Source organism: Polyangiaceae bacterium, assembly GCA_020633205.1.
GTDB lineage: Bacteria > Myxococcota_A > Polyangia > Polyangiales > Polyangiaceae > JAHBVY01.
The window spans coordinates 57,172-114,842 of record JACKEB010000018.1 but is presented as its reverse complement, the minus strand read 5'-3'; the positions used below and the strand labels follow the sequence as shown (position 1 = coordinate 114,842).

The window sequence follows — 57,671 nt, the reverse complement described above, 5'->3', positions numbered from 1 at the left end:
TCGACACGCCGCGCCGGAGCAGCCGCAAGTGGTGATCGGCAGCGAGCAGCGCGGAGACGAAATGGAGTACTACGTGTACAACAACGGACCGGGTATTTCAGTACGCGCGCAGGAGGGGATCTGGCAGCTCTTCCAAACGGAGCGAGACTCGGAGTCCGGGACGGGCATCGGTCTCGCCGTCGTGCGCAAGCTCACTCAGCGTCAAGGCGGCCGGGCCTGGGTGGACTCCGATGGCTCCCGCGGAGCCACCTTTCGCTTCACCTGGCCGTGCGCCCGCGCGAGCTAGCGGTCCCGCCTACTTCTCGAAGTAGTCTTCGATCTTATAGCCCTTACTCAGTGCGTACTTCTTCAGCGACTCGCGAGCCACACGAGTAGCGATGGCGACGACGAGAATGTCATCCATTGCCCCGACGATCGGGATGCTGTCCGGGACGACGTCCGCGGGGCTGACGGAGTACAGCACGGCTCCAGTCAGCAACGCCACGACGGGCCAGGGGACATCGCGGTAATTCCCCGTGGCAAAATCGTCGATCAGCTCGAGCACGAGTTGGGTCTGGTTCGCGACGATGTGCATCCGCTTGGGGATGCGGTCCAGCGAGCGGATGGCCTTGCTGCTGAGGTGTTTCAGACGATCGATGTAGGTCTTGCCGAGCTTCTTGGTGTAGCGCTCGAAAGCCGAGTGAGGTGGCATCGAACTCGTCAGCTCGGGCTGCTCGTCGACGGGTGCTTCAGCTGACTCGGACTGCATCCTACGGTTTTCTACGGACTCGCGTATGGATGCAACCAACGTTTGATGCGGCATGATTCCTCCTCGGTGATTCCGAGACTGCTTCGGGCTTTGACAAGCTTCAGGTAGCGATCGTCGCAATCCCGCAGCAATATCCATGCCGGGCTTTCGATCGTCCTTGTCCCTAGACGTTCGGTTGCTTCCGCGCAGTCATTTTCTCTGTGGAATAGCCAGTTGGGCGGGCTGTGGGTCGAATTAGCCTGAAACCGTCGGAAACGGTGCTGCGCACTTGCATGGGCTTTTGAGGGCTTCGCCGGGGGTGAGGGGCCGTGTCTTTGCGCCTCGCGGCAACGGCATGGGGGCGAAATGTCGCGACCGTCGCCTGGAGAAACCAAGTCGATTTCACCGCTCCGTCGCGAAAACTCGGCTAGCCGCGGGTGGCACGAGATCTGCTGACTTGGGACGCAATGCGAATCCCTCATTGCGTGGCGCTGCTCCCCGCCTTGCTATCGACAGCTTGCCTGACGGCGACTCCGTTCGACGACGATCTAGACGTCCGGGGCGACGTCAACGCTCGAGCCATCGAACGTATCCAGGGGGCGCCGCCCACCCCCGACTTCAAGTTCGTCGCCATTGGCGATACCCATGACGCATACGACGAAACCGAAGCTGCCGTCCGCGCGATCAATCGCCGCGACGACATCCGCTTCGTACTCCACGCTGGCGACTTGACCGACTTGTCTCTCAACGTCGAGTTCGAGCGTATCCACCGGATCCTGAGCGACCTCGATGTGCCGTATGTCGCGGTCATCGGCAACCACGACGCGATCGCCACGGGTCCCGAGCTATACGACACTCTGTACGGTGAACGGGACTTCTCGTTTCGATTCGGCAAGCTCAAGTTCATCGTCTTCAACTCCAACGCGCTTGAATTCCCCGGGGAAGCACCGAACGAAGAATGGCTCCGCGCGGAGCACGCCGACATCCAGCCAGGGGAGCGGGCGATTTGGCTAACGCACCAGGATGTCACCGCACCTGATGGCGAGAACGAGGAACAAGCCAAGGCCTTCTACGGGGAACTCTTGAGAGACAACCCGGTACCGCTGGTCGTGCACGGGCACCTCGAGGAGTACGAGCTCCAGCGCTACCAGACCTCAACGGTGCTGCAGTGTGGAACCTTCCAGAAAGTCTTCACTTACACCGTCGTGAGCGTCTTCAACTACGGCGAGCGCATCGAGTTCGAGAAATGTGTCGAGGACGACTGCGTCCCCGTGACGCCGGAGGAAACCGTACTATGACCGAGTTCAGCCGCATGACCGAGTTCAGCCGCATGACCAAAGTCAGCCGCATGAGGTCAGTTAGCCGTATGAAGGCGCAGCTCGAGCTTCGTTTATTGCCTTACGGAATTGCGTCACTCATCGGTCTCATGGCAGCGACCGCTGGCGCACAACCGCTCACGGGGCACGCCGACACGGGTGCGACCACGAGCAGAGATGCCGGACAGACGTATGTCCTCCCCCCCGAACCCGAAGAGGAGCAGCCGAGAGACCGGGATCGCCTGGGTTGGTACGTCCCCGACTTCGCGAAGGTTCAGACAGGCGGACTACGCGGAAGATTCAGCGCGGGCCTTGGCTACGCCGCGTTCGACGACATCCTCAACGTGGGGATGCTGTATGGCTACTCACCCAACGAAGTTGGGGATGATGGTGTTCACACATTGTCGCTGGAGATCGCCGCGCGGCCGTTCGAAATCCGCGCGGATAGTGTTCGGATCGTCCCGTTGGAGGTTGGAGTGGGGGTGCTATACGCCATCGGGAACGAGTTCGAGGTGAGCTACCCGGAGCGTTACTCGAGCGGCTACTACCCGCCTACGGCAATTCACGGGCTCGCGTACCTTGGGCTCGAGGTTGACTGGGTGCCGCGCGGGGGCTTCTTCGAGCGAATCGGGCTCTACTATCAAGCGTCGACCATCGACACGTACCTAGAAGATCTGCTCAGGAACTCAGAGACCGCGTCCATCACGGAGACGTTCGCCAGCACCATCGGCTACCGCGCCGCGTTCTAACGCGCGACGCGGTTCCGAGCACCGGCTAGTGGCAGTTGGCCGCGATCCCCTTGAAGAGCGGGATGGTGTCGCAGTCCGAGAGGGAGAAGGTAGCTCCCGACTTGTCCCCTTCACTGCAGGTGCAGCTGCCGCCGTTGCAAGACGCACTTGCGGTACCGTCTGGAAAATACAGGGAGCCCTCGCAAGAGCTACCGAGGCCACCGCTATACGAGTAGCCCGGCGCGCACTTGCGATAGTCTGAGTCGATTGAAGAACACGCATCGACGCCGCTGAACGTCTCGAATCCGGTGCACTCCCACTGGGCCTCGGCCATGCACTTGAGCACCGCATCGTACTCAGCGGTACAACCAAAGACTTCTGCGATGGCGTTGTCCTTGCCGACGTCCGCGACGCATTCCGTGTCTTCACCGCAGTCAGCGGTTTGTTTGTCACAGGCAGCCCGGACGAGGGGGTCGACCGAGGATCCGCCACCACCGCTGTCGTCGGAGCTGCAGCCTGAGGCGAGGCCAAGGAATGTGAGTGCTAGAGAAAAGGCGAAAAGATTCTTCATGCTCGCTCGCGTAGCAGCATCCGTACCATCCGCGCGACGGCAAGAAGTCCCGCGAAAACGCCAGTGCCCTGTCCCGAACCGCGAGGGTGTTACGCTGCGCGAAGCGTAACCGCGCGGAACAAACATTGCGACTGGTACGACAACCGCTCGCGTTCGTGAAGAGCAGGGGAAGCTGCGAACTTCAAGAGCGTAAGTGTTCTATGGCAGCTCACCGCGCGCCACGTCGAACATGGGGATCGCTCCTTCGATCAGGCACTGGGCCTGAGGCGGGCACACGTAGGTACGAGGTTGGCCCCACAGCCGCACCTCCTTTCCCACGACGTCCGCCCCCTTGAACGGCCAGCTGAGGTCTTCTCGGCTCACCATGTGCTTCCCCACGGTAAAGAGCCCCTTGGAGCGCCCCACAACGCCTTCGATCATCACGGCGGGCGCGACGAGCTCTACAGAGCGGACTCCATCCGCGGACCACCAGTCGCCGCTACGCATCTGCAGTTGAGGCTCCGCAGGATCTTGAGGCGCCGAGTGGTGCGAGCGTATGACTGCGACCACGCGCAGCTTCGAGCCCAGTAGCTCGTCGTTCTTCTGGTCGCGTAGGCTATCGGGCAGCGCGCCGCGAAGCTCACTGAACTCGAAGATCACTCCGCGAATGTCGAAGCCCTCCTTCGCGCCGAGCACCATGCCCTGGAAGGAGACGAGCCCCTCGCTCAGGGGCTCGTCCTTCGCGATCTCTCGAGGAGTTCCATCAGGCAGCGGGGGCGCGCTGGCCGTGGTCGGCGCGACGCTACCCGTGGCAACCGGATCGCTCACAGCGACTTCGTGAGTCTCCGGTTGACCGGGTTGAGCCTTTGGGGTGCACGCAACCAAAACGAACGCGACGGCGGCACCCAGCTCCCAGACCTTCTTCGTCATGGCTGAAGGATACGCCGTCGCGTGCGTCAGCTGAAGTCGCGGCGACCCTGTCGACTCATGCGGGTTTCACTGGGCCGCTTCCGTCGCGGCCGCAGCGACGGCCTGCACCTCGAGCTCAATCTCGATTTTTTCGCCGACGAGCACCCCGCCCGCTTCGAGCACTTGATTCCAGCCAAGGCCAAAGTCACGACGATCGATGGAAGTGGACGCCGCGAAGGCGACTCGCTGGTTGCCCCAAGGGTCCTTGGCTTGCCCACCGTACTCCACGTCGAGAGTGACCGGCTTGGTGACTCCGTGGATGGTTAGTTCCCCGTGGAGACGAAACTTGTTCTTGCCGGCGTCCTCGATTTGAGTGCTCTTGAAGCGCAGCTCTGGGAACTGCTCCACGTCAAAGAAGTCAGCGGAACGCAGGTGGTTGTCCCGATCCGCGACTCCGGTGTCGATGCTCGCGGCCTCGATGGTCGCTTCGACCTCGCTCTTGGAGAGGTCCGCCGTATCCAGGCGGAGCGCACCTTGCCAGCTAGCGAAGCGGCCGCGCACTTTGGCGAAGACCATGTGGCGAACTGCAAAAGAGACCGAAGAGTGGCTGGTGTCGATGTTCCAAGTAGCGAGAGTCATGATGCTTTTCCTTTCCCGTTCGAAATCTGGGTGAAGCATATGACTGTTCCGTCATCATGATTAGACGGCGGATTCTGGAGACACTGTCTCACTCACGGAACAATGCTTGTTCGCCTTCAGAGCGCGTTCAACGCGATCAACGCGTGGGGATCCACGGGACCGAAGCCGAGAAAGCGGTCGTGAAATGCCGCGAGGTCCGTCGTCTGATCGCGTAGGCGCTCGATGGCTCTTCGACCGAGGTGGTAGGTCGAAGCCTGGAGGGGGATCTGCGCGTAGCGCCGAGCCTCGAGCCACGCGTGACGCTCGGTCAAGCAGGCTGCTGCCATCATGAACTGCTGAACGGCGTCTTGAGTCATCTCACCGGCAGCGAGGGACAGATCCGCGATCACGCGCGCCGCACGCACCGCATGCGCCATCAAGACGAACAGCTCCTCGCGCTTGCTGAAGAAGCCCGCCTGACGCATCAGCTCCTCGGCGTACACCGCCCAGCCTTCGATGTTCAACATCGGTGCCCAGTAGCCACGAGGGATCGCCACCTGGTCATGTACCGCAAGGAAACGTACCGGTGCCGTAGTAGTAGCGAAGCGGCGCTGCCAAACGAAGCTCTGCAAGTGATGTCCAGGGATGCCTTCGTGAACGGTGAGATCCGCCGCCCACGCCAAGGGGTGAGCGTCGCGGTCCAACGTCACCAAGAAGTGTCCGAGCTTGCTCGGAGCCAAGAGCGGCGCAGGCCAGTTCGCAGCGCCCCCCGTTGCCGCGAAGCTGGGCGGCAACACGTCGACGCTCATGGCGTAGTCTTCTGGTAGTGCAAACAGCTCCTGCTCCCGCACCAGGGTTTCCGCGCGCCGAACGTAGGCGCGGTACACCTGGAGGATGTCGCCCTCGACCTTCGCCTGCTGCAGCTCGAGCGCGAGCTCAGCAACGTCCCCCATGTCGCGAACGCCGCGCTGTGGCGCGACCTCACGCGCGCACTCAATCATTTCTTCATGGATCGATTTGAGGTCTTCCCGCGCCGAACTCACGAGCTCTGAAGGCGCGGCATCGATCCCAAACATATGTTCGAGCCGCGACACGAGTTCGGCTTCCCCGATGGACTGCGCGTCCGTGGTGGGTACGCTCGCCATCCAGCTGAGGTGCCGTTCGTAGGCGCTGGCGGCTGCCGCCAGCCCGAGTTCCTTCAGAGTCGCGATCGCCGCAGGCACCTGGGTCGTGACGAAGAAGTCCCGCAGCGTGCTGTCGGGCGCGCGCCCTTGCTGCGAAATCCCGCGCTCCACATTGGCTTGATGCTGCTCGAGGAAAGCCGCGACGCGCTCAGCGCGAAGCTTCAGCTGTGCACGCTCTTCGTTTGTTTCCGCGTGAATACGTTGGACCTCAAGCATGGTGTAGGGGTAGAGCGACCAGTCCAGCGCGAGGTACATCCAGTCCGTCGCGTGCACCTGAAAGTCCACGAGGCGCTGCAAGCACAAGCGATCCAGACGCTCGTCGAGGGTTAGCTCAGCATCTTCGAGCTGCTCGAGCTTGCGCTGAGTGTCGGCCCAGAACTCAGCCTCTGAACGCAACGCTTCCGGGGAGTGATCTCGCAGCCGGTCTGCTCCCTGAGCCAACCCCAAGCTGGTTGCCTCCTCCGGATGGAGCTCGACGTAGCGATCGAAGAACGTGCGCTTGAATTCCTGCATGCAAGGCTCCCGGCTTTGGAGTGTGAGGATTAGCTACGGTAGTCGCTGATAGATGCGAATGGCACCGTCCCATTCGACAGGCTCGGACACGTCGCCCATCTCCAGGTGTGCTCCGAGGCTATCCGGTTCCTGCAACACCACGTGAAGCTCAGGCTCTGCCTCGTCGGTGCGCAGCTCATCGTACGTGCGAAACGCACGGGTGAAGCTCATTTGCTCCTCGGTGATGCGCCGCCACACCTTCCGGGCGCGTTCCATGGCTGCAGCCTTGGCGGCGTCCAGGTCGTCGTTGCGCTCGGACGCGAACTTGAATGAGATGCGCCGCGCCGCCAGCAACGGCAGCTCATTGCCGGAGCGGTCGAAGCCCTGACGCTCCTTGACGCGACCGAGTTCGTCGTACGCATATTTCTGTATGGGAATACCCTTCTCCAGCAGCTTGCCGTCGACTCCGTACACGCGCTCCTCTGTGCGCTTGCCGTCGGTGTACGCGTACTCGACCGACGCCCTATCAACCCACAGGGAGGGGCGTCGCTTCGCGTCGAGGTAGCGGGTGCTACGATGGAAGTCGTCATCGGTGTAGCTGAAGACCTGAAACGCTACCCGACCCTGCATGAGCTTGCGGTCCTTGCCGTAGAAGCGCCGCTCGACCTGCTTGCCCTTGTAGGCGATCTCTAGGATGCTGAACGCGCCTGGCTTCTCGACGTAGCGACCGAGGTGGAACACCTCCATGCGTAGTGGTCGGTTTTGTTCGTCATAAAGACTGACCAGACGTGATCCTCCGAAGACGGTTCGGACCGGCGCACCTTCGCCATTCAGATACAGTCGGTCGAAACGCCGCCCACGGAGGGTAGTTCGACGCGTCGAGTAACCCGCCTCGTATTTGCCCGCGCTACCATCCGCACGGAAACGATTTTCTTCTAACAGATGATCGTCAGCATCGCGTTTCAAGACCTCGCGCTGGTAGAGTCCATCCGCATTGACGGGCTTGCCCTCGGCGTCGAAGAGCAGCTCCTCTCGAAGCGCACCCGACGGAAACCGTTGATAGCGCTCGATGCCAACCCCTCGATCATCGACCGTGGGCGTGCCGTGAGCGTCGAGTACCTGCAGCTCACTGATTTCTCCGCGCGCGTCGTACTTGTACCTGAGCTGATAGCGCCCCAGGTGATCTGGAGTCGGCTTTCCGTCCTGGTCGAGGAAGACTTCACGGATGATTCGTCGCTGTTGATCGAGCTCGAGGCGGACACCAAACACGTCCTCCTCGCGCGCCTCGCGAGTCTTCCCCGAGAAGTATTCGACGCGAGTGCCCCCGGACGACACCCGATTCTCCCACAGCGTTCGCCCTCCTGATGTGACCCCCCGGGAACGAACCAGCTGCCCTTCGGCGTAGTCGTACAGCACGCAGCTCCTGTCATCCGGGAAGATCCTCTGCGAGTGCCAGCCTGTGGGACACGCCTTGCTCAAGCGTCCCGCTTGGTAGCTCAACGCATACCCCCCCATTCGCTCCACGGCTTCCGCGTCGACCGTCTGAGTGCAGAAAGCGTGGGCGCGGAGCTGCTGCAGTCTCGCGCAGAACTGCGTCGGCTGGATCTCCGGCTCCGCCGATGTCCCCGGTTCGAGGTAGAAGTCGGGGTCCGGCGCTTCAGCTGATGGCGACGCGCCGCAAGCCGACACGCAGAACAAGATCCCGGAGAGCCAACGTTTCTTCACGGGCGGAGGCTAGCGAATCCGGAAAGCGGGCGCCAGGCATGGCCAGGTTGAGACCGTGCGGATTCATTGGCAGAGTAGTAGCAGGGAGAGACCGCCTAGACCTGGATTGGTGTCGCACACGTCGTAGTCGCAATACAGGCTCTCGCATTGCTCGTTCGAGTCACACCCCTCGCCGTTCGGTTTCCGCGCCAAGCAGGTGTCGGTACCGAAGGAATCACAGTAGCCCGCGTCATCACACGCGCTCCAAGAGTCCGCACAGCTCCCCCCGGGTGCAACCTTCGTCTTGCAGGTTCCGCTGCAGTAGAGGTCGTCCCCCGTGCAGCCGAGGGAGCTACTGCATTCGCCATCGAGCCCCGCCTGCTTGGCGCACTTCTCCGTGGAGTAGTCGCAGTACAGGCCGTCCGCGGTGTTGCAGAGCGGGACCTCGTACACGCCGCTGCCAACGCCGCTCGTCTCCGTTAGGTTGTCGTCCCGGGTGCCCTTGCACGTCTCACCCTCCCCAACGAACTGATACTGGGTGCAGAAGTCCTTGCTGAGATCGAAGTCGTAAGAACAATTCGCTTCGCCGCCACTCGGGGCCAGGCATTCGTCGTCGTCGTTACACTCGGTACCAGGGGGCTTCGTCCCAGTGTTGCCGCCGCCACCACTTCCGTTGCCCTGTGGATACGCCTGCTCGCAGCTTTGTGGCCGAGGAAACGTGGAGAAGGTCTCACACCAGTCAGCGGCCTTCGCTGCCTCCTCGTATTGTTTCAGGCAATCCTCGGCCGCAGCGGCGTTCTTCGACGAGCTGAAGCTGAACAAGGCCTTACAGGCCGTTTGCTCCGTCACGATCCCCGCCCCTTGGCAGCACGGTTGAAACAAGGCGCAGTAGCGAGCCCCAAACTCCTCGCTGCTCACGCCCCCACTCCCTCCGCTCGAGCAGGCCACCGGAAGGCTCACGAGGAAGGCGCCAATCAAACCGAACCGAGCAAGGCTACGCATACGTCACTTGTACGCGACTCTTCGTGAGTCTTCCCCTCAGATCCGCTGTCGCGTTTCATGGTTCCGGGTCGAAACGCCGCAACTTGACTCCGGCCTGGAGCTTTCGCGCCCAGCAATCCGCGCTCGGGGCTACCCTTCAGCGAATGGGCGCGCGCGGATCACTGATTCTTGGGCTACTTGTCGCCGCCTGTTCCGGGCAGCCCGCTGCAGCGATCCCGCCTCCTGCAGAGGCTCGACCCCTCCCCCCCAAACCGACCGGAAGCACAACGCCGGCCACGGCACGCGCAACACCTGCCCCCGTTGAGTGGCGTTTCCCGGAGGCCACGGAGCCTGGCGAACTGTATGTAGGTGTGCCCGGCCAAGGCGTGCTCCGGCTGGGCCCCGCGGGTTTTGAGGTGGTGCTCGCGACGCCTGAGAGCCCGGTTGCACTCAGCGCTACCCCGAACGGTGCCGTGTTCGCCTCGTTTTACACGTTCGGCACAGCAAAAATCAGCGGAACCAAGGTCACTCACTTGAGCGCCCGAACCTACAGCCACCTGGCCTTCACGAAGCAGGATGATGTCTGGGCGACACCGGATCGCTTCGACTGGGAACTCCACCATTTCTCCGGCGGGAAGTGGATCCCCGTAGCCAAACGCGAAGCGTTCAAGGGGCGCTTCGATGACAACAAGCTCAATGCAATCGCGGTGGTCGAGGACGAAGTCTGGGTTTCCTCGTGGAATGGACTGTTTCTCAAGGAAGGCAGGAAGTGGGCTAAAGTCGCGCCACCCCGTGGGGCCGCGTCGGAGCGAGCGCCGTACGCGCTGATGGTCTTTGACGACCATTTGCTCGCCAGCTACGACGCGGGGCTCTTCATGCGCCTCCCCGGGGCCTGGGCCAAGCTCAACTGGAGTTCGCATGGCATCGGAGCGCTGAACTCCAAAGGACTGGCAGTTGGGCGGCCTGGGGGCGGTAGCCTCGAGGTCGGACAACTCGGACGTGACGAGCCCCAGCTCAGCCTGGACGCAGCGAGGGCAGGTCGAGTCGTGGATCTCAATGTGGACGAAGCAGGACGGATCTGGGTCGTTGGGGACCATGCCTTGCTAGTATTCGATTCCGCGGGGCAACTACTGGTCGAATACGGGCCTGGGAGCCTGCGGGGGTTAGCCGGCCCGGTGCAGTTCCTGGCGACCACCCGCGGCGGCCCGCGCGCGCTGCCCGGACCACACGCGCCAGTGGAGCGAACCATCAAGGGGCGCGTGCAGATCTACAAGAACAGTCATCCGCTGAGAGGAGCTCGTGTGGTGATCTGCTCGGGTCTCCTCGACTGCGACAAGGCGCCCTGGAAACTCGAGACGACGACTGACGCTCAGGGGCACTTCGAGCTCCGAGGCGTGCCCACCGCGAGCTACCACATTCAGATCGCCGCCCCGGACGTCCCAGACTGCGAGTCACCGTTCACCGATCAGCCGCTAGTGCCGGTTGCGCTCGACAAGGACTGCCCCGCCGACGCCCAGGCGCCTTGTGAGCTACCGCCGATCCGCGCGTGTCTGCCGTTCGAGATGCCACCGCCTTATTAGGACGCTGCTTGGCGCAGGAACTCGCGCTAGCGGAGCAACTGCTGAATCTCGCGGAGCACCTCCGCGAGGCCTTCGTCTGCTCCGCGGTGAAGTTCTGGACAGCCGGCATTGCCGATCCGCTCTGACGGCACAATGAACCGCGGTCTGTGACGGTTTCCCTTCCGCATCCGAAACTGCCATGGCGCCGGCTACGCCTGGCGTTGAGTCTGTATGCGCTAGCTCTAGTGGTGTCCCACGCCAGCGCTCAGGCGGCGCCCGCCACGACTCAGGACACTGGGGAGCTGCCAGTCACTGATCCCGGCATCTACCCAACGCCGCTCTGGGCGCTGTCCCAGCTGTTGCCTTCTCCCGAGTGGACGTTTCGCAGCGAGGACCACTACTTTGGGCTGCGCTGGCGGGTCACCCCACTGCTGTATTCCTACGTCACGGACCGACGGCTCTCGCGTTGGCGGAGTCTGATCGCCGAACCGGTTGTACGTCACGGCGGCTCCTTCGAGTGGTTCATCACCCCCGGTTTCGCCTTCGGCGTAGCTGACGGCGAATCGCATTTCTCTGCGCGAAGCGGACTGCGAGGCTACTTCCCGTTGATTGAGCGGGGCGAGTATCTCTCGCTCTCACTCGGCGCGGGGGTCGACTACCGCACGCCGGACCTCAGCCCAATCGCAGAGCTGGGGCTCTACAGCTTGTTTGGGGGGCTGGGGCTGGTGGGTACTCACGCTCGCTTCGGCGACTTCACAGAGACCAGCGTGCGTCTCCAGCTGGGGTACTTCTGATGCGCTGGTTTTCCCGCGCGCTCGCCGGAGCCAGTGAGGGAGTGGCGGCGCTGCTTGGACTGGTCTGCTCCAGCTGCGTCTTTCCACTCACCATCATCGACGACAACGCCGCGCGCACCTTCACCACCCCGTCTCCTCCGGCCTTCCATACGCGGAACCCCGTGCGCAAGGACGCGCGGCTGGCTGTGCTTTGGGTTGGACATGCGACGACCTTGGTGCAGCTCGAGGATCGCTTGGTCATGACGGACCCCGTGTTCTCGCGCACGGTCGGGATTCTTTCCCCCAGGCTCGTCGCCCCCGGTCTGGAGCCCGCAGACGTGCCACGCCTCGACGCCGTGTTGATCAGCCACATGCACTTTGACCACTTGTCGCTGTCATCCCTCGACGACATCGAAGGCCAGGTGGGCCAGCTGTTGGTCCCCCAGCGCGGCTTGATCTATGTCCCTGGGTTCGATTTTCCGACGGATGAGCTGCGAACTTGGCACTACTGGGAACGCGGAGGACTGCGCATCACCGCCGTTCCCGTGCAGCACGTCGGTTATCGCTACGGCGCCGACGACGCCTGGATGTCCACCAGCTACACGGGCTACGTCATCGAGTATCGCGGACTCACCGTCTATTACGGCGGAGATACGGGCTACAACCAGGCGATGTTTGAGGAAACTCGCAAACGGTTTCCCCACATCGACTTGGCGCTGCTTCCAATCGCCCCGATTCATCCTCGGGACTTCATGGCCCCAACCCACGTTGACCCGGAAGAGGCCGTGAGGTGCTTCAGAGACCTCGGCGCGAAAGTCCTCGTGCCGATCCACTTCGACACGTTCATCAACTCTCACGACGCGCCGGGCGAGGCGCCACGGCGACTGCGCGCGATCATGCGCCGAGAGGGTCTCACGCCACAGCAGGTTCGAATCCTGAAACACGGCGAGCAGGTCGTGCTTGAGAAGCAAGCCAACGGCGAAAAGCACTAGAAGAACGCTCGCTTTCCGCATGCAAACTGCATTCGCGCCCGCAGTGGAGCACACCGGCCACTTGGTCGGCACCAAGTGTTTCAACGTGAAGACTCTGCGACCGAGGCCATGCTCAGGGTCGCGGGGCGGCTCCGCCAACCTGGAAACCTCTCAGCTTTAGGCGGGCGGGAAAAACGGGCCGCTGGCGCGGGAATCGTTTTCGCGAGGCAGCCGAGCGCGCTCGGTGCGTCCAACCCGACTTACGGTGTCTTAAAGATACGACCGCGGCTTGGATGTACCCAAGGGCAGGCTTGCCCGACCGCTGCTTGCCAACCGGGTGCGGCTTCGGGTCACGTAGCTGGCTACCAGCACACAGAAACCCCAAAAAGAGCCGCAAACTCGCCCCCACAGGGTGCCTTCCACTCAGTCCAATCCCAGCTTCGGATTCCGCCCGGAATGCGACTCGGATCCCCGTGGCGATGCCTGGAAGCGCGAAGCTGGAAACGCATGCGACCTTGTATGTCGCTTACGGTGGACCGCTAACGAAATGGGGGTTAGCGTCTCCGGATGGTCGCCGCTGCAACGAAGACGAACACGTCGAAAAAGAATCCGCGCGAAAAGTCCTCACGGGCTGCGCGTTCGAGCACGACCCGCGGGAGAGCGAAGTCGGCCCAGCCGAAAGCTCGCGCTACGGGGAAGCGTGGTTCGAAGAAGTCGAGTGAGCCGAGCAAGGGGAAGGCCGCACGGCCAAAGACCTCGCAATACGGCGCGCTAATCCCGTCCAAGGCCGAGATGCAGTCACTGCAAACCTCAGTCAAGCGTCACCAGGACACCAACACCCTGGAAGGCTGCTTGGAGCTGGGCGAAGTCGTGCTGAAGAAGTTCTACGGGGGCTCGCTTGCCACATTCCGCAAGCTCGGAACACGGCACGTGTCGTTCCGCAAGCTCTCGGAGGACCCGGAGGTTCCCGTGAACGGCTTGGCGCTCTACCGCGCTATCTCGATCTACAACGTGTACCACCAGCACAAGGCCTGGCGCTACAAGCACAACGGCATGAGCCACTTCCGCGCGGTACTGAGCCTACCGATAAAGGATCAAGCTCGGCTACTCGATCAGTCGGAGAAGCAAGGGTGGACGGTGAACCGCTTGGCCCACGAGGCCAGCGTGCTGCGCAGCAACAAGCAGGGTGAGCGCATGCCGCAGCCGGCATTCGTTAAGGCTCTGCGGGGCGTGCGCCAGTACGCGAAGAAGGACTTCCACGCATACGCCGACCTGGACCGCGCCACCGAGCTGGACTCCGAGAGCCGGGATGAGCTCTTGAAGCTCGCGAAGGATCTCTCCGCGCGCTTCGAGGAAATCGCGAAGAAGCTGAAGACCCGCTGACCGCGTCGCACCTTGAGGTGCGCGCCCAACCGAAGCCCGGCACGACTCAATCGGCGCCGGGCTTCAACGCATTTGGGCGCTTCTGTCGCTGAGCAGTCGCCGCTACGGCGCTGAAGGCGTTAGCTGACGCAACTGGAAGGTTTGCACGGAAGCGGAACTCCATTCTGCTCCCAATGCGCTCGGGCTCTATGCTGTCGTATGGCGATGCTCGACGACCCTAGCGCACCCCAGGTTCTCGACGCTCGGCAGCCGCAGTCTGAACTGTCGAGCGCCTCGAGTGTTCCCCTCCCCCCCGACCTGCTCAACGGGCGAGGCGAATCGAGAGTCGCCCTCGAGGAGCTCCGCACAGCGGTCAGCCTGGCCTTCGCAGGTGGAAGCGCCGGAGGGCTATTCCGCGACGCGCTCGCTCGCACGACCCCGGCGCGATCTCAGTGGAGCGCCAAGGCCTTCGTCAACGACCTCTTCCTCAGTCAGTTCGCGAGCCAATGCCTCCCGGTTCGCGCACTGGGGCGGGAGTTCGCGGCGAACACCGAATACCTGGTGCGTTGCCTAGCGAGCCCACCCACGGATGTTGCTGTGTTGGAGCACCGCCGCGCGTGCTTGGCTGAGCTGGTGGAGCGCCCCGCGCTGCGTCGGTCGCTGGAGAACGTGTATCTGTCTCTGCGTCAGTATCGAGGTCTGCTCGAGGGCGGCAGCGGCGCTGGTCGTTGGGATGCGAACCGCCGACGCCTCGACCTGCTCAAGCTGATCTTCGAGATCTTCGAAGCCTTGGCGCTAGATTTCCGCGAGGCAACATCTGGGCTTCAGCGCTTGGCGAGCTTCGCCGAGCACGTCCGCGAACAGGAGGTCTATCGCTCACTCGGCGATTTGCTCCGCTACGACCAGAATTTCGCGAGCGTCAGTCTCAAGGTGGGCGTGGGGGCGGACGGCCGCATCCGCGGATTCGAGCTGCTGCAGCTCGAGGAGGACCGTCAGAATCCTTTCGCCAATTCGGTCCTGCGGCGCTGGCTGGTGAAGCTCGAGCTCTTCATTCGTGGCTACCAGTTCAGCGACGGCGAGGTGATGGCCCATCTGATTGATGGCGTCTTCGAAGGCGTCGTCGATCACACGCTCCACTTCGTGGAGCTGCTGGCGGACATCGAGTTCTATCTAGGTGCCCTGGGCTTCCGAGATTTGGCACTCCAAGCGGGTTTGGGGGTGAGCCTGCCGGATTTCGCACCGCCGGACGCTCCACGTCGTCTGATCGGCTTGTTCAATCCGCTGCTCCTGGCCAGTCAACCACGAGTCGTCCCATGCGATGTCACCCTGGAGCACCACGCCACCACGCTGCTCATCACGGGCCCCAACTCGGGAGGCAAGACGCGCCTGTTGCAGTCGCTCGGCCTTGCTCAAGTATTGGGGCAATGCGGGCTGTTCATCCCCGCGGCAAGCGGCAGCTTGAGCCCAGCGAGCAGCCTCGTCGTTTCCCTGCTCCAAGACACCAAGGCGGATCAGTCTGAAGGCCGCCTGGGCATGGAACTCATGCGCATCCGCGAGCTTTTTCAGCACTTGCCGCCCGGCGCCATGGTGATCTTGGACGAGCTGTGCTCGGGCACGAATCCCTCAGAGGGTGAGGAGATATTCGAGCTGGTGGTGAAGATGCTGGGACGGCTCGAACCCCAGGTCTGCATCACGACCCACTTCCTCTCCTTCGCCGATCGACTGCGCAGGGAAGCACAAATACCTGGACTGACCTTCCTGCAAGTCGAGCTCGGCGCAGACCAAGCTCCCACCTATCAGTTCGTACCAGGAGTCGCCCGCACCTCCCTCGCGGGCCAAACCGCGGCTCGCTTGGGTGTCACGGCCGCGCAGCTGAACGAGCTCGTTGATGCCAACCTACAGCGAGCAGTGAACTGACGATGCCGACGTTGCTCACCAACCGACGCATGCATCCGGCGCTGGCGGCACGCATCGAGCGGAGCCTGCATGGCGGACATCATACATCCGCGTGGAAACGTCGAATGCTCGTGAGCCTGCGCTTCGCCGTCCCCGCGATCTGTATCGTGTGCGTGGCGTGGTTGCTGTCCCAGCTCAAACAAGACAACGCTGCATTCGCGGCACGCAAAGCCCGCCTCGAGCAAGAGGTCGAGCAGCAGCAGCTTCCCACCTCAGACAAGCGACTCACGCGGCTCAACAAGGTTCAAGCCTGGTTGACCCGGGAGAGCAGCGAATATGGGGGTGATCTCACGAGCGCCGAGCTGAAGGATCCACGCCAGCTGAGCGACACCCTGCGCCGCAACCTCTACTACTTGCGCACGGACTTGGCCGCTGCTCGAGCAGGAACGCCGGCCAAGGATCTGGCTGGAGCGTCGAGTCGCGATGCCTTCTTGCTGTGCTTTCTCTCTCCCCCCAAGGATCGAGGTCAGCGCACGCTGCTCTCTCGTGTTCGTACGGCCTACGCTGGCGACGAGCGCCTCGGCTGGGACACGCGGTTCGCCGCATCGCTAAACACCGCCTACCAAGGTCTCCCGTACATGCAGAGCGAGTGGCTCGAGCGAGTGAAACGCACCAGCGAACTGCGAGTGTTGGAGAGCCTCGAGCGAGAACAGGCGCGAGCGCCGGTCCCCGCCGCGCTCAAGGCGCTCGACTCTGAGCTGCTGCTCGCGGTCTTCGATGAGCCAGGCGAAGCGGGCGCGACAGTGGAGCTCGACGGGGAGCGGCCCCATAGCGTGAGAGTCAGCCTGATCGACCTGGAGAGCGATCGAGTGTTGCTGCGCCGCAGGAGCCGCGTCTCGCCAGACTGGATCCCCGAGGCAACGCGCATCCGCTACGCACGAGGCATGGACGCCTGCGCCCTGGGTTTCGACATTCGCCAAGGCCTCGATACCCCTGTCGCCGCGCAGTAGGCGCGCCTCCGAACAGAGGCAGATGCGCTACGCAACCAAGGGTAGCTAGCGCCGCGAAGGCACTCCCAAATTTGAGAGAGCTCCTCTCAAAGACGACCGGCAGATTCCATCGCTCGGCGACGTGTAATCGCGGGTGTATCGGCGCCGATGGAGAGTCTGCGCGCCCTTGAGGAGTGTGTTTTCCAAATGAAAATCCTGATTTCCCGGCGAACTCTCGCGAGGTTTGGCTACCTGTCCGCTGCGTGCTTGCTCTGGGCACCCGCTCTCTCTGGTTGTGGATCGGATGACGCAGGTGGTGGCGGTGGTTCAGCGACCGCAGGAACCAGCGGAACCGGAGCCAGTGGCGGAAGCGGAGGCAGCGGCGGAAGCGGAGGCAGCGGCGGAAGCGTAGGGACCGGCGCGACGGGAGGCAGCGCAGGAACGGTGGCAGTCGGCGGAAGTTCAGGAGCCGCCGGCTCTGCCACCGGGGGAAGCGCCGGAACCACAGGCAGCGGGGGGAGCGCTGGCGCAACAAGCGGTGGCGTCGGCGGAACAGCGGGCACAGCAACCGGAGGTGCCTCAGGCGCAGCAACCGGCGGAAGCGCAGGCGCAGCAACCGGCGGAAGCGCAGGCGCAGCAACCGGCGGAACTGCAGGCGCAGCAACCGGAGGAACCGCGGGGAGCGCTGGTGCCGCCACCGGTGGCGTGGGAGGGAGCTCTGGCGCGACAGGCGGAACTGCAGGCAGCGGCGCTGGAACTGGAGGAAGCGGGGGCAGCGCGGGCGCTGGGGGGATCGACGCCGGTGCTGGCGGAAGCGGAGCAGGTACCGGAGGCACCGCAGGCGACGGCACTGGAGGCATCGACGCTGGCACCGGCGGAATTGGAGGGACCGGCGGTGCGGGCGGGGTGCAGCTCCAAGGTGTCGTGCACTACATGCAGGCCGGCAATCTCGAGTTGGAGAACAACGGGACCGGCAAGTTCAGCGTCATGAACAATGGAAACTTCGACTTTTCGATTCCCGACGGATCCACCTATGACATTCGAATCGTCGGGAATTACACCGGACAGCTCTGCAGGATACGTTCAGGAGGGAGCGGCGTCGCATCGGTGGCTTCACCTCCAGTGGATATCGTATGCGCTACCGCACTGACCTCGGAGAGCGCCGGCGGGCCCGTGACGACGGACTCGGAAACGTATGTTCCGATCCCCAATCTGAACTCGATCACCTTCAAGGCGAACGGGACTGGCCCCACGACTCGCGCCCTGGTGACGCTTTTCGTCCCAGCCCTTGGAGGCGACGCCGCAGAGAACGTGTACGGCCAAGGCTGGATAGGCATCGAACTCGATGGCGGAGTATACGCGCAGGCTGTGAATCAAAGCGCCTACTGGGGGCAACCGGGCCCGACGACGATCACCGCCGTGCTCGATGTCCCGAATGGCACGCATGAAATAAAAGCCGTCTGGAAAAAGGCGGTCGGCAGCTCCGCTCAGATACTCGCTGAGACCGACACCGATGAAGACCCGTCGTTCACTCCTGACCAGCGCACACAGCTAACCGTCACACTGCTGAACTCGCTGGCGATCTACGATCACAGCGCCGTATTCGCCCCGTTTGGGGGTGCAACGACCGACAGTACGACGTTCAGCTTGGTCCCTGGCGCGAAGACCAACGTGCCCGGCAGTGGACAAGTCGCCCTCCTTAACGCGCTCATCCCCGCCTCACGCAACTCAGACAGCGGAACCAACTCCTTCGAGTTGGCTCTCGGCGGTACCACGATCGCCAACGGCAGCTTCTATCACGAGGGCTCGAGCAAGGCAGTGAACCTCCTTGCCACGAGACCTATCAGCGCGCCAAGCGACCTCGAGCTCAACTGGAAGGTGAGTAGTGGGACCGCCCGCATCGACGATCCAGACCTGAGGCTCGAGGCCGTCGTGTTCAAGCCGGGAACCCAGATGGTGAGTTCAAACGCGACGGGCACCTTCAGCACGAGTTCTGCAAGCTATGTGGAACTCGGAAACAGCGCCAAAACGTTCAGCCTGCGCGAAGCTCGAACGGCGTTCTTCTCACTTCAGGTGGACCGCGCCTTCATGACAGGCAACGGACGCAAGGGCCTTATCGGCGTCTTCTTGGACGATGTCTCGCTCGCCACCGCGTTCATTCAGTCCCAGAACAACAACCTTCCTCAAGTCGTCACGATCGTCGGCCTGGCTCCCGTTTCCTCCGGGACACACACAGTCAAAGCTGCTTTCCGTACGGATGGCGTGGAAACGTTGCACACCGGTCTCGACACCAGTAGCCTGATGAACCTGAGCTTCATTCCGCTGGAGTAGGCTGCAGGCGCGCTGAGGGGGGCGAAGCGCTAGAGGCGGGTCGCGATGCTGGAGCGCGCGCTGCTTCGACCAACCAGGCGAACAAGCGACGCTGTTCCGCTCGCTGAGGTAAGTACTCGGGGTGCCACTGCACCCCGAGCGCTGGCCACGCTGGGTCGAGGCTCTCAATCGCCTGGACGACACCATTCGGCTCACACGCGCTAACCACTAGACCGCTGCCGATCTCGGCCATGGCTTGATCATGGAGCGCGTTTATCCGCAGACGGTCCGTCCCCACGATGCGCTGCATGGTCGACCCCTCTCCGATGCGTACAAGTTTCGTGGGCAGCACGCTGCGGGCGTTCGCGCGCTCGCGGTAGAAGTCCGCCAAATCGGTGTAGAGCGAGCCACGAAAGAACACATTGATTAGCTGGGCTCCTCGGCAGATCCCCAGCACCGGCGCGCCTCGGGACCACGCTTGGTGGAGCAATCGCGTCTCTGCCGCATCTCGCGCGGGGTCCAAGCGGTGTCTGGACGATGCGAGGCCCAAGAGCTTGCGTAGCGTGAGCACGCAGATCGCCACCATTCGTGAGAGTAAGCCCGCACGACGATGCTGCTCACCAAGCTTGCCAAGTTCTTGACCGAAGCGCCTCGGATCGATGTCCGCGCCACCTCCGAGCACCAGAGCGTCCCAAGCCTCCGGAGTGACACGCTTCGGCGTCGAGCGGATCGGGTGGCCACCCTGGATCCACACGGCAAAAGCGGTAAACCACCAGGCTGCCGCGCCCCCCTTGTCGGGTCCAGTGACCAAGATGCGCGGCCGGCTCAACTCGCCAGCCTCCGGCGCTGCAACTCCGCGGCCTCAGCAATCCGCTCGATGCTCACCCATCGGTTCCACTCCTGGGCGACGCTCCAGTCCGGGTCCCCCAAACGGCAGTTCGGCAGCCGATAGTGAAAGGCCGGGCGGGGCTTGATCAGCTCGTGTTCCAGGTGGTCGTGTCGCTCGAGCTGATCGCCGGAGAGGTAGCCAAACAGCGGCAGGACGTCGAGCCCCATGTTGCGTGTGCCGACGAGGCGCGCGTAGTCCTCGATCAACGTCCATTGGTCTGGTTTGTATTCAGGGTCCTCCAGCTGTGCGACGTACAGAGCAGGATAAGGCTTGATGTACGGGAACACCCGGCGCAGCAAGCTGACCTCCGAGTCGCTGACGATGCGCTCATAGCTCTGAGCGTAGGCACGCATTACCGCGAGGATCCATGCTGTCTCGAAAGACGCCACCTCCACGTTGATGTGGAGCCCGCAGGGCGCGACACTGAGGGGGGAGCCTTCCATGGCCTTCGCGAAGCGTCGGTTCAGTTCATCGGCCATGCCGATACGCTGGAGGGGGAGTGGCGGTGTCACGATCTCGTTCGGCACCACGCGGTCCGAGTACTCCAGGACCAGCTCCGCGAAGCGGGATTTCTCCTCTTCACTCAGCTCCAGACCCAGGCGACTCGCGGCATCCTCGTACTGCTTCTCCTTGAGGAACTTCGCGTCGCACTCGACGCTGAACTCGCCGAGCTCAGGCGAGTCGACGACCCAGTGAAACTCGGTCTCACGGCGCGCTTCACCTCCAAACACGTCTCGCACGACGTCCGCCGCTTGCTCGAGGGAGACACCAACGAACTCGAACTCGAGACCAAGGCGCCGCTCATTACCCTGGGGATTCAAGCGGCGCGGGGGTGAGAGGTATTGAGACTGGGACAAGCTCTTCGGGGAAGTCACGGGAGGTAGGTTTGCAAGTCCCGTGCACAACTCGGAGGCCCGCATTGTCAGGCGAAAGGCTGCCGCTGCGCGGCGGCCTGCCCCACCGCGCAGCAGTCTGGCGCCTCATCCGCTTGGGGAAGGGAGCGCGAGCAGCGAACTTCAACAATACTCACCAAATGATCAATTTTATTAATGCTCGAGTTGATAATATTAAAGCTCGCCGTATGCTTTCCCCATGTCACAACTCGTTACGGAGTGCCCCGCCTGTCGGGGCGGGCTACGCGTCACGCGCCTCGATTGCGAGCGCTGTGGCACGCAGCTCGAGGGCAGCTTCGCCTTGCCAAGCTTGCTGCGCCTGGACGCCGATGAGCTCGCCTTTGTGCTGATGTTCGTGAAGGCATCCGGCAGCCTGAAGGAGGTCGCGAAGCTGCGCGGTCAGAGCTACCCCACCATTCGCAATCGGCTCGACCAGATCATCGCAAAGCTCGAGGCGGAGAGTCGGGATCCCGATGCGGAACGTCACGCCGTCCTCGACGCAATTGCACGTGGAAAGATGACGGCGGAAGAAGGAGCCCGCCGACTGAAGGAGATTGAGTCATGAGCACGCCGCAACAAAGAGTGTTGGAGATGATGGCCTCTGGTCAGGTTTCCAGGGAGGAGGCAGAGAGCCTGCTCGGCGCCTTGGAGCGGCCGGCGCGAAAGCAGCGCTGGTATCTCGACCCGGTTGGCGCGCTCTCGACGAGCGGAGCCGCGAGCCTTGCGCTTGCCGTCACGCTGCTGCAGCTCATCGCCTTCACGGTCGGTGTGCGCTTCGACGGGGCGATGGATGTTCACGTCAGCGGGCGGTCAGTGAGCTTCGCGACCGGCCTCATCGATTGGGCGGTCAGTGTTCCGCCGACCATCTTGGTTGGATACGCCTTCGCGCGCTCGCTCAGGAGCCAAGCTCGTTTCTTGGACGTCGCCCTGGCCGTTGTGAGCACCCGCTGGCTGTTGATGATCGTCGCGGCGTTCGCCCTGGCGATCCCCACGGATCTAAACCCCTTCAACCCGCTGCTCCTGGCCGTAGCCATCGCCATGCTGCCGGTGCTGGCTCTGTACTTCGTGAACCTGTTCAAGAGCTACCGCACGGCAACGGGTCTACAAGGTGGCAAGCTGTGGCTCGCGTACTTCGTAACGCTACTCCTACCAGAGGTGGTCTCGAAGTTGGCGCTGGTAGCCATCGGCTGACCCTCACCCCCAAAAATAGAAACGGAGCGTCCACGGGCGCTCCCAACAATGCGCTTTCTGGCGCTCGAGCTGCCCAAGGCCCGTTCAAGGTCCTGGGCAGCCTTCTTTTGTGGGGGAGGAGCAGCGTCGTCAGCTGCGGTACCCTTGCATCAAACGAAGCGCTTGGCGCCCCGCACGCCTTCCGGTCGCTTGTCTTCGGAGTACTGGTACTCGGGATCAAGCAAGTCGTTGATGCGGTCCATCACGATGTCTACCGCGCCTTGGAACTTGTCCCGGTAGCGGTGCTCCGCCTCCGCCGTGAACGGCTCGTAGTCCTCTGCGATGTGGAACTCCGAAAGCTCCGAGTACGGGATCGGCTCGCCGAAACGGTAGACAACCTCCCCGCCCTTGGCCAGCGGATTTCCTCCGGGATACAACCGATCACTCCCATTGCAGCCCACCGGAACGATCGGCTTCTTGAACTTCAACGCGATCTGAGTGAGCCCGATGTGGCCCTTGGATAGCCTGATCGAGCGGGTGCCTTGGGGAAACACGAGCAGGTCGAGCCCCTTCTCGAAGGTCTCGCGGTTCAGCTGGTTGAAGCGCTGCATCATGCGCAGGAACAGGGCGTTGATGTACGCCGCGTAGGTCTGACGGCTGGGGTCGTAGTCCAAGCCCAGTGTGTTCCGGGGCTTCTCGAGGAGCTCACTCGGGAGGCTCGCTTTCGTCTCGCACTCCGCGCTTGCATCAAGTGATGCCTTGTCGACCCAGTTGCGCAAGGTCTCGTACTCCTCGTCGCTCGGCTTGCGGCTGAGGGCGAGCATGAAGTCCTTGGTGATCAGGTAGCCGCGACTCACCGTTGGGATGTTGTTGGTGAGCTCCATGAAGCGGCCGACGAACGCGTTCTCGTAGTACTTGCCTTTGACCCAGGTCGCGGTGAACCGATTGTGCTCGCGGTAGAGCTGATACTGAAACGGCCAGTAGTTGTAGCGATCCGTGTGGTTCATTGCGAAGATCACCGGCTCGCGCGGCAACCGCTCGATGTGTTCGAGCCGGATCTTCACCCGCGGCGGCAGAGCGTAGTTTGGGAACAGGATGCTCCAGGCCACCACTCGCTGGATGCGTGGGCGCGCCTTCAAGCGGATGCTCTCGAGACGGGGCAAGTCCAACATGGGCGCGCATTCTACCCACTGCTCGGAGGGCACCAAGCGCTTCGACCGCGGCGCGCGAAACCGTGACGTTCCGCTGACAGACTCTGGGTATCCGTGGCGTCCGGTGCGCCCCGCGGCTGACTAGTCTTTGCCGTGACCGGGACCGATGATGTGCGGCCACGCCTGATTCACGTCCCAGTCCTCGGAGACATGGGGCGGATGGTGACAGCTACCCGCGCAAAGTGTCTGTAGCGGCGTGCGCGTGATGAGTCCCGCCTTCTTCGGATCCTTCGCGTGCTTCTCCCCCGCGCCGTGGCACGCCTCACACTGCACGTTCGTCAGTCCTTCGACGTGAGTCACCGTCGTGCCGCCGGGCTTTTCGTAACCGGTGACGTGACAGCTGACGCAGTCGAGATTGAATTCCTTGTGCTGAGTCGAGAGCGTGGCGTAGGCGCCAGCGTGCTGTGTGGTCTTCCAGAACTTGAACTCATCGGTGTGGCAAGACGCACACTTCTCCACGCCGATGTAGCCGCTGCCGCCTTCGGGGACTGGAGGCGGCATGCGGTCCTTGAAGGCTTCCTTGTTGTGGTCGTTGACGCGCTTGTAATAGCTAGCGAACAGCTCCGCGACGCTCTTGCTCTCGCCAGCGGACTCCTTCACCGGCACGAGCTCGTAACGGAAGAAGCTTCCCTTCACGGGCGCCTTCACCTCATGCAATCGCTTGAGCTTCGCCTTTAGGTCGGCAAGGTCGGCGCGCTTCTTCTGCAACTCCGCTGGTGGCAACGACTTCGCACTTTCCCACACGGGAATACGCTTCTCGAGGTCGGCGATACGTCCCTGCAGGCTCTCGCGCTCGGTTTGTGCGCTCAGCCCAGAGCCATCTTGTAGCTCGAAGGAGCCATCTCGCAGGTAGATGTCGACGCGCGCGACGGACTGCGCATGGTTCTGGCCTTGGATGACCAAGGTCTTGCCCACCATCGTCGGGGGGACGGGTTTGTCGTTCGCTTCGCCTTCGTCGAACGGTTTGCCAACCACCAGGACTTGAAAGCCTTCCGCCAGCTCCGCCAGGCGTAGCACTTCGCCGCGCGGCGCCGACACCAGCGCCACCAAGAGCTGCGCGCCTTGTTTCTTCAGCTCGTCGCCCGCCGCTTTGAGCGCCGGCGTGAGGTCCTTCGATTCGACACCGCTCGGGAGGTCCCCGTCGCGCTTCGGCAGGCTCACCCCCGCAATTCCCACTTGGTAATTACCAACCTTCACCAGGCGTGTGGCTTTTGCGCCTGCCACGCCGCTCAGGTTCGCCGCCAGGAGATCCGCTGAGGAAGTCTTCGTCAGCTTCCCGAGCTCTGCCTGCCCAGCCGCCCAGTCATTGAACCCGGGCGTCCAGGCCGTGACGCCCACGTCCTTGAGGCTCTGCGCAAGCGCCTCGGCCTTCCAAGTGTCCTGAGTCTTGCGGCTCTCCTCGAGACCCGGATTCATGAAGAACAATGGCCCCGCACCGACAACTAGCGTCGGCGCGACCTTCTCTCCCTGCTCGACCAGCGCGGCGAGGTGGTCGACGCCGCCGAGCATGTCTTTCTGACAGCCGCAGGGCTCAAGAGCGCCAGCAAGGTTGGAGACGGCGAACAATCGGAGCGACGGCTCCTTGGGCTCCGGTGAGGGCTGCTCTTTCGGCTTCTCCTGACAGGCACCGCCTAAGCCGAGGAACAGCGCGCTCAGGATGACTCCGAGTAGTTTGGCTAGGTTGGCGGGTCTCCGCTGCATCGCGGGGAACCTACTTGCATCCCCTGGTGAGGGCCAGCGGGGGCGGCGGCCCCGGCCTGAAACCAGCATTGGGGCCCTGGACATCAACGCCGTGCGCGGGAGAAACCGTGCGTGGACACACTCAAAAACGCGACACGTGCGCGCGCGTTGGTCGCTAATCTGAGCGGCCTGCCCCCACCAACTCCAGGGCGCATGCTCAGTCGCCAAGCGCCAGCAAACACTCCATAATGCCTGGGTGGGCGAGGGCGACGCACATCCGACAGGCGAGCGTAGCTCGCGCGCTTCGTTGGAACCCGCGGAGTATCAGCGCGAAGTACCGTTTGGGCCTTTCATCCTCGAGCGACGCATCGCCGTCGGAGGCAGCGCCGAAGTCTTCGTCGCCCGCCCCAAGACCGGCTCATCTCCCGCACCGCGCCTGGTGATCAAGCGCCTCCTACCAACCGCCCTCGGCGAAGAAGAGTTCGAGAGCCTGGAGCGCGAAGCGGACCTGCACCGCAGGGTCAAACATCCTGGGGTGGTGCACGTCTTCGGCGCGGGGATGGTGCGCGAGGAACCGTTCCTCGCGATGGAGTACGTGGACGGCGTCGACGCCTTTCGCTTGATGCGTTTCAGCCAGACCGAGGGCCGACCTTTTCCGCCCGGATTACCCATCTACATCGCGCGGCGCATCGCCCTGGCCCTGGCGGCGGTGCACGGCACCACGGACAGCCTCGGTCATCCGCTGAACATCGTGCATCGCGACGTCACCCCTTCGAATATCTACCTCTCCGTCGCCGGGGAAGTGAAGCTCGGGGACTTCGGCATCGCGCGTTTCGACGAGAAGCCCACCAGCGCCCCTGGCAACACCAGCTCATACGGTTTGAAGGGCAAGCTCGGTTACCTTGCCCCGGAGCAAGTGGCCGGAGAGCCCGTGGATCGCCGCGCGGATTTGTTCAGCCTGGCGGTCAGCCTGGGAGAGATGCTGATCGGTGAACGCATCTTCCCCGGCTCTGGGCAGCTCGCGATCCTACTCGCGATTCGCGACGGCAACATCGAGCCGCTACGCGCCAACGCGCACAAGCTTCCGCGTGGGCTGCAGCCGATCTTGGAGAAGGCGCTCACCCCGGATCCCGCGTATCGCTTCGCAGACGGTGCTGAGCTCGCGCACGCGCTCGAAGCCTTCGAGCAACCCTCCGAAGTGGAGCTGCAGGCGATGCTCGCCGAGTGGGTGAGCTGGGCGCGGGACTCGAGTCGCCTAGCCAAGAGCCTGCAGAGCCGCGTGCGGGACTCGGTGCAGCGCATGAAGGCAGCACGCGCCGTCTCGCGGGAGGCACTTCCGAGCTTCACGGGGGAAGAGCCGGCGCGACAGGATGGGCCCCACCCGGAGTCCCAGGTGACTCGCTCCGCACAGCTCGAGCCATCGCCTTACAGCAGTCGCGAGGCCGCGACGCGAGCAGAGCTCCACACCACGTTCGAGCACCCGCCGAGCCAACGCACCGGCGCCGAAGAGCCAAGTCAGGTGCGTCGGGTGAGCGGTACCGTCATGAGCTCCGTGACCTTCGCGAAGCTGGTGGAGATGATAGCCACGGGCGACTTGGGCCCCGACGATCAGGTGGCGTTGATGGGCGAGGGCTTCCGCCGCATCGGAGACATTCACGAGCTCGAGCGCCACTTGCTGCCATCCACGACCGCCGCAACGGGACGCATGTTCGAACCCGGCGTGCCGGATTTCGTGTGCGACCTAGGCACCATGCCCATGCTCGCGGTGCTCGCTCGTATGCGTCAACGGCGCGAGACCGGCGGCCTGTTCGTGCTGCGCAAAGGCGCCGACCGAGCTCAGCGCAAAGAAATCTACCTGCGCGGCGGCCGTCTGCTGCACGTCGCCAGTTCCGCACGGGAAGAACTCCTGGGGGAGTACCTGGTGCGCCGCGGAGCGCTTTCCCGTGAAGATCTCGAACAAGCGCTCAGGCTGCTGAAGAACTTTGGTGGGCGCCTGGGAGACACCTTGATCTCCCTCCACCTGGTGGACGCTCACGATCTGTTCCGTGCGATCCGCGACCAAGGCCGAGACCGGGTCGCCACCATGTGCAGCTGGAGCGAAGGCGGCGTGGCGTTCTACCGCGGAACAACGCCAGGACACGTCGAGTTCAAGCTTGATCTGGACCTTGCGAGTCCGATCATGGCCGGTGCGATCTTGCTTGGCCAAGGCGAGCCGGCAACGTTGCTACCGAACCTCTCCACACACATCCTCCCCGGTCCACGCATCGAGGCCACCCTGGATCGCCGAGAGCGTGGCACTGCACCAAGCTCCATGCAGCGGTTGCCCGAGCTGAGCAAGAGCAGCCCGACCCTGGAGAACGCGATTTCGGCTCTCACCCAGCCCGACGTGGACGGCGCTCGAGTGATCGGCCGCAAGGAAGCCTGCGCGGCGCTGATCGCGGCGAAGACCGTCGGCTGGATTCAGTTCTGAGCGCGCGCCACCCGGAAGCTACTCCGCGGCCAGCTTCTCCGGCGTGGATGCTCCTGGATTTTCCTCACGGATTTCTTGGGGTGAGGAGCCCCGCAGCTGCCCCAGCTGCTCTTCAAGCAGCTCGGCCCAAGCGACCATATAGCGCGCCACGTGCTGATGGTTGCGATACGAAAGCTCGAGCCGTTCGCCAACGGGAATGCGCTTCAACACCTTCGGCGAAGAGAGGCGTTCGAGGTGCCGGATGTCGTCGAGCGTCGCGCCGACTTCCAGCATGCTGCCGATCACTACATCCATCGGGAAGCCGCTCGTCGGGCAGTACTCGACGATCTGCTCTGCCCAGAGGCCAGGGCGCTGCATGGCAAACTCTCGGATCTGCTGTTGGCTGAGCTGGGTCAGCGTCTGGGCCAGGTGACCGCAGTTGCAGCGCCCGAGATCACTCCAACGGTAGTCTGCGCCGGTCAGCAGTCGCTCTGCGGTGGTCCGCAGCGCTTGCGCCAGCTCAAGGGCGCGGCGGCTGGTCGAGCCGTCTGGGAAGCAATTTTGCAACGCGATGGGTGCCGACATTGAGAGCAGTCTAGCACAAGGTTATCGTCCCCTCGCCGGGGAGGAGTGCCGAGCCAGGGCGGCGAGCGAGGCCTTCCGGTAGACGAAACATGAGTGACATCGAGGTCGAGCGCAGCATCGAGTGCAAGTCCAGCGCGGATCGTCTGTGGCCCATCATCACCGACACCGAACGCATGAACCGCGCGATCGGGCTCGGTCGCATCGAGGTGGAGGCAAACTCCGACGAGAGCGCGGCTCGCTTCGTCATCAAGACCGTCGCCGCCGGCTTCCCGCTGGAATACGAGGAGCGCCCCTTCGAGTGGCAGAAGGACAAGCGCTTCGAGGTGCGCCGTGTAGTACGCAAGGGCCTGACAAAGGAAATCGAAAATCGTTTCCGCCTGGAACCAATTGAGGGAGGCGGCACTCGGCTCTCCCTCACGGTTCGGGTCGTGCCGAAGTCTGCGCTGCTCCGGCCAATCATGGCCATGCAGGTGAAGCGCAGCGTGAACAAGGTCATGCGCGAGTTCTCCGCCATCGACGCCGAGCTACAAGCCGGGCAACAGGCGGAGTTCTCGAGCTTCGTGCCCAATCTGGGACCGGATCTGCTCGCTCGCGCGTGCGACAACCTACATCGAGAAATGCAAGATCCAGAGCTCGGCTACCACGAGTCTGAGCTCCACTCGGAGCTGGCCGAGCGCTTGATCCAGCTCGTGAAGACAGCGCCGGACCCGGAAATCGATCGCCTACGTCCCTTCGAGCTAGCAGATCGCTGGGGCACCGAGCGCCGAGAGCTGCTCGAGGTGTGCCTGTGCGCGGTCAACGCCGGGCTGCTCGAGCTGTCTTGGGACCTGGTGTGCCCCAGCTGTCGCACGGGCTCAGAACGACTCGAGAGCTTGGTCGAGCTCAGCACGGCTGCGCACTGTCAGTTTTGCGATATCGACTACGAGCTCGAGTTGGATCGAGCGGTGGAGGCGACCTTCTGTCCAGCTGCCGGAGTACGCACAGTAGACGTGGGGCCGTATTGCATCGGCGGCCCAGCGCGTACGCCGCATGTGCTGGCTCAAGCGATTCTGCATCCCCAAGGCGTCGCTCACCTGGAGGCGCCCCCAGGCGAAGCGCGCTATCGGCTGTTCGTCCGCGGCGGCAGCGCTCGCTCGTTGCTAGTTCGTGAAGGTGCGCCGAAGCACGTTCATCTCACCGTGCGGGGCGAAGCATTCGATGACGATCGAGAAGTGGAGGCAGCACCCGGCGCCGACCTCGAGATAGCATTCCACGCGGATAATGAATCTCACGTCAAGCTCGAGAGCTTGGTGTACCGAGATCAGTCTGCCACGGCGCACGTGGTGAGCACCCTGGAGGCGTTCAGGCGTCGCTTTGCCGCGCAGCTCCTGCGGCCAGGGCTGAGCCTCAAGGTGGGCCGCGTGGCACTGCTCTTCACGGACTTGACTGACAGCACAGCCATGTATTCTGCGCTCGGTGACGCGCGGGCGTTTCGCGTCGTGCTCGACCACTTTGACGTGCTCAGGGAGACGATCTCGGAGCACGACGGGAGCGTGGTAAAAACCATCGGCGACGCCGTCATGGCGGCGTTCGTGGACGAAGGCGAAGCGATCCGCTGCGCGGTCGCCATGCATCGAGCGATGCCGCAGTTTCGCTCGGCGCAAGGCGACGCGAGCGGGGTGCGCCTCAAAGTCGGGGTCTACTCGGGTCCCTGTTACTCCGTGAACGCCAACAACATCCTCGACTACTTCGGTCAGAGCGTGAACATTGCCGCGCGGTTACAGGGTAAGGCAGGCGCAGGCGAAATCGTGCTCACCGAGGAGGCCGCGAAGAAGGCGCTGCAACACGGGTGGTTGCAGGGGGCGGCCCCGAGCGCGCCCTTCAGTGCCGAACTCAAAGGCGTGAGTGGCAGCTTGTCGATGGTCCGCGTGCTGGTCGACGCCTGATGGGATCAGCTGAGCGGCGGGTACTTCTGGAGCTTGCGCTGAAGCGAGCGTCGATGGATCCCGAGACGCCGAGCAGCCTCTGAGATGTTGCCGCCACAGTCGCTCAACACGCGATTGATGTGCTCCCACTCCGCTCGCGCCAGACTCGGCGCCTTGGGAGCCTCAGTCGGATCGCTGAGGGGAGCCTCGGCGTCCCGCTGGAACGCCGCCAAGATCTCATCGGCGTCAGCGGGCTTCTGCAGGTAGTGGGTCGCGCCGAGCTTCACCGCGTCAATGGCAGTGGCAATGCTGCCGTAGCCGGTCAACACCACGACGCGCATACTGGGCTCGAGCTTCTTGAGTTCTCTCACCAACTCGAGCCCTGAGTGCCCAGGCATCCGCAGGTCGACTGTGGCGAGCTCCGGCGGGTCGTCGTGAGCCAGGCGCATGGCTTCGTCGTAGTTGCTTGCGCCACGCACGGAGAAGCCGCGGTTCTTGAACGCCATCACCAAGCGATCACGAAAGATCTCTTCGTCGTCGACCACCAGGATCGAGGTTTGATGCAGGTCGCCGTCCATCGTGCCTCCGTTCCGTTCTCTTTGCATCACTCCGATGCTTGAGTTGCCTTGTTGGCTGAGTCTTCACTGTGAGGGAGCAGCACCGTCGCGCGGGTGCCCTCGCCTGGCTGAGACTGAATCAGGAGCTGGCCACCCAGTCCTTCTACCACAGCCCGGGTCAAGAATAGGCCGAGGCCCATGCCTCGGCCGGGTTCCTTGGTCGTAAAAAACGGCTCTACCGCTCGGCGCAACACTTCTTCACTCATACCCGTACCGCGGTCCACCACCTCGAAGCGCCAGCCCGTTGCGAGCACGGCTACTTCCACCTTCACGCGCTTTTGCCCGGAGGAAGCGTCTAGAGCATTCTTGATCAAGCCCCGCAGCGCCCGCACGAGAGCCCGCTCCGGTACGCGGGCAGCGTAGGACTGAGCGTCGTCGCTCAACACCACGTCCACTCGCTGCGTTTCCTGTAAATTCTCCAACGCGCGCTTCACGAGCAGTGGCAGCTCGAGGCGGCTCTGATTTTCCGCGTGGGTGGTGCCGGAGTCACTGGAGAGCTGGATCAGGATCTCCCGACACCGCTCCACCTGTTCACGGATGAGTCTTAGGTCACCGAGTAGGCGATCGTCCACCCCCGCCTGACCCAGTTCGCGGTCGAGTTCCTTCACGATCACGGCGATGGTCGACAGCGGAGTCGAGAGTTCGTGCGCTGCGCCCGCCGCGAGCGTGGCTAGTGACGCGAGCTGGTCAGATCGTCGCGTGCGCTGTTCTGCCGCAGCCAGCTCGGCCTCCCGTGACCGCAAGGCCGCGTTTACCCGCTGCATGAAATAGACGATGAAGGTCGCGCCAACTCCGAGGGCGACCCAGATCCCGTAGAGATGCGCCTTGAACGGAATGCCATCGCTGCCCGCCATGTGCAGCGGAACGTTCTCGAAGAACAAAGCGCCAGAGCAGAACAGCGCGAGCAAGACGAGACCCCAGGTCCACTTCGGGCGAACGACCAGAGCAGCAACGGCGATGTGGATGAGGTAGAGAAACGAGAAGGGGTTCTGGGGACCGCCGCTGAAATAGAGCAGCAGCGTGAACAGCAGCAGGTCGAAAGCAACCAGCGCCACAAGCATCCGCTCGGAAACTTCGGGCTCCTGCCTGAGCCATCCCACGTAGCCCAGGTTGCTGGTGAGCTCGAGCGCCAGAATCACCCCCACAGGCAACAACGGCAGCTCCACCCCCATGAACCAGGTGACTCCGGTGATCACCACAGCCTGACCGAACATCGCGAACCAGCGCATGCGGACGAGCCACGAGAGGTTGATCCGAAAGGCATCTGCAGCAGGCGTGCCGTGGAGGGCTTGCGGAGCCGCTTCGGTAGTGTTCACGGCTCCCCCATGCGCGCGGGCGGAGGCCCCAATGACGGCGCTTGAAAACTCGAGGACCTCTCGGTGGGGGACAAAGCGCGGGATTGGTGCCACGGAAGCGTCGAGCGGGCCAGCACAGAGGCTCGCGTTGCTGCACTCGAGGCGGCGTGATAGCTCCTTTGCAGGATGTTTCGCGGCTCATCGCGTGGCCGACCCGATTCGGGCGGAGTTCAGCCAGACTCGAGGAAGCGACCCACGGCCCAGCAGTCGTTGACCTTGGTTGCGGTCGGCTTGTGCCTCGGCGCGTGCACCTTGGCGCTCGATTTCGGCGATGAGAAGCAGCTCGTGGCGAGCGGTGGCAGCGCCGGGGCGTCGAGCGCCGGAACGAGCAGCGCCGGCAGTGGAGGCGAAGGCGCCAGCGGGGGAAGTGCCGCTAGCGCGGGCACTGGGGCTGGCGGCAGCGCAGGAAACTCAACAGCCGGGACCAGCGGAAGCGGCGGGAGCGCAGGCGCCGGCGGGGTTACCGACGGGGGTCTCTGCGCCACGGACGCTTCCCCTGTGGGTCCCGACTCGGGCAATCAGTTGTTCTTCTACTTCGACGCCGCAGACCAAAGTGGGGGGACAAACGATGGTGACTGCTCGAAGGACGACGCTCGGCTAACGCCCCTCCAGGGAACGATGCCCGCGGACTGCGATTTCAAGATTGGCGCAAGCAAAGAGTGGATCCAGCTGTTCCGCGAGGAATCCATCGCCTGTACCGGCTGTCTGAGCCCCACGCCCGACTTGTGGGTGGAGTTCCTGCTCAACTACAGGACTCCAGTATCGACCGAGGGCACGCTCGTGTTCCAACCCATGCGCGGCAACGCCGCGGCGGGCAACGCAACTTACCCCGGCATCGTCCTGAACTCACAGCACCACCTGGGCCTCAAGTGCGGCCAAACGGAGCAGTACAGCCCGCTGACTCTCAACGAGAGCGCCATCGTCATGCTCACCTATGAGTATGACTTCGCGGCGCGCGTCGCCCGGCTGTATCAGCGCGCCACCAGCGAGGGCTACGCGATCGGTCAGCTGCAGAACCCGCTCGTGGAGCTCGCATGTGACTGCAGCGAGCCTGCAGATGGCTTCTTCATGCGTGGGGTCGCCGGCACGGGGGAGCTCCTCTACGACGAAATCCGCGCGGCTGAGAACCACACCGCCATCGACGACAGTTACTGAGCTCTCCGGGTCGGCGGCCGCCTCGAAGCGTCGACTGGGGACCGTGGATCGGCTAGTCCATAAGACATGAAGTTGCTTGTAGCGGGGCCCCAAGGCTGGCTCCGGTCGTCGGCTTGTTTGTTCAGTCTCCTGGTCGGGAGCGGAGTTGCCCAAGCCCAACCGGTGCGCGCAACCGTGATCCTCAGGGCCGGAGACAGCCCCGCGAGCGGCGACGGTACGGCAATTCAGTCGTTGAGCTACCCCAGAGCCACCGAATCGGGCAAGCCGGTCATCGTCGGCGGGCTCTCCTCGGACAGCGCCTACGTGTGGGTCAACGATCAGGTGGTGTGGTACGGCTCTCAGGGCCCGACCACTTTGTTTCCCGACGGAAGTTCCACGCAGGGGTCCTGCGGCGCGAACGACCTTGGGAATTGGGTAATGCAGGGGCAGATCAATGGATCCTCTACTATCTATACCGACGCGGGACCTTTGCTGTCGGTGGACGACCCTGCGCCGGGCTTTGGCAGCGGACTCATCGTATGGAATATCGACCGTCCGAAGCTCGACGCATCGGGAGCTGCCTACTTCTACGCCGTCGTAGGCGACAACTTCGTCACCGTAGCCACTGCGCTCTACCGCTCTACAGATCGAACCCTCGCCAACACCGCTCCCTTGCTGAAAACCGGCGATGACCTCGGTGGCTTCGTGCTGGATCAGTACGGCTTACGGCCCTGGTACGCAGTGTCTAGCAACGGCAGCCACGTGATCTCCAGGGTGCACGCAACGGGGACCGAAGGCCTCAGCCTGGACTCGACCCTGATCGCGAAAGAAGGCGACCCCAACGGTACGGAGGGCAACTGGGACAACTTCGACTTCGTCGATGTGAACTCCAGTGGCCACTACGTGTTCTCCGGAGACAGCGACGCAGCGACGATTCGGGACGAGTTCATCGCCTACGACGGATCCATTTCCGTGCGAGAAGACGATACATTGGACGGAGTGCAACTACTGAACCCCGCGTCGGTGTACGGCATCAGCATCAACGACAAGGGCAACGTGGCCCATGCCTGGGGACACAACCCGAGCAATACTCGCACCCTGTTCTACAGCTGCGACCCGACAAACCTCGGCAACTCCCGCAAGGTGGTCTCGACCAACGACGAGCTCGACTTGAATGGCGATGGCGTGGCCGACGCGGTCTTCAAGCGCATAGACACAGCGACCAACATCGGCAGCGGCGTTCAGCTCACTAACTCCGACGTGATCTACACCCGCGCCCAAATCAACTTTGGGGCGAGCGACATTCAGGCCATCGTCGGCTTCCCAGTGACTTGCTGCGGGGACGGCGCGATTCAGACGGGTGAAGCCTGTGATGACACCGGGGAGTCCGCGACCTGTAATGCGGACTGCACTGCGCAAGCGTGTGGTGACGGAAAGCACAACGCGAGCGCGGGAGAAGCCTGCGACGACGGGCCCAACGGATCGCCCACCTGCAATCCCAACTGCACGCTTAGCCAATGCGGGGACGGCGTCACGAACGGCGGCGCCAATGAAGAGTGCGACACCTCCGGCGAGTCGGCGACGTGCAACGCAGACTGCACCCTCGCGACTTGCGGCGACAAGAAGATCAACGTCAGCGCAAGCGAAGTCTGCGATGAAGGTGGTGTTGCGACCGCAACCTGCGACGCAGACTGTACGGCTCCACGTTGCGGCGACGGAGAGCTCAACACGGCGGCAGGTGAAGCGTGCGACACCGCCGGGGAGAGCGCGAGCTGCGATGCGGACTGCTCGCTGCCTGAATGCGGCGACGGCGTACTGAATCGGGCCGCAGGGGAAGAGTGCGAAGACGCGAACGCGACGGATGGGGACGGCTGCTCGGCGGCATGCAAGCTGGAAGGTAACGGGAGCGGCGGGAATGCAGGCGCGGCTGGGTCCGGGGGCAGCGCTGGTTCGAGCGGCGATGCTGGCAGCGGCAATGCTGGCTCAAGCGGCAATGCTGGCTCAAGCGGCAATGCCGGCTCGAGCGGCAGTGCAGGCACGGATACCGGCGGCAGCGCCGGCGCGAGCGGAGGTTCCGCAGGGCAATCTGAGTCCGGGGATACCTCGGGTTGCGGCTGCCGCCAGGCGGGGAAGTCACCTTACGGAACATCCGCGTGGCTAGTGCTCGGCCTTGGGGTTTGGCTGACAGGTCGCCGACGGCGCCGCGCGTCTCAGCGCCGGAGTTGAGCGAGGAGTCAGGCCGAGTGACTAAAGCGCCTTCTCGAGCTTCACTCGGTTTCCCCACGCTCGCGAATTTTCAGGGGTTGTGATCCTCTCACGGTTTTGCGAGTGCTGGAGTCGTCGACAACCGTGCTGAGATTCGCTACCGCAGGGCGATGAGATCGCATTTCCGCGGCGGCAAACACCTGCTCTGCCTGACAGCGTGTGTAGGAGCGACGCTGCCGTCGATCCATGCCCAGGCGCAACAAGTCGTGCGCGCAACGCTGATCTTGCAGCGCAACCAAGTTGCGAGCGGTGGAGATGGTTCGGGGATCCGATCGCTGAGCCCGCCAACGGTCACGGCACAGGGTAAGCCGGTGGTCGTGGGCTCTCTCACGTCCAACGACGCTTACGTTTGGATTGGCAATCAGGTCGTCTTCTACACGGCTCAGGGCAGCGACCCGGTCTCTGCTGCAGGAAGCAGCACGCTACTCAATGGCGGAAACGACGCTGGCAACTGGGCGTTTCCCGCGACGCTGAATGGCCACTCCGCCGTGTACTCGGACATTGGAAAGGTCGTCGAGGTCGGCGACGCGGCGCCAGGTTTCGTTGCGAACGTGGAGCTCTGGTCCATCGAGAACACCACCCTCGACGAGGCCGGAGCAGCCTACTTCTACTCGTTGATCAGCCAATCTGGAACCGACAGCTCGGGCAGCGCGCTCTTCCGCTCCTCCGACCGCACAGCGGCCAACACCGTTCCGCTCATCAAGGGCGGTGACAACCTCACAGGCTTCGTGGTCAACGCCTTCGGAGTCCAAGACCGCTTCGCTGTGTCTCGCCAAGGTGGACACACCATCGTCCACGTCAAAGACGCCAACAACGTGAGTGCGCTCGTGGTGGATGGCGTGCGCGTCGCCACCGAGAACGAGTTCAACGGCCGTGAAGGCAACTGGCGCACTTTCGATACCGTGGCGATCAACAGCGGGGGTCACTGGATGTTTGCTGGCGACACCACGGCGGTCCCGCTCAGGGACTACGTCATCGTCTACGACGGTCAGATCGCACTGCAAGAAGGTGAGACCCTATCAACCGGGCCCGTCCTGTTGAACGAAGCCGACGTGCGAGGGCTCGCTCTCAACGATCAGGGACACGTCGCGCACATCTGGTCTCACCCGCCGACACCCATCAACCGCACGCTCTACTTCGGCTGCAACCCCACGGACCTCAAGAGCTCTACCAAGATCGTCACGAATGGCGACCCGCTCGACTTCGACGGCGACGGAACGGCAGACGCGACTCTCGATCGACTATGGGTCAACGTCACCCACCACCCGGCGGTTGCGTTGACGGAGTCTGATGTCATCTACGCGAAGGCATATGTGAAGTTTGGAAGCAGCTCGTCAGTCGAAGCGGTACTTGGCTTCCCGGCCACGTGCAGCGGAAGCGGCACGGGTGGAACCGGCGGCGCAGCTGGAGCCGGCGGTGCAGCTGGAGCCGGCGGCGCAGCTGGAGCTGGCGGCAGCGCGGGGGGCGCGAGTGGTGGCGCCGGCGGAGCAATGAGCGGAGGCAGCTCAGGCGAAGCGGGCAGCGCCGGATCTGGCGTTGCAAGCGGTGGAGGCGGCAGCACCTCCTCCCCCGGGGGAACCGGCGGCGGTTCCGCAGGGAAACTTGGCACCGGGGGCGCTGCAGGCGAACAACCGGGCGCCAGCGATGATAGCGGGTGTGGTTGTCGCCAAGCAGGGAAGCCGGGACAGCATCCCCCGTGGTCGCTCCTGATTCTGGGTTTGGGGGTGAGGTTCACCCGCAGGCGCGGCAAAGGCTCCGCCAGCGATTGCCAACCAGCGCGCTGAGGTCACGCGTTTCGGCGCCGTCTGTGTTCACGGAGACGGCGCGAAGGGCAGGATGCTCTTCAAGTCCTCGTCGTTGAACATCAGGTTCAAACCTACGAAGTAGTCCCGCCGGTCGGGGTTCAGGAGGTCATCGACGCCGCCCATTAGCCAAAGTCGAGTAATGAACTCGTAGCCCAATCCGATACGCCAGCGCGGCCGAATCACCTCACCAAAGCCGAACAGGTCCTGGCGCAGCTCGAAGCGGTCGTCGAAGAGCGCCAGATCGAGCCCGACACCACCCGTCGACTCCTTGATGCCGAAGCGCCCGGTCAGCGGACCGAAGCGCTGAGCAAACTGCAAGGAGAAGCGGAAGGCGTTCGTCGTTACCGTACGGATCTCGCGATAGTGCGCCGGGTCGTTGGGGTTCGTGGAGTCGACGTCAGTCTGCTCGTAGCGGGTCAAGCCGCGCGGATCGTTGACGATCTCGATGGAGTAGTACTTGTCTTCTCGAGGTTGCAACCGGAGCTCTACGTAGCTCTTCACGGTGCTCGACAAGAATTGATAGTCGGTGCGAAGCCCAACGATGGTCTGCAGGCGATTGATCCCACCGACGAAGTCACCCACGTCTTCAGTGATGCCTTCGATCTCGTTGATCAGCTTTTCGTCTTTGGTGAGCCGCCCAAGTGTTCCCTCCCCCCGAGCAAGCCGACCACTGACGGTATCGATGTTGTCGAGGGAGCGCTCCAAGCTGCTGCTCGCCTTGTTGAGCTTGCTGATGATCTGACGGATCTCGCCTGGGTCTTGCTTGCCGTCCTTGCCCTCGGTCGTGGTGAGCCTCCGGACTTCGGTGGTCACCGCCCGGACATCCTTGAGGATGGCATCTACTTCTGGCGCCCCTTTGGCGGTGATGCCTTCAACGTTCGTCAGGATGTTGCGAATACTGGTGCGGTTCTCTTTGACCGTCTTGTTCAGTTGATCCGTGACCTCGGCCAGGTTCTTCAGCGTCTCCTTGATGTTGTCTTTGCCCTGATCGCTTCCGACCGTGTCCGCAAGACTGTCTGCGACGAGCTTCACCTTCTTCGCGATGTCGCGAACATCCTTCAGGATCTCATCGGTGGTCGCCGCCTCGATGACGTTCTTGATGCGGTCGCCGTCCTCGAGCTGAACCCTGCCGTCGGTGCCTGGCGCAATCGCCAGGAAGTACTCTCCAAGCAAGGAAGAGCTCTGCTTGGCGACCGCGGCGTCCTCGAACAGCGGGACGTCGGGCTGCATCTTGATGTCGACACGTGCTTTGCCCCCTTCAAGGCGAACGTCGTCGATATTGCCGACCGGAATACCAGCGATCTTGACCTGGGAGTGCTTGGCGATGCCCGTCGCGTCGTCGAGCAGCACGTAAACGGTGTAGCCATTGCGGGAGGCCGCGGTCTTGTTGACGAAACGCCAGATCAAGAAGCCCGCGACCACCATGACCGCAGCGAAGAGCCCAACCTTCGCAGCTGTGGTGAACCGGCCCATGGATGCGCTGAACCTACCAGGGGAACCTGGTTTGGTCGACTCGAGGCGCGGGATTCGGCGCCGGCATGGTTGGCGAGCCCAGCGGCGGTGGTTCCCTGAGGCGGGGGGTGGTACACCCGACCTGAGATGCCCCGAGCCCTCCGCCAGCACCGCGCTAGATGCGCTGGATCCCTTGCTTTTGCTGGCCTGATTGCGGTGACTGTGTGCGGTTGCCACCCGCACCGAGCGCGCCCCGAACCGCGCGTCCCCACGCTGGATGCCCCTGCGGCCGCCGCGCTTCCCTCGTGGCTGCCAGAGTACTCCGCGGCGCAGCGTGAGTTCTTGGACGCCCCCGCACCCGTCCCCGTTTCCTCGCCGGCCCGCCGGGTCTACCCCTCGCTGGACCGCTTCGTGTTCGCAAACGCGCCGCCGTTCGATCCAACCCGCGCTGGCCAGGCCAGGACAGCAGTTGACCAGACGATCGCCGGCTCCCCCCTGCTCTACGTCATGAGTGATCTAAATGACGCGAGCTTGGCGAACTGGACCGCGCAGTATGGCCCCGCAGCACCGGAGGAACCGGATCCTTGGGTCCGCGCCGTGTCGAACTCGGAGTCGGACATCGGGCTGGTGTGGGCCACGCCGCCTCCGGCGGCACAGGCCGACATCGATCGAGCAAACGCAGACCTCGCCAAGAAGGACTGGGCGGCAGCCGAGGCGAAGCTCTCTGGGGTTCTGACCCACGTGAACGATGTCCCCGCCCTGTGGCTGCTACTCGCTGAGGTTCAGCGCGCGCGGGGCAACGACGAAGGGACCATCGCCTCGGCCAAGCGGGCGCTGCAGATCGATCCGCGGAGCCCTGACGGCCACCGCACCCTCGCAGAAGTATTCGCGCGGCAAGGACGACTTCCGGAGGCAAGACACGAGCTCGCAATCGCGCTCGCCCTCTACCCAACCAGCCCGCGCGCATGGGCGATCGCGAAGCGCTACTTTCGCCTCCAAGCGCGCCCCGAACCGATTCCGAGCCTGATCGACGTGGGCCGCGACGGCTACGTACGCATCGCTACCCCGCCAACACCAGCGGCCCGCGCCTATGCTCGTTGCCGTGCGGCACTGCGCTACGAGCCAGACTTCAGACGCCGCATGCTTGGCCTCGCCAACCCATACCGCCTGAGTATGGGGGAGGAGTTGATGTGCTACGAAGCCGCGTCAACTGCTGCTGTGGCGACGCCCAAAGACGCGCCTCCCGGCGTGCCTGGCCCGAAACAATCCGGACCACCACCGGCGAAGGCAGCGTCCGGAGCGAAGCCGCCGGCTCCCCCTGGTCCTCCCGTGGGCTTACCCCCGAGCGCGCCGCCCGGTGCGCCGCTACCCGCTCCACCCGGAGGACCGCCAGGCCCACCGTCCGCGGCGGCGCCAATTCCTGAGCCTCCCCCAGCCGCGCCGCTCGGCATGGGAGACCCCTGGATGTCGCTCGCGAGCTCGGGTCGGCTCCCGGACTTCGTGCTGTTCGACGTGATCGGGCGGCACCGCCCGGAGTGGCTTCGCGTCGCTCCCCCAAAGCACCATCGAGCGCTGATCGACTACGTCGAACATGCCGTTCTGGACTGACACGCGACCCTGGCTCGTCGGCGGCCTGAGCGCGATGTTCGCGCTCTGCCTGAGCTGCAACCCGCCGCAAACGCCGTTGCCACCCAACCTGATCGAGGCGCCCGAGGAGCCCGCGCTGGAACCTATCCCCGCGGAACCAGTTTTCGATCAGCCGCTGAGTTGGCAGCAGTTCGCGAAGCCACCAGAAGCCGCCCCGGCGCCAGATCCTTCCACGGAGGCGTACCTCCAGGCCTGTGGTCAAGGCGAGGCCGCACTGCATCGGGTGGCGACACACGTCGCGAACCTTCAGCTTGGAGGGGCGCCGGAGCCCGACATGGCTGAGGTGGTCTTCGCGCTTCGTAGCCAAGGATCGCCCTATGTCTGGCCACGAGTCTGGACGCTCGAAGGCGGAAGTCTGGACCAGGACGACGTGGTCAAGAGGATCCAGGCATGGGTCAGTCGTTCCCGCGCGGAAGGTCAGGTGCGCTGTGGCATCTCGAAGGTGAGCAACGGAGAGCACGAGGTGCTGGCCTTGATCGCGGTGGATGCATTGGCCGACCTGCAACGAGCAATCCCGCTACGGCAGCGCACGAGCACCTTTGTCCGCTTCGAGGCCCACCTGCGGGTGCAGGCGAGCGACGCTCAGCTCGTGGTGTTGGGCCCTGGTGGGCGCCCGAAGAACGTACTCACTTCGCTCTCGTCATCGGGTGTCACCGCTAGCTTCAGCGCAGATCAACCCGGGCGCTGGGTCGCCCAGCTGTTGGCGACCACGGGGTCGGGTCCCCGACCACTGTTGGAGGTCGAGTTCTACGCAGACGTCGATCCTCCGAGCGCCCCCGACGCAAGCCCCGTCCCCGGCGAAGGCCCAGTGGAAGGTCCACCGGAAACTCAGCTACTCACCTGGCTCAACGCGACACGGGCGAGTCAAGGCTTGGGGAAGCTCCGAGGCAACCCGCAGCTCGATAAGCTGGCACGGGCTCATGCCGAGGCGATGCGCGACAAGAACCAGCTGGCCCACGACGTGGGAGACGGCAACCCGAAGCAGCGCATCGTGGCGGCGGGGCTCACCCCGCGGCTCGCAGGAGAAAACGTGGCGCGAGCGCGGACGCTGGAGCGGGCCCACCGCACGCTTTGGCTGAGTCCGAGCCATCGCGGCAATCTGCTGCACCCGGGGTTCAAAGAGGTTGGCATCGGGATTGTGCAAGACGAGAAGGGCAATTGGTGGGTCGCCGAGCTTTTCGCCGCGTTTTAGTGACCAAAACGTGGGGCGATGACTAGGTCGTCGCAGCGTAAAGCATTCTCAACCCCTCGCTGCTCGGCTAGTGTCCTCATCTCGTGAGACCCTTTGCCCAGCCTGATGGCGAACCGCGTGCGACGCATCCGCACCGCGGGCGTCGTTCAGAACGTTCAGCGGCGGTGACGTCGCCTAGGCAGGGTGTACATGTCCGAGCCCTCGATGCTCTCGCGGTATGCAAGGTTGCCCACCTTGCGGAGGCAGAATGATTCAGATCCGGCGCCTGCTCTCAATTGTCCTTCCGGCTTTAGCCCTCTTGTTCGTTAGCGGCCACGCCCACGCGCAACAGACGACGTTCTACTTGGATCGCATCCAAATCAGCGGTGCGCCCGACGACGGCTTCGCGGTTTGGCGGCCCTATATGTCACCGAAGACGCGCATCTATGGTGCGGCGGCGCTCGGCTACACGTTGAACCCGCTGCGCACATCGGTCGTCACCGATGACCCCAAGGCCGAACGGGACTCGGCGAACATCATGCGACACCAGCTGATTGCTCACCTCCAGGCGGGCGCTGAGCTGGCGAGTCGCCTCGGCGTGAACATCACGATCCCCGTCGCGGTGTTCCAGGAAGGCGGCGCGGACCCACAGGTCAACGGCATTGGCGGCGGCCTGGAGCGACGCACCGTCGCCCTACACGACATCCGCCTCGACGCTCGCGTACGCGCATTCGAGACCGACGATGGCTTCATGCGCCTCGGCGGCGGCGCTGCGCTGTGGATTCCAGTTGGCGATGCGGAGTCTTTCGCCGGCGATGACCAGCTCACCGGCTACCTCTACGGCTCCGCCGAGTTCGACTTCGGCCCGTTCTACATCTCGGGCAACGTCGGTCCGCATTTCCGCCCGGAACGCGGTATCGGAGGCGTGAACGGCAATCTCTTCTTGGCTAGCGAGCTGCGCTACGCGGGCGGCGCCTACCTCCCACTGCGTGAAGGCACCATCCTGCTCGGTGGCGAGCTCTGGGGCACCACGGGTATCGGCAACGTCGGCCCGGATGATCACAGCAGCTTGTTCGCCGGCCAGAACACCGACTTCGAGTGGCTCGGCTTCCTACGGTTGGCTCTCGACGACCAGAAGCGCTGGTACTTCAAAGGCGGCGGCGGCACGCGACTCGCAGCGGGCTACGGCTCGCCCGACGTGCGCGTGCTCGCGCAGATCGGCACCTACACCACCATTGAAGACACCACGCCCGGGCAAGTCGCGCGCCGCTATCGAGATGCGCCTGACGTCGACATGCAGGACAAGGACACGGATGGCGATGGCTATCCCGATGACGTCGACGCCTGCCCGACGGTCAAGGAAGACGGAAAGCCGCCGAATCCGACGGACGGCTGCCCTGCACCGGCTGATCGTGACGGCGACGGCATCCTAGACGACATCGACAAGTGTCCCGACGAGCCGGAAGACAAGGACGGCGTACAGGACAGCGACGGCTGCCCCGAGGAGGATCCGGACAAGGACGGCATCCCCGACGCTGAGGACGCTTGCCCCACGGAACCGGGCTTGAAGAACAAGGTAGCCGAAAAGAACGGCTGCCCCGGCTCCACGAAGTTCGTCGAAGGTTCTGACGAGATCCAGCTGCTCCAGCCCATCCAGTTCGAGACGGGCAAGAGCGTCATCAAGAAGGTCAGCTACCCAATCCTCGACGAGGTGGTGATGCTGCTCAAGTCGCGTGACGACTTGCGCATCGCGGTCCACGGGCACACCGACAGCCGCGGCTCGCGAGACCTGAACACTCGCCTCAGTAAGGCACGCGCCAAGGCCTGCATGGACTACTTGATTGCCCACGGCATCAAGGCGAGTCGCCTGGAGTCCGAAGGCTTTGGGCCTGACAAACCTGTGGCGCCCAACGACACCGAGGCAGGACGCGCGAAGAACCGGCGCGTCGAGTTCCGCATCCTCGAATAGCGGCACCCGCTGCAAACGGGTGGCAACACCCAGGAAGAGGCGTCGCAACAACGGCGCCTCTTCGCATTTGCGGCGCCTAAGGCGCTGCGGCGCCTCTTGCGTTCTGGCGCCGACGGTCCGACGCCCATGCTGTGAGTTTCCTCAAAGAAACGCGCATCAAGTTCTGGCTCCTCGCGCTCGGCGCCGGAGCGCTAGCGTTCGTCTTGACGCAGGGCGCCAGCAGGCTCACACCCTTCAGTGTGTGGCCCATCATCAATGACGTCGCGACCGGGGAGACCGCTCAGTACCCCGACATCAAGCCCCAGCGCTTCAACCATCCACCAGAGCAGGTGCTCGAGGCCGCGGGCGGCGCCGTACGCTCCCTTCCAAACTGGAAGGTCGAGAGTCAGTCAGACGGAGAGCTTCACGCGATACGCACCACGCGGTTGTTCCGCTTCAAGGACGACATCTGGGTCCGCGTCTCGAAGACCGATGACGGTTGGACCAAGGTCTGGATCCGCAGCAAGTCTCGCGTCGGCAAGGGAGACTTCGGACAAAATGCCCGCAACATCCGCGAGTTGCAGGCGGCGCTCAGCTCCCGCTTGTGAGGCGCTGACCGACGTCAGGACCGCCGCGGCCGAAGTCAGGAGCGCTGCGGCCGAAGTCAGGAGCGCTGCGGCCGAAGTCAGGAGCGCTGCGCCCTCCCCCCCCAAAAACCAACCAATTCGCGGGAGAAACAGGCGCATCATGGATGGCGCGAATGGAATGGCTTGCTGGGCCCCGGGGTGCGTGTTAGAGCCCGCGCGCCATGCGTGACAATATCCGCTTAGTTTCCAGCGCCGGCACCGGCTTCATCTATTACACCACCAAGAACAAGAAGAAGCAGGCGGGCAAGATGGAGATCAAGAAGTACGATCCCGTCGTTCGCCAGCACGTGGTGTTCAAAGAAGCCAAGATGCCGCCTCACTCCAAGTGAGGATCAACCCATCCCGGCAGGGCGTGAGTCCATGTCGGCTGGCCTAAGGCGCTCGTCATCAGGACGGCGCCTTTGTTGTCTCCCGTAGACGAGCAGCGCGCCAGCCTTGACGAAGTAAGTCCAACGTGGCTCACTCCCCGCCCCCGAATCAGCCATAGCCCCGGCTACTGGCGACTTGACCGTTTTCCCGCTCGCTTGCCGTGACCACCTCATCAAGTGGCTCACCCATCGAGCGGCCCAGCCTGAACAAGAGACACCATGAAGCGCACTTACCAGCCGCACAACATCAGCCGGCTCCGCACCCACGGCTTCCGCAAGCGCCTCGAGACCAGCGGTGGCCAGAAGGTCCTGAAGAACCGTCGTCGCAAGGGGCGCTGGCGCCTCGCCGTGTCGGCCTACAAGAAGTAATCGCTCCGGTCGTGAACCAGAGCTCGAAAGCGCGGGATGGGCAGCAATGCTTTCCCGCGCTTCGACGCGTCCGCACCCCAGGAGAGTTCCGTCGCTGTCAGCAAACCGGGCGAAGACTGCATACTTCGCACTTCGTGCTGGTCGTGTATGCGCGAGGAGATGATGCGCCAGCGCGGCTTGGGCTGACGGTGTCTCGACGCACTGGCAACGCGGTCGCGCGAAATCGCATGAAACGCCTGCTGCGCCAGGCGTTTCGCACGGCTGAGGTCGAGTGGCCGCGAGGCATCGACCTCGTGATCATCGCGAAGCAGGGCCCCGGAGAGCTGAGCGCAGGCGACGTCTCTGCCGAACTCGGCGCCGCACGAGAGGCGTTTGCAAAGCGCGTCGCTCAGGCGCGCAAAGACGCACAAAAGCGCGCATCCAAGCTGGCAGGGTCTGGCTGAAGGCCGCACACTCCTGACCCCGATGGTGGCCAAGCTCCTGATCCGCCTGATTCGGCTCTACCAGCTGTTGCTGTCGCCGCTCTTGGGAAACGTGTGCCGGTTCCACCCTTCTTGTTCGAACTACGGCTTGAAATGCATCGAGTACCACGGGGCGATTCGTGGTAGTTGGCTCACCCTGCGACGGCTGTCGCGCTGCCATCCGTTTCATCCGGGTGGCTACGATCCACCGCCGCCGCCCCGAGACTCGCAAGGCGACTCGACGGGCCGCGAAGTGGACACGGCAGCTGGCTCGGGATCCGAGACTCGACTGACGGAGTCTCCCCCGAGCGGCAAATCAGACTGTCATTGCTGCGCCTGAGGGCTCGGCAAACCTCAAAAGAATCACGATCGGAGTACCTCGGAATGGAACGTGGCGGCGCTTCTCGCTTGCTGCTGATGATCGCGATGGGTCTGCTGACCTACTTCGCGTTCACCAAATGCAACGGAGAAAAAAAGCACGAACCGCAGCCGCTCGGCCGCGAGTTCCGCGATGCCCCGAAGACACGAGTCGAAGCCAAGACTTGTGATCTGTGGACTCCGCAATTTCGAGCCAGCTTCTCGACTCATGGCGCTTCGCTCACGCGCTACGAGCTGCTCACCGCCAAGTATCGCAAGCACGACCATGGCTTGGATCTAGCGACCGCTCAGTACGAGTTCCGTCGCTCGCTGCGCTTCCACTGGCGCCAAGCCTCGGCGCACGACCTAGGCGGGCCGCCCTGGCAGTTCGACGTGGACACCGTCGATTGGACGATCGTCAAGAACGACGGCAAGACCTGCGAGTTCAGCTACGAGGCTGACGGCGTCAAGCTGACGAAGACGCTGGCGACCACCGATCGCCCCTACGAGATCCAGGCCACAGGGCGCATCGAAAACACGGCGAAGGACGCTCGTCGCCACGCGCTCACGATCGAAACGACGGAGTGGCGCACGGAGGCCGAGGTCAAGGGGCATATGTTCCGCCAGAGCCCCTTCGTCACCCACGTCGAGTGCATCGACCAAGGGGAGAAGGCGACGCGGCTCCATGAGAGCGACTTCGAGCCTTCGGACTTCGAAGACCCGCCCTTCCAGAAGAACCCGTTGAACGACGGCGACTGGTACCAGGTCGCGGGAGAGCCTGCGGTAGCGGCAGTCTCCAACTACTATTTCAGCCACGCGATCGCCCCGACCAATTCCGCACAGAAACCTGTCTGCCAGCTCCAGATCGAGGAGTGGCCCGCCGATGCGGACCACGAGAAGGGCGCGATGTATCGCGCTCGTCTGGCCTATCCGGTCACGAACCTCGACCCGGGTAAGTCCGCCGAGTACAGCGTCCTGAGCTACATCGGCCCCAAGGACTCGGCGCTGCTCGCCGCTGCAGGCGGCGGCAATCACAAGTTCAGCGAGCTCCCCGACCTCGGCTTCTTCGCGGTGATCGCGAAGCTGCTCGTGGCGTTCCTCTTCAAGGTGCACAGCGTCATCCCGAACTGGGGCGTCGCGATCATCATCCTGACCATCACCGCGCGCGTGCTGCTGTTCCCGCTCAACGTGCCGATGATCAAGAACTCGCTCAAGATGCGCGAGCTCAAGCCTGAGATGGACGCCTTGAACGAGAAGTACAAGGACGACGCTCAGGCCAAGGGCCTGGCCCAAATGGAGCTGTGGCGGAAGCACAACGTCAACCCGTTCAAGGGTTGCTTGCCGCAGATGGCGTCGATGCCAGTCTGGTTTGCGCTCTACACCACGCTGCAGCACGCGGTGGAGCTCTACAACATCAAGTTCCTCTGGTTCCCAGACCTGACCGAGCCAGACCCCTACTTCATCCTGCCCTTCATCATCGGCGCGGTGTTCTTCGTGCAGCAGAAGGTGGCGCCTCAGCAGGCCACGGATCCCGCGCAGCAGAAGATGATGTTGTACTTCATGCCGGCCATGTTCACGGTCTTCATGTTGTTCCTACCGGCAGGCCTCGGCGTGTACATGTTCACCAACTCATTGCTCGGTATCGCGCAGCAGCAGATCATCGAACGCCGCGCCAAGCGCAAGGTGGCTGACGCCCAAGGGACCATGCCCAACGTCCCGAATGACGCAAAAACCAGCGAAAAATCCGAGAAGAAGATTCAGGAACCGTCGCTATTCGGCAAGGGCAAGGCTTGATCTAGGGTGTAGCCGGCTCCGCCAACCGCGGGGCCGCACGCTACGGGCTAGAGAGACCAGGCTCAGCGATTTCGGTTCCCCAAGGAAACAACAATAGTCTTCCAGAGCACGGCTCTGCTTCTGAAAAGGAAAGGCACCAGCATGAGCGAAGCGAATGACGATGTCGAACTCGACGACGGGTGGGAAGTCGACGACGACGAAGGACCGGCGCGGGCCGACGAGAACGGTGAGTCCGATGACGACGGGGATGACCGCCGCCCGGCGCGACGCCGTCGCAAGCGCCGTCGCAAGGGTGATGACGACTACGTTCCCCAGGGAGACGAGCGCGCCCTACAGGCCCTCGATTTCGTGAGGGACGTCGTGGACAAGATGCAGATGGACTGCCGGGTTCGCCTGCGTCGCCCGAAGGACGAAGACTCCGAGCTCGAGATCAACCTCGAGATCAGCGGCCCCGACTCCGGGCGCATCATCGGCAAGAAGGGCCAGGTGCTCGGCGCACTGCAGTTCCTGACCAACCGCGTGATCAATCGTCCCGGCCTCGAGAAGCGTCACATCCTGGTGGACGCCGAAGGCTACCGCAGCCGCCGTGACAACAGCCTCGCCACGATGGCGCGTCGCCTCGGCAAGCAGGCGGTGACCGAAGGCAAGATCATCACGTTCGAGCCGATGAACCCCCGCGACCGCCGCGTGGTGCACCTCGCGCTCGCGAAGTTCGAAGGCGTGATCACCAAGAGCGACGGCGAAGGCGACGATCGCCGGGTACAGATCATCCCCGTACGTCGTTAGTCAGAAGGAGCCAGCGTGGGACTATTCGACGAGCGCGCGACCAAACCGGCCCGCAACCTCGGAGACATCCTGCGCTGGCGTTTTCTCGACCCACTAACGGGGCGAGGTATCAGGGAGCCGGAAGCCTGGGACGCAGAGCTGTCCCCCTTCGACCGCGACGGCGTGCCAGACGACGCGAGCTTCAGCATGCCGCGTCGCGAGAACGACGGCAGCTGCCTCACGGAAACGGCCCCAAGCCTCACCTGGGTCGGGCACGCCACGTTTGCCTTGCGCCTGGGCGGCTTGGTCACCGTCTTTGACCCGATCTGGCGGCGCGGCTTCGGTCCCAGGCGGCGCCTCTCGGAGCCTGGCTTGCCGCTAGCCAAGGTGGCCGCCGCGACGGACGTCGTGCTGGTGAGCCATAACCACTTCGACCACCTGGATATGGGCAGCCTCGAAGCATTCGGAGGGAGCCCGCTCTACGTGGTTCCGCTCGGCAACGCAGAGACGCTGGCCAAGCTGGGTGCGAACGTGGTCGAGCTGGACTGGTGGCAAAGCCACGAGCATCAGGGGGTGAGGTACACCTTGGTGCCCGCGCGCCATTGGTCCATGCGCATGCCCTGGACGCGCAACCAAGCCCTGTGGGGCGGCTTCGTCGTCGAGACCAACCAGGGCGTCGCCTACCATAGCGGCGACACAGCGTACTTCGAAGGCTTCAGCCAGATCGCCCAGCGCTGTCCTGCAGTTGACTGGGCGATGCTGCCCATCGGCGCCTACGATCCGCGTTGGTTCATGCGCCCCCAACACATGTGCCCAGAGGAGGCGGGGCAAGCTTTCCTGGACCTCGAGGCGAAGCACCTGGTCGCCATGCACTGGGGCACCTTCAAGCTCACCGACGAAAAGCTCGCGGAGCCTCCGCTCAGGCTCAGTCACTGGGCCAAGGCGCGAGGCGTAGCGGATGGTTCCGTATGGATCATGGACGTCGGTGAGACACGCTTGCTGTAGCCATGGCTCATGCAGTCATTGGCTCGCAGGACCGGGGTCGCCGTTCTTCCGGCCAAGACTATAGAGCACCGGAAGCACGATGAGCGTCGCGAAGGTCGCCGTGACCATGCCACCGATCACTACCGTGGCGAGCGGGCGCTGAACCTCCGCCCCCACCCCGTCGCTCAACGCCATAGGAACGAAGCCAACGGCCGCCACGGCTGCCGTTATGAGGACCGGACGCAATCGCGTCGTGGCAGCTTGAAGGATCGCTTCACGCCGCGGTACCCCTGCTTTCCTCAGCTGACGAACTCGGGACACCAAGACCATATCGCCGAGCACGGCGACTCCAGAGAGCGCGATAAAGCCTACCCACGCGGAAATAGAAAACGGCATCCCGCGAAGCCACAAGGCCATGACTCCGCCGACGACCCCGAACGGGACTCCGAGGAAGACTCGTGCCGCATCCAACGCACGACCGTAGGTGAGGTACAGCAAGCCAAAAATCACGAGCAGGGTCAGCGGCACGACGAGCATCAAGCGACGCTCGGCCCGCTGGAGGTGCTCGAACTGACCACCGAGGTCCATGGTGTACCCCGGTGGCAGGGTGACCTTCTCATCGAGTGCGCTACGCACATCCTCGACGAAGCTCCCCAAGTCCCGTCCACGTACGTTCGCCTGCACCACGATCCGACGACGCCCCCATTCCCGTTGCACCGTAGACGGCCCTTCGACCACATCCACTTTGGCCACGGTACCCAGTCGCACCTGTGCGCCTGACTCCGTGCGAATCAGTAGATCTCGGATCCCCTGTACAGCCTCGGAGTCCGGCTCGCTCAACCGTAGAACGAGGTCGAAGCGTCGCTGCCCTTCGATGACCTCGCCCAGCTTGCGCCGTCCCAGGGACTCCACGACTTCGAGGATATCGGCAGTGGGAACCCCGTAGCGCCCAGCCGCCTCGCGATCCACGGCGACCACCAACATCGGTTGCCCGGTGAGTTGCTCCACGGTGACGTCTGCAGCGTTTGGAACTGCCTCAACTGCCGCGCGGATCTCCTCGGCGCTAGCCTTGAGTTGCTCGAAGTCGTCTCCGTAAAGTTTGATCCCGACGTCCGCGCGGATCCCAGCCGTCATCTCGTTCACGCGCATTTCAATCGGCTGAGTGAACACGCTCTTCATTCCCGGAAGCCCCTCGAGGGTCTTCGCCATCTCGGCCATCAGCTCATCCTGGTTAGAAGCCCGTTGCCATTGCTCCCTGGGGGTGAGGGTGATGAACACGTCAGATAGCTCGAGCCCCATTGGGTCCGTCGCGACTTCCGCGGTGCCTGTTCGAGTCCACACATGCTCGATTTCCCCAGGGAATTCTTGCTTCAAGAGGCGTTCTATCCGAGTCCCGTAGCGGACGGACTCTTCCAAGGAGACACCGGCGACGCGGATGGTGTTGATCACTACACTCTGCTCCCGCAGTCGAGGCACGAACTCAGAGCCCAAATGTGCGCCTGGATAGACGGCGCCCGCGGCGATCAGCAGCGCTGCTGTCAGCACCGCCAACGGCCAGCGCAGCGCTCGCTCGAGCAGTCCCGCATAGCCGCGCTTGAGCCAGCGCACCAGGCGGGTCTCGCGCTCTCGATGTCCCGCCCGGAGCGCGTAGCTCGCGAGCACCGGCGTGAGGGTCATCGAGAGGATCATCGACCCGACGAGCGCGAAGATCACGGTCAGCGCCATGGGGCGGAACAGCTTCCCCTCGACTCCTTCGAGCGTGAGCACCGGCAGATACACCGCCGCGATGATCAACTCCCCAAACAGGGTCGGACGACGCACTTCCGAGGTCGCCTCCTTGACGGCTTCGCGGACGTCCTTGTCGCTTGGCGCTTCCGAAAGCCGGCGCGCCGCGTTCTCCACGACAATGACGGAGCTATCAACGACCAGACCGAAGTCGATGGCCCCGAGACTCATCAGGCTACCGGCGATCCCGAAGCGCAGCATCGCGTTGAAGGCAAAGAGCACGGATAGCGGGATCGCCAGCGCCACTATCAAGCCCGCGCGCACGTTGCCAAGGAAGATGAAGAGCACGGCGATCACTAGCAGCGCTCCCTCGAGCAGGTTGTTCCGCACGGTATGCAACACCTTGTCGACTAGGTCGCTGCGCTCGTACATCGGCACCAGCTCGGCTCCAGGGGGCAGAGATCCCTTCGCGACCTCAAGGCGTTGCTGCAATCGCTGGGTCAGCTCATGGCTGTTTTCTCCCATGAGCATGAACCCAAGGCCCAGCACGACCTCCCCACGGCCATCCGCCGTCGCAGCGCCCCGACGGATCGCGTGCCCAACGCGCACGTCGGCGACGTCCTCCACGTGTATCGGAACTCCGTTCGAGCTCGCCACGACCATGCGCGCTATGTCTCGGACGCCGCCAACGACACCTTGTCCCTGCACCAGGTAGGCTTCGCCAGCGCTGTCGAAGGCCCCACCACCAACGTTCCGGTTTCCCTCCCGCAGGGCACGCGCGAGATCATCCAGAGTCAGACCGAACTTCGTGAGCCGCGAAGGCTCGATCACCACGTGATACTGGCGCTCATAGCCGCCCCAGGTGTTGATCTCGGCGACGCCCGGTACCCGCAACAGCTGCGGGCGAATCACCCAGTGGTGCAGCGTCCGGAGCTCCTCGGCGGAGAGCGTGTCGCTTCGCAGCACATACTGAAAGACCTCGCCAAGCCCCGTCGACAAGGGTCCCAGCGACGGGCGGACGACGCCGACCGGCAGCTCCACACCTTGCAAGCGCTCGCTCAGCAGCTGACGCGCCAAGTAGATGCCGGTGTCGTCATCGAATGTGGCTGTGACCTGGGAGAGACCGAACTTCGAGACCGAACGCACGTTGCGAAGGCCGGGCATACCCGCGATGGCTTGCTCGACCTCGAACGTGATCTGTCGCTCCACTTCAAGTGGCGAGAGCGCCGGCGCGGTAGTGTTGATCTGAACCTGCACCGGCGTCGTGTCAGGAAACGCGTCAAACGGCAAACGCATGAAGCTCGCGATCCCAGACAGGATCAACAGCGCGGTCGCGAGCAGCACAATGGGCCGATAGCGCAGCGACAAATCGATGATGCGGTCGAGCATCTACTTCTCCGACGCCGGTCCTACTTCGCAACAGCCCGCACCGAGACTGCCCGGCATTATTTCCGTACGGAGGAATACCGCACCATCAGTGACGACCAGGTCACCCGCTTTCACGCGACCTTCTACTTGGACTGTCTCCCCGCTGGTACGACGCACCACGACTCGAGGCGCAAACAGCGCCTCAGACGTGCGGACGAACACGACGTCACGCGCGCCGACTCGCTGAACCGCGGCTCGAGGCACGGCAACCGCACTCCGGCGGCCGTTCACCTCCACCTTCGCCGTCACGAACTGGTTCGCCCGTAGGGTACGGTCCGAATTGGGGACGCCGGCTCGCAACGTGACGAGGCGCGTTCGTGGATCGACCTCTGACGCGATCCAGCTCACCTCCCCCCCAACCTCGGCGGCACCTCCACCAGGGCTAACCAGCACCTTTTGGCCCAAAACGAGCGCGCCGGCGTCGACCTCCGGCACCTCGCACAGCACCCACATGGAGCTGATGTCGGCGACCGTCGCGAGAGGTGTCTCGTCCGTCGCCAGCAACCCCACGACCCCCTTACGCGCCACGACTGTCCCCGCCAGAGGCGCGGACAACGTATAGCGACCGGAACCGCTCGTGCCAGCAGCGCCCGTCATACGCAGCGTCACTAGCGCAGTGCGTTCGTCTGCCTTGGCAGCGGACAGCTCCTGCTCCGCCACCTCCACGTCCCGCGCGGAAGCGATGTCCTGAGACTGCAGTTTCCGCTGACGATCTAGGTTCGCTTTTGCGGCTTTGGCCCGACCGCGCGCGCGGATCAGCGCACCTTGAGCCTGCCCCACCTCGCTACTCTGAACGTCGAACAGGGGGGCCCCACGCTTCACCTGCTCACCCAACTTCACGCGGACACGCCGCACGACTCCTGGCACCAGCGCTCGAACGTCCGCGAGCTTGTCTTGGTTGTAGGCGATCTGCCCTTGGCACTCCAAATACTGGCCCAGCGCGGCCTCTCGAGCCGGCACCGTACGGATCGCCGCAACCGCCTCGTGCTTCGGATCGCGGAGCTTCACGACCCTCGCTTCGATTGCCCGCACCTCCGCTCCAGGGGGCGACGGCTGAGGATTGCACTTCGGGCAGACCGACTCCGGGAACCCGTGCTCTTCACACCAGTCTCCAGCGGTCTTGAACTTCGCGGTGAGGCCCGGGTTGCAACGTGTACACTTGGACTCGGGTAGTGCGTGCTCCACACACCAGTCGTCGCCCGAAGCGCTCGCGCTAACGTCCGGGGCTTGTTGGTTGGGATGACAGATGGGGCAGAAGGACTCAGGGAAGCCGTGTTCATCGCACCAGTTTCCCTTCGCCTTGTATACGGCCGCGAGTTGCGGGTGACACTTGGGACACAGTGCATCGGGTAGCCCATGCTCACATTTCCCCGCGGTATTTTCAGTCACTTCGAGCGCGCTCGCCACCGGCTGCGCCGAAGACGCACTCGCGCTTGACTGCTGCTCCCGACAACCGCTCAGGAACAGCAGCACGACTAGAAGGCAGAGTCTCATAGCTTCTTTTCGGGGCGAGTGATCTTGAGCTCTGGATTGCAGGCCAAGCACTGCGACTCGGGCAGGTTGTGCTCCACGCACCAATCTCCCGTGGCCTTGAACGCCGGAATCAACGAGGCATTGCAGCGAGTGCACTGCGACTCGGGAACTTGATGCTCGGCGCACCAGTCCTCATGGCTTCCGGGCACCGCATCGCTCGGCGCGTGGGCACTGGTGCCCGCGCGCTCTGACGCTTGAGCGCTGGGTTTGGCTTCACAGCCGACAATCGACAGGCTTAGCGCGAGCGCGCCATACATCGCGAACTTCAACGACATCGTCTCTCCTTCGCGCAAGGCGCGGGAGCAAAGCGGATCGGCTGGCGCGAGACGCGCTGCACTCCGACCGCAGGTCAATCACGGACGGGCGAACGCGCGGCTAGCGCGCGATCGCGGCTGAGTAGAGGGGAGCGAGCAAAGCGCTGGGCGCAGGACTCCCTTTGAGACGTCAGCCGGCGCGCCGCGGTGGCCTGAACACGTCCCGCGGCAGACCCGGGAGCCAAGCGTCGAGGGACTCCTGGCTCGGTACCTCGCGGTAATGTAGGACCACCGCGAGCTGCTGCGATTTCTGAGGCAGACCGATCATCAGCGGCGCGCAACTACAGCTAGGACAACCCTGGGGGCACTCATCCGCATGCTCGGCGGCAGTCACACCCGCGGTTGAATCAGGAGACTCACTAGCCTCGGACGCCCGCTCTGCCTCACACGGACAGTCGGCTTCACACTCCTGGTCGCCCATGGGGGACAGACCCGGCGAAGCTTGGACTAGGCCCCAAGCGAGAGCGAGGATCAGGCAACGCGCGAACCAAACGCGCAGTTGGAGCGTGATCTGCCTCGCCATCCTGACGATATATAGCACGCCTGGTGGGGGCGACGCAGCCCTGCGAGGCGGGTTCGTCGTCTAGCGCGGCCCCGGCGTCGTCATCACGCACTGTGGCTGTGACCGACACCGGGCGCCGGAGGGTCGACGTCGCTCGACTCGAGCAGGTAGTCGATGTGAACGTAGTCGCGTACTACGGCGAGCTGCCCGTCGCGCACCTGCACTCGAATCGCCGAGTGAGGGCGCCAGCCGTCAGCGTACTTGCGATAGTGAATGACGACTGGCTCGCCGTGCACGTAGCCCAAGCCGAGCCGCCACTCCCAAGGGAGTGCCGCGTAGTTCGTCTGGTAGCTGCTCCCCAGTGGCAACTCAGCAAAGCCTACCAGCTCGAGGCGCGCATCCTCACGGATCAGAGTCTGGAGGCGCCCCCAGTCTTTTGCGTTGAAGCTCTCCACATACGCGTCGAGCAGCGCCCGATTGGGGAACGAGCGCGGCGCAGCTTCGCTCCGTTGAACGCCGCCTGCTGAGCTTTCTGCTTTCAAGCGCGACCGTCCGCGATGCAGAGCGGCCTTCACGCCTGCGAGACTCGAGTCGATGATCTCGGCGGTCTCTAGCAGCGAGTAGTCGAAGACATCCTTCAAGAGCAGAGCGGCGCGCTCTTTGGGGGGAAGCAGGCTAAGCAGAGCCTCGAGTGCTTCCCCCGTGGCTCGTTGCGCCTCCAGCTGATCGGGGGTTTCGTAGCTACCCTCCGCAGCTTCCGTGTGCTCCGGTTGACGCTGCCGCGCACGGATGAAGTCGATGCACTTGTTATGGGCGATTCGAAATAGCCAGCCCTTCAGGGCCCCTGGGTCTTGCAAGGTGGAGAGCCGAAAGAAGGCGTGTGCCAGGGTCTCCTGCACGATGTCCTCCCCGTCCAGCGCGGAGCCGGTCATCCCGGTGCAATAACGGTGAAGCCGCGGACGCAGTCGCTCCACATCCTGTAGGAACTCCCGCTTGAGGGCCTCGACGGCAGAGCCGAGCTCGCTGGGGCGCTGATTCTTCATGGCGTGAATAGGACGACCGAGCGGCGCACAAAGGATACGTGACTTCGGGAAGTATCCTCCGGAGGCCCGCCGTCGTCCCTGCTTTCATGCAAGACAAACAACCCACTCTCTCAGGCACGAAGGCGCTCGTTCTAGGTGGTAGCCGAGGCTTCGGGCGTGGCGTGGCGCTCGCTCTTGCGGGTGCTGGCGCTGCAACCACCATCGTCTCGCGCCGCACCCTCACCCCCGAAAACCAGGACTCACGCCTCTCCAGTCGACTCGGCGACGCAGCCGACCCAAGCTTCTGCGCACAGGTCCTCGATGAACTCACGCCCGAGGTCGTCGTGCTCACCGCGGGCGCGACCCCCGTCATGCGTCGCATCGCAGACATGGACTGGGAGAGCTTCAGCTGCCACTGGCAGAGTGAGGTGAAGGCGACGTTCCACCTACTGCGCGAGTGCTTGCAGCGCGCGAAGCCAGGGACGCGCGTGATCGTATTCAGCAGCGGTGCGGCGATCGGAGGTTCTCCGCTGTCCGGCGGCTACGCGAGCGCAAAGCAAGCCCAGCGCTTCCTCTGCCGGTACGCTCGGGGCGAAGCGGAGAAGCGCGAACTCGATCTGAACGTGCAGTGCGTGTTGCCCGATTTGAGCCCGGCGACAGCGCTCGGTGGCATGGCGGCACGCGCGTATGCTCTTGCCGCAGGGATTAGTTTTGAGGAGTTCGCGAACAAGCGAGGCGAGTCCCTGACGCCGGAGATCGTCGGACGACTAGTCTTGGAGCTGCTGACATCTCCGGACCGCACTACAGGCGCCGAGTGGAAACTCAGTGCGAGCGGACTCAGCAGCTTGGCATCCGAGAAGCGCGAGACATAACAGACCCCCCGGGTGGCTCCGTGAAGGGGTGCCACTTGGGGCGCCGCTCTACCACATCGCAGGACTCAATCCGTGCCGCTCAGGGCAAAAGGGTTTAGTCACCGGGCGCGGTGCGATACTCATCTAGTCGATGATGGGGAAGCTCTCACCGACGCTAGTTCCGCTAGCATGTGCACTCGCCCTGCCCCTTGCCGCTTGCGCTTCAAAGCCAGCGGTAAATGGCGGACAGACGGATCAAACCAGCTACAGCGAGAAGCTCGGCGAAGGAAAGTGTCGCGAGGTCCCTGACTTCGCGACACCGCTGATCCTGGATTGGCGATCCGACGAACGCGGCTCACTGGAGACGTTGATGAACGACGGGGTCGCCACGGTCAAGTACGACTGCAACTCGATCAAGATCGTCCAGGGTTGCATGGCGAAGGGTAAGTACGGATTCATCGGCGTGCGCAAGAAGGAAGACTCCCTGCAGCTAGCGAACGCCGACGAGATCCGTGCGAACCTGCCAACCCTTGGCGCGAGTATCTCCGCGGAAATGACTCAAGGGTCGGCGCTCGACATCGCTTACATCACGGTGGGCAAGATGCGCACGCTGATGCCGAGCTTGGCGCGCAGCGAACTGAAGAGCCCCTCCTGCGCGGAGGCGACGCACTTCATCCGCGGAGTGTACGTCGGCGCGTTCGCCATCAAAGATGGCAAGGCGGGACAGATCAGCGCCGCGGCGGAAGTGTTCGGCTACGGCGCCTCCGGCAAGACGCAGAGCTCGAAGCTCAAACAAACCCGAGACGGCGATGCTGCGACCTGCTCCGGCTGGGACCCGAGCCGCGGGGCTCCCCCTGGAGGCTGCGGCTCCTTGTTGCGTCTGGAGCTCGTGCGCATTGGCGCCGACGCGTCGGCGACTGAGGTCGAGCGCGCCGAATGTCCGGAGGGGTTGGCGCTGATCGATGACAAATGCACATTTCCCCAAGGCAACACGTCCCACACATGCGACCCAGCCTCACCAGAAGAGTGCAAGCAGCAGTGCGAGAAGGGGAGCGCGGCGAGCTGCGGCTTCTACGCATACGCACTGCAGTACGGCTATCATGGTGTGAAGAAGGACCTGACGAACGTCGCCGCGATGTACAAGCAGGCGTGCGATCGGGGCGATATGTTCAGCTGCTCGGGCCTCGGGATCCTCTACGGGAAAGGCCAAGGAGGCCTGAAGGAGGACCGCAAGAGATCGAACGACTTGCACCGCAAGGCTTGTGACGCAGGAGTTGCGCGGGGCTGCTTGAACCTGGGTGTGGCCT

Annotated in this window: 51 protein-coding genes (2 of these 51 only partly in view); 31 read left to right on the top strand and 20 right to left on the bottom strand. The window is 63.6% G+C overall.

What is annotated here, in order from left to right; translation table 11 throughout:
* Positions 1–286, top strand: partial view of a GAF domain-containing protein gene (locus H6718_28700; GenBank protein ID MCB9589428.1) — the 3' end only. The gene continues 890 nt to the left of window position 1, outside the view; the window shows 286 of its 1,176 coding nt (coding positions 891–1,176); the start codon falls outside the window, past its left edge; the stop codon is at positions 284–286.
* Positions 287–295: 9 nt separating this feature from the next.
* On the opposite strand, the gene H6718_28695 is transcribed toward H6718_28700, so the two are convergent.
* Positions 296–748: a DUF1232 domain-containing protein gene (locus H6718_28695; protein ID MCB9589427.1), complete on the bottom strand. Its 453-nt coding sequence runs from the start codon at positions 746–748 to the stop codon at positions 296–298.
* Between the two features lie 446 nt (positions 749–1,194).
* Between H6718_28695 and H6718_28690 the strand changes: the two genes are divergently transcribed.
* Positions 1,195–2,025 carry a metallophosphoesterase gene (locus tag H6718_28690; protein MCB9589426.1) on the top strand — a complete coding sequence of 277 codons (831 nt, stop codon included), beginning with the start codon at positions 1,195–1,197 and terminating at the stop codon, positions 2,023–2,025.
* The gene (locus H6718_28685; protein MCB9589425.1) at positions 2,022–2,792 is read left to right on the top strand and encodes a hypothetical protein; all 771 of its coding nucleotides are present in this window, start codon (positions 2,022–2,024) and stop codon (positions 2,790–2,792) included. The genes H6718_28690 and H6718_28685 overlap by 4 nt, the downstream gene beginning before the upstream one ends.
* Before the next feature lie 25 nt (positions 2,793–2,817).
* On the opposite strand, the gene H6718_28680 is transcribed toward H6718_28685, so the two are convergent.
* The 6 genes from H6718_28680 to H6718_28655 form a co-directional block, all read right to left on the bottom strand.
* On the bottom strand, positions 2,818–3,342 hold the full coding sequence (locus H6718_28680; GenBank protein ID MCB9589424.1) for a hypothetical protein: 525 nt from the start codon (positions 3,340–3,342) through the stop codon (positions 2,818–2,820).
* Between the two features lie 198 nt (positions 3,343–3,540).
* A complete protein-coding gene (locus H6718_28675; GenBank protein MCB9589423.1) occupies positions 3,541–4,251 on the bottom strand; it encodes a hypothetical protein in 711 nt (236 codons plus the stop codon).
* 66 nt (positions 4,252–4,317) lie between these two features.
* Positions 4,318–4,869: a YceI family protein gene (locus H6718_28670; GenBank protein MCB9589422.1), complete on the bottom strand. Its 552-nt coding sequence runs from the start codon at positions 4,867–4,869 to the stop codon at positions 4,318–4,320.
* A gap of 116 nt (positions 4,870–4,985) precedes the next feature.
* Positions 4,986–6,545 carry a DUF885 domain-containing protein gene (locus H6718_28665; GenBank protein MCB9589421.1) on the bottom strand — a complete coding sequence of 520 codons (1,560 nt, stop codon included), beginning with the start codon at positions 6,543–6,545 and terminating at the stop codon, positions 4,986–4,988.
* 33 nt (positions 6,546–6,578) lie between these two features.
* The gene (locus H6718_28660; GenBank protein MCB9589420.1) at positions 6,579–8,249 is read right to left on the bottom strand and encodes a hypothetical protein; all 1,671 of its coding nucleotides are present in this window, start codon (positions 8,247–8,249) and stop codon (positions 6,579–6,581) included.
* 63 nt (positions 8,250–8,312) lie between these two features.
* Positions 8,313–9,230 (bottom strand): hypothetical protein, encoded by a 918-nt coding sequence (locus tag H6718_28655; GenBank protein MCB9589419.1) that lies wholly within the window; start codon positions 9,228–9,230, stop codon positions 8,313–8,315.
* 143 nt (positions 9,231–9,373) lie between these two features.
* Here H6718_28655 and H6718_28650 point away from each other — a divergent pair, with 143 nt between their 5' ends.
* The 8 genes from H6718_28650 to H6718_28615 all read left to right on the top strand — a co-directional run bounded on the left by H6718_28650 (position 9,374) and on the right by H6718_28615 (position 19,090).
* Complete coding sequence (locus H6718_28650; GenBank protein ID MCB9589418.1) at positions 9,374–10,789, top strand: carboxypeptidase regulatory-like domain-containing protein; 1,416 nt, start codon at positions 9,374–9,376, stop codon at positions 10,787–10,789.
* A 227-nt stretch (positions 10,790–11,016) separates the two neighbouring features.
* A complete protein-coding gene (locus H6718_28645; GenBank protein ID MCB9589417.1) occupies positions 11,017–11,562 on the top strand; it encodes a hypothetical protein in 546 nt (181 codons plus the stop codon).
* Entirely contained in the window at positions 11,562–12,533 is a 972-nt protein-coding gene (locus H6718_28640; protein ID MCB9589416.1) for an MBL fold metallo-hydrolase, read from the top strand. The genes H6718_28645 and H6718_28640 overlap by 1 nt, the downstream gene beginning before the upstream one ends.
* A 452-nt stretch (positions 12,534–12,985) precedes the next feature.
* On the top strand, positions 12,986–13,234 hold the full coding sequence (locus tag H6718_28635; GenBank protein MCB9589415.1) for a hypothetical protein: 249 nt from the start codon (positions 12,986–12,988) through the stop codon (positions 13,232–13,234).
* Positions 13,235–13,304: 70 nt separating this feature from the next.
* Entirely contained in the window at positions 13,305–13,895 is a 591-nt protein-coding gene (locus tag H6718_28630) for a hypothetical protein (protein ID MCB9589414.1), read from the top strand.
* Positions 13,896–14,099: 204 nt separating this feature from the next.
* The gene (locus H6718_28625) at positions 14,100–15,791 is read left to right on the top strand and encodes a DNA mismatch repair protein (GenBank protein MCB9589413.1); all 1,692 of its coding nucleotides are present in this window, start codon (positions 14,100–14,102) and stop codon (positions 15,789–15,791) included.
* A 2-nt stretch (positions 15,792–15,793) separates the two neighbouring features.
* Positions 15,794–16,780, top strand: coding sequence for a hypothetical protein (locus H6718_28620; GenBank protein ID MCB9589412.1), 987 nt, complete (start codon positions 15,794–15,796; stop codon positions 16,778–16,780).
* A 186-nt stretch (positions 16,781–16,966) separates the two neighbouring features.
* Entirely contained in the window at positions 16,967–19,090 is a 2,124-nt protein-coding gene (locus tag H6718_28615) for a hypothetical protein (protein MCB9589411.1), read from the top strand.
* Here H6718_28615 and H6718_28610 read toward each other — a convergent pair.
* Both H6718_28610 and H6718_28605 read right to left on the bottom strand, forming a co-directional pair.
* Entirely contained in the window at positions 19,074–19,883 is an 810-nt protein-coding gene (locus tag H6718_28610; GenBank protein ID MCB9589410.1) for a gamma-glutamyl-gamma-aminobutyrate hydrolase family protein, read from the bottom strand. The two genes, H6718_28615 and H6718_28610, sit on opposite strands and share 17 nt — an antisense overlap.
* Before the next feature lie 11 nt (positions 19,884–19,894).
* Complete coding sequence (locus tag H6718_28605) at positions 19,895–20,833, bottom strand: amidoligase family protein (GenBank protein ID MCB9589409.1); 939 nt, start codon at positions 20,831–20,833, stop codon at positions 19,895–19,897.
* Positions 20,834–21,050: 217 nt separating this feature from the next.
* Between H6718_28605 and H6718_28600 the strand changes: the two genes are divergently transcribed.
* Both H6718_28600 and H6718_28595 read left to right on the top strand, forming a co-directional pair.
* Positions 21,051–21,416 (top strand): DUF2089 domain-containing protein, encoded by a 366-nt coding sequence (locus H6718_28600; protein ID MCB9589408.1) that lies wholly within the window; start codon positions 21,051–21,053, stop codon positions 21,414–21,416.
* Positions 21,413–22,042, top strand: a complete 630-nt coding sequence (locus tag H6718_28595; protein MCB9589407.1) for a hypothetical protein — start codon at positions 21,413–21,415, stop codon at positions 22,040–22,042. The genes H6718_28600 and H6718_28595 overlap by 4 nt, the downstream gene beginning before the upstream one ends.
* Before the next feature lie 149 nt (positions 22,043–22,191).
* On the opposite strand, the gene H6718_28590 is transcribed toward H6718_28595, so the two are convergent.
* On the bottom strand, positions 22,192–23,193 hold the full coding sequence (locus tag H6718_28590; GenBank protein ID MCB9589406.1) for a 1-acyl-sn-glycerol-3-phosphate acyltransferase: 1,002 nt from the start codon (positions 23,191–23,193) through the stop codon (positions 22,192–22,194).
* A gap of 120 nt (positions 23,194–23,313) precedes the next feature.
* Entirely contained in the window at positions 23,314–24,933 is a 1,620-nt protein-coding gene (locus tag H6718_28585) for a hypothetical protein (protein MCB9589405.1), read from the bottom strand.
* A gap of 286 nt (positions 24,934–25,219) precedes the next feature.
* On the opposite strand from H6718_28585, the gene H6718_28580 reads away from it, so the two are divergent.
* A complete protein-coding gene (locus H6718_28580) occupies positions 25,220–27,382 on the top strand; it encodes a protein kinase (GenBank protein MCB9589404.1) in 2,163 nt (720 codons plus the stop codon).
* An 18-nt stretch (positions 27,383–27,400) separates the two neighbouring features.
* Here the strand turns inward: H6718_28580 and H6718_28575 are convergent, their stop codons facing one another.
* Positions 27,401–27,946, bottom strand: coding sequence for a hypothetical protein (locus H6718_28575; GenBank protein ID MCB9589403.1), 546 nt, complete (start codon positions 27,944–27,946; stop codon positions 27,401–27,403).
* A gap of 89 nt (positions 27,947–28,035) precedes the next feature.
* On the opposite strand from H6718_28575, the gene H6718_28570 reads away from it, so the two are divergent.
* A complete protein-coding gene (locus tag H6718_28570) occupies positions 28,036–29,871 on the top strand; it encodes an SRPBCC family protein (protein ID MCB9589402.1) in 1,836 nt (611 codons plus the stop codon).
* A gap of 5 nt (positions 29,872–29,876) precedes the next feature.
* On the opposite strand, the gene H6718_28565 is transcribed toward H6718_28570, so the two are convergent.
* Both H6718_28565 and H6718_28560 read right to left on the bottom strand, forming a co-directional pair.
* Entirely contained in the window at positions 29,877–30,428 is a 552-nt protein-coding gene (locus H6718_28565; protein ID MCB9589401.1) for a response regulator, read from the bottom strand.
* 26 nt (positions 30,429–30,454) lie between these two features.
* Entirely contained in the window at positions 30,455–31,783 is a 1,329-nt protein-coding gene (locus tag H6718_28560; GenBank protein ID MCB9589400.1) for a HAMP domain-containing histidine kinase, read from the bottom strand.
* Between the two features lie 165 nt (positions 31,784–31,948).
* Between H6718_28560 and H6718_28555 the strand changes: the two genes are divergently transcribed.
* From H6718_28555 to H6718_28545, 3 genes are all read left to right on the top strand, one after another.
* A complete protein-coding gene (locus H6718_28555) occupies positions 31,949–32,977 on the top strand; it encodes a hypothetical protein (protein ID MCB9589399.1) in 1,029 nt (342 codons plus the stop codon).
* A gap of 66 nt (positions 32,978–33,043) precedes the next feature.
* Positions 33,044–35,182 carry a hypothetical protein gene (locus H6718_28550; GenBank protein MCB9589398.1) on the top strand — a complete coding sequence of 713 codons (2,139 nt, stop codon included), beginning with the start codon at positions 33,044–33,046 and terminating at the stop codon, positions 35,180–35,182.
* Between the two features lie 149 nt (positions 35,183–35,331).
* Positions 35,332–37,005 carry a hypothetical protein gene (locus H6718_28545; protein MCB9589397.1) on the top strand — a complete coding sequence of 558 codons (1,674 nt, stop codon included), beginning with the start codon at positions 35,332–35,334 and terminating at the stop codon, positions 37,003–37,005.
* 27 nt (positions 37,006–37,032) lie between these two features.
* On the opposite strand, the gene H6718_28540 is transcribed toward H6718_28545, so the two are convergent.
* Complete coding sequence (locus tag H6718_28540; GenBank protein ID MCB9589396.1) at positions 37,033–38,499, bottom strand: MCE family protein; 1,467 nt, start codon at positions 38,497–38,499, stop codon at positions 37,033–37,035.
* A 486-nt stretch (positions 38,500–38,985) separates the two neighbouring features.
* Here H6718_28540 and H6718_28535 point away from each other — a divergent pair, with 486 nt between their 5' ends.
* The 11 genes from H6718_28535 (at position 38,986) to H6718_28485 (ending at position 49,010) form a co-directional block, all read left to right on the top strand.
* Complete coding sequence (locus H6718_28535; protein MCB9589395.1) at positions 38,986–40,086, top strand: hypothetical protein; 1,101 nt, start codon at positions 38,986–38,988, stop codon at positions 40,084–40,086.
* Positions 40,070–41,317: a CAP domain-containing protein gene (locus H6718_28530; GenBank protein ID MCB9589394.1), complete on the top strand. Its 1,248-nt coding sequence runs from the start codon at positions 40,070–40,072 to the stop codon at positions 41,315–41,317. The genes H6718_28535 and H6718_28530 overlap by 17 nt, the downstream gene beginning before the upstream one ends.
* Positions 41,318–41,564: 247 nt before the next feature.
* A complete protein-coding gene (locus tag H6718_28525; protein MCB9589393.1) occupies positions 41,565–43,265 on the top strand; it encodes an OmpA family protein in 1,701 nt (566 codons plus the stop codon).
* Positions 43,266–43,396: 131 nt separating this feature from the next.
* Positions 43,397–43,852: a DUF1499 domain-containing protein gene (locus tag H6718_28520; protein MCB9589392.1), complete on the top strand. Its 456-nt coding sequence runs from the start codon at positions 43,397–43,399 to the stop codon at positions 43,850–43,852.
* A gap of 200 nt (positions 43,853–44,052) precedes the next feature.
* Positions 44,053–44,220: a 50S ribosomal protein L33 gene (gene rpmG / locus H6718_28515; GenBank protein MCB9589391.1), complete on the top strand. Its 168-nt coding sequence runs from the start codon at positions 44,053–44,055 to the stop codon at positions 44,218–44,220.
* Positions 44,221–44,478: 258 nt separating this feature from the next.
* Positions 44,479–44,628, top strand: a complete 150-nt coding sequence (gene rpmH, locus H6718_28510) for a 50S ribosomal protein L34 (GenBank protein ID MCB9589390.1) — start codon at positions 44,479–44,481, stop codon at positions 44,626–44,628.
* 11 nt (positions 44,629–44,639) lie between these two features.
* The gene (rnpA, locus tag H6718_28505) at positions 44,640–45,071 is read left to right on the top strand and encodes a ribonuclease P protein component (protein ID MCB9589389.1); all 432 of its coding nucleotides are present in this window, start codon (positions 44,640–44,642) and stop codon (positions 45,069–45,071) included.
* A gap of 22 nt (positions 45,072–45,093) precedes the next feature.
* Complete coding sequence (yidD, locus tag H6718_28500) at positions 45,094–45,429, top strand: membrane protein insertion efficiency factor YidD (GenBank protein ID MCB9589388.1); 336 nt, start codon at positions 45,094–45,096, stop codon at positions 45,427–45,429.
* A 44-nt stretch (positions 45,430–45,473) separates the two neighbouring features.
* The gene (gene yidC / locus H6718_28495; GenBank protein ID MCB9589387.1) at positions 45,474–47,240 is read left to right on the top strand and encodes a membrane protein insertase YidC; all 1,767 of its coding nucleotides are present in this window, start codon (positions 45,474–45,476) and stop codon (positions 47,238–47,240) included.
* Positions 47,241–47,381: 141 nt separating this feature from the next.
* Positions 47,382–48,026: a KH domain-containing protein gene (locus tag H6718_28490; GenBank protein ID MCB9589386.1), complete on the top strand. Its 645-nt coding sequence runs from the start codon at positions 47,382–47,384 to the stop codon at positions 48,024–48,026.
* 15 nt (positions 48,027–48,041) lie between these two features.
* Positions 48,042–49,010 (top strand): MBL fold metallo-hydrolase, encoded by a 969-nt coding sequence (locus H6718_28485; GenBank protein ID MCB9589385.1) that lies wholly within the window; start codon positions 48,042–48,044, stop codon positions 49,008–49,010.
* Positions 49,011–49,025: 15 nt separating this feature from the next.
* Here the strand turns inward: H6718_28485 and H6718_28480 are convergent, their stop codons facing one another.
* The 5 genes from H6718_28480 to H6718_28460 all read right to left on the bottom strand — a co-directional run bounded on the left by H6718_28480 (position 49,026) and on the right by H6718_28460 (position 55,534).
* Positions 49,026–52,103: an efflux RND transporter permease subunit gene (locus H6718_28480; protein MCB9589384.1), complete on the bottom strand. Its 3,078-nt coding sequence runs from the start codon at positions 52,101–52,103 to the stop codon at positions 49,026–49,028.
* Positions 52,104–53,636 carry an efflux RND transporter periplasmic adaptor subunit gene (locus H6718_28475; GenBank protein ID MCB9589383.1) on the bottom strand — a complete coding sequence of 511 codons (1,533 nt, stop codon included), beginning with the start codon at positions 53,634–53,636 and terminating at the stop codon, positions 52,104–52,106.
* Positions 53,633–53,932 carry a hypothetical protein gene (locus tag H6718_28470; GenBank protein MCB9589382.1) on the bottom strand — a complete coding sequence of 100 codons (300 nt, stop codon included), beginning with the start codon at positions 53,930–53,932 and terminating at the stop codon, positions 53,633–53,635. The genes H6718_28475 and H6718_28470 overlap by 4 nt, the downstream gene beginning before the upstream one ends.
* A gap of 187 nt (positions 53,933–54,119) precedes the next feature.
* On the bottom strand, positions 54,120–54,512 hold the full coding sequence (locus H6718_28465; GenBank protein MCB9589381.1) for a hypothetical protein: 393 nt from the start codon (positions 54,510–54,512) through the stop codon (positions 54,120–54,122).
* A gap of 83 nt (positions 54,513–54,595) precedes the next feature.
* Complete coding sequence (locus tag H6718_28460; GenBank protein MCB9589380.1) at positions 54,596–55,534, bottom strand: sigma-70 family RNA polymerase sigma factor; 939 nt, start codon at positions 55,532–55,534, stop codon at positions 54,596–54,598.
* Positions 55,535–55,620: 86 nt separating this feature from the next.
* Here H6718_28460 and H6718_28455 point away from each other — a divergent pair, with 86 nt between their 5' ends.
* Both H6718_28455 and H6718_28450 read left to right on the top strand, forming a co-directional pair.
* A complete protein-coding gene (locus H6718_28455) occupies positions 55,621–56,385 on the top strand; it encodes an SDR family oxidoreductase (protein MCB9589379.1) in 765 nt (254 codons plus the stop codon).
* A 130-nt stretch (positions 56,386–56,515) separates the two neighbouring features.
* On the top strand, positions 56,516–57,671 hold the beginning of the coding sequence (locus H6718_28450; GenBank protein MCB9589378.1) for an SEL1-like repeat protein. It continues 1,421 nt past the right edge of the window; 1,156 of the gene's 2,577 nt are visible here — the first part of the coding sequence; the start codon lies at positions 56,516–56,518; its stop codon lies beyond the right edge, outside the window.

What these genes read in the sequence shown, in the direction of transcription:
- yidC (MCB9589387.1), top strand. Translation starts at nt 45,474, where the DNA reads ATGGAACGTGGCGGCGCTTCTCGCTTGCTGCTGATGATCGCGATGGGT.
- H6718_28575 (MCB9589403.1), bottom strand. Translation starts at nt 27,946, where the DNA reads ATGTCGGCACCCATCGCGTTGCAAAATTGCTTCCCAGACGGCTCGACC.
- H6718_28540 (MCB9589396.1), bottom strand. Translation starts at nt 38,499, where the DNA reads ATGGGCCGGTTCACCACAGCTGCGAAGGTTGGGCTCTTCGCTGCGGTC.
- H6718_28465 (MCB9589381.1), bottom strand. Translation starts at nt 54,512, where the DNA reads ATGGCGAGGCAGATCACGCTCCAACTGCGCGTTTGGTTCGCGCGTTGC.
- H6718_28650 (MCB9589418.1), top strand. Translation starts at nt 9,374, where the DNA reads ATGGGCGCGCGCGGATCACTGATTCTTGGGCTACTTGTCGCCGCCTGT.
- H6718_28670 (MCB9589422.1), bottom strand. Translation starts at nt 4,869, where the DNA reads ATGACTCTCGCTACTTGGAACATCGACACCAGCCACTCTTCGGTCTCT.
- H6718_28675 (MCB9589423.1), bottom strand. Translation starts at nt 4,251, where the DNA reads ATGACGAAGAAGGTCTGGGAGCTGGGTGCCGCCGTCGCGTTCGTTTTG.
- H6718_28595 (MCB9589407.1), top strand. Translation starts at nt 21,413, where the DNA reads ATGAGCACGCCGCAACAAAGAGTGTTGGAGATGATGGCCTCTGGTCAG.
- H6718_28695 (MCB9589427.1), bottom strand. Translation starts at nt 748, where the DNA reads ATGCAGTCCGAGTCAGCTGAAGCACCCGTCGACGAGCAGCCCGAGCTG.
- H6718_28490 (MCB9589386.1), top strand. Translation starts at nt 47,382, where the DNA reads ATGAGCGAAGCGAATGACGATGTCGAACTCGACGACGGGTGGGAAGTC.
- H6718_28655 (MCB9589419.1), bottom strand. Translation starts at nt 9,230, where the DNA reads ATGCGTAGCCTTGCTCGGTTCGGTTTGATTGGCGCCTTCCTCGTGAGC.
- H6718_28615 (MCB9589411.1), top strand. Translation starts at nt 16,967, where the DNA reads ATGAAAATCCTGATTTCCCGGCGAACTCTCGCGAGGTTTGGCTACCTG.
- H6718_28625 (MCB9589413.1), top strand. Translation starts at nt 14,100, where the DNA reads ATGCTCGACGACCCTAGCGCACCCCAGGTTCTCGACGCTCGGCAGCCG.
- H6718_28480 (MCB9589384.1), bottom strand. Translation starts at nt 52,103, where the DNA reads ATGCTCGACCGCATCATCGATTTGTCGCTGCGCTATCGGCCCATTGTG.
- H6718_28530 (MCB9589394.1), top strand. Translation starts at nt 40,070, where the DNA reads ATGCCGTTCTGGACTGACACGCGACCCTGGCTCGTCGGCGGCCTGAGC.
- H6718_28550 (MCB9589398.1), top strand. Translation starts at nt 33,044, where the DNA reads ATGAAGTTGCTTGTAGCGGGGCCCCAAGGCTGGCTCCGGTCGTCGGCT.
- H6718_28475 (MCB9589383.1), bottom strand. Translation starts at nt 53,636, where the DNA reads ATGAGACTCTGCCTTCTAGTCGTGCTGCTGTTCCTGAGCGGTTGTCGG.
- H6718_28690 (MCB9589426.1), top strand. Translation starts at nt 1,195, where the DNA reads ATGCGAATCCCTCATTGCGTGGCGCTGCTCCCCGCCTTGCTATCGACA.
- H6718_28455 (MCB9589379.1), top strand. Translation starts at nt 55,621, where the DNA reads ATGCAAGACAAACAACCCACTCTCTCAGGCACGAAGGCGCTCGTTCTA.
- H6718_28680 (MCB9589424.1), bottom strand. Translation starts at nt 3,342, where the DNA reads ATGAAGAATCTTTTCGCCTTTTCTCTAGCACTCACATTCCTTGGCCTC.
- rpmH (MCB9589390.1), top strand. Translation starts at nt 44,479, where the DNA reads ATGAAGCGCACTTACCAGCCGCACAACATCAGCCGGCTCCGCACCCAC.
- H6718_28570 (MCB9589402.1), top strand. Translation starts at nt 28,036, where the DNA reads ATGAGTGACATCGAGGTCGAGCGCAGCATCGAGTGCAAGTCCAGCGCG.
- H6718_28565 (MCB9589401.1), bottom strand. Translation starts at nt 30,428, where the DNA reads ATGGACGGCGACCTGCATCAAACCTCGATCCTGGTGGTCGACGACGAA.
- H6718_28555 (MCB9589399.1), top strand. Translation starts at nt 31,949, where the DNA reads ATGTTTCGCGGCTCATCGCGTGGCCGACCCGATTCGGGCGGAGTTCAG.
- H6718_28585 (MCB9589405.1), bottom strand. Translation starts at nt 24,933, where the DNA reads ATGCAGCGGAGACCCGCCAACCTAGCCAAACTACTCGGAGTCATCCTG.
- H6718_28545 (MCB9589397.1), top strand. Translation starts at nt 35,332, where the DNA reads ATGAGATCGCATTTCCGCGGCGGCAAACACCTGCTCTGCCTGACAGCG.
- H6718_28470 (MCB9589382.1), bottom strand. Translation starts at nt 53,932, where the DNA reads ATGTATGGCGCGCTCGCGCTAAGCCTGTCGATTGTCGGCTGTGAAGCC.
- H6718_28620 (MCB9589412.1), top strand. Translation starts at nt 15,794, where the DNA reads ATGCCGACGTTGCTCACCAACCGACGCATGCATCCGGCGCTGGCGGCA.
- rpmG (MCB9589391.1), top strand. Translation starts at nt 44,053, where the DNA reads ATGCGTGACAATATCCGCTTAGTTTCCAGCGCCGGCACCGGCTTCATC.
- H6718_28640 (MCB9589416.1), top strand. Translation starts at nt 11,562, where the DNA reads ATGCGCTGGTTTTCCCGCGCGCTCGCCGGAGCCAGTGAGGGAGTGGCG.
- H6718_28665 (MCB9589421.1), bottom strand. Translation starts at nt 6,545, where the DNA reads ATGCAGGAATTCAAGCGCACGTTCTTCGATCGCTACGTCGAGCTCCAT.
- H6718_28525 (MCB9589393.1), top strand. Translation starts at nt 41,565, where the DNA reads ATGATTCAGATCCGGCGCCTGCTCTCAATTGTCCTTCCGGCTTTAGCC.
- H6718_28630 (MCB9589414.1), top strand. Translation starts at nt 13,305, where the DNA reads ATGCAGTCACTGCAAACCTCAGTCAAGCGTCACCAGGACACCAACACC.
- H6718_28685 (MCB9589425.1), top strand. Translation starts at nt 2,022, where the DNA reads ATGACCGAGTTCAGCCGCATGACCGAGTTCAGCCGCATGACCAAAGTC.
- H6718_28460 (MCB9589380.1), bottom strand. Translation starts at nt 55,534, where the DNA reads ATGAAGAATCAGCGCCCCAGCGAGCTCGGCTCTGCCGTCGAGGCCCTC.
- H6718_28535 (MCB9589395.1), top strand. Translation starts at nt 38,986, where the DNA reads ATGAGTGATCTAAATGACGCGAGCTTGGCGAACTGGACCGCGCAGTAT.
- H6718_28600 (MCB9589408.1), top strand. Translation starts at nt 21,051, where the DNA reads ATGTCACAACTCGTTACGGAGTGCCCCGCCTGTCGGGGCGGGCTACGC.
- H6718_28590 (MCB9589406.1), bottom strand. Translation starts at nt 23,193, where the DNA reads ATGTTGGACTTGCCCCGTCTCGAGAGCATCCGCTTGAAGGCGCGCCCA.
- yidD (MCB9589388.1), top strand. Translation starts at nt 45,094, where the DNA reads ATGGTGGCCAAGCTCCTGATCCGCCTGATTCGGCTCTACCAGCTGTTG.